General features: G+C 70.1%; 46 protein-coding genes, 3 tRNA genes and 2 pseudogenes. 28 read left to right on the forward strand and 23 right to left on the reverse strand.

Annotated elements, in window-relative coordinates; genetic code table 11:
* A partial coding sequence (locus tag HPT28_RS22230; protein WP_219092967.1) for an NB-ARC domain-containing protein occupies nt 1-2,359 on the forward strand: 2,359 nt, incomplete at its 5' end.
* A gap of 27 nt (nt 2,360-2,386) precedes the next feature.
* Here HPT28_RS22230 and HPT28_RS22235 read toward each other — a convergent pair.
* On the reverse strand, nt 2,387-3,238 hold the full coding sequence (locus HPT28_RS22235) for an extensin family protein (protein WP_219092968.1): 852 nt from the start codon (nt 3,236-3,238) through the stop codon (nt 2,387-2,389).
* Between the two features lie 675 nt (nt 3,239-3,913).
* Between HPT28_RS22235 and HPT28_RS22240 the strand changes: the two genes are divergently transcribed.
* Nucleotides 3,914-4,498 (forward strand): DUF4352 domain-containing protein, encoded by a 585-nt coding sequence (locus HPT28_RS22240; RefSeq protein WP_219092969.1) that lies wholly within the window; start codon nt 3,914-3,916, stop codon nt 4,496-4,498.
* Between the two features lie 578 nt (nt 4,499-5,076).
* Here the strand turns inward: HPT28_RS22240 and HPT28_RS22245 are convergent.
* The 5 genes and pseudogenes from HPT28_RS22245 to HPT28_RS22265 form a co-directional block, all read right to left on the reverse strand.
* Nucleotides 5,077-5,499, reverse strand: coding sequence for an ATP-binding protein (locus tag HPT28_RS22245; protein WP_219092970.1), 423 nt, complete (start codon nt 5,497-5,499; stop codon nt 5,077-5,079).
* A gap of 126 nt (nt 5,500-5,625) precedes the next feature.
* On the reverse strand, nt 5,626-6,840 hold the full coding sequence (locus HPT28_RS22250; RefSeq protein WP_219092971.1) for a helix-turn-helix transcriptional regulator: 1,215 nt from the start codon (nt 6,838-6,840) through the stop codon (nt 5,626-5,628).
* Nucleotides 6,841-6,895: 55 nt separating this feature from the next.
* Nucleotides 6,896-7,303: pseudogene (locus HPT28_RS22255) on the reverse strand (NUDIX hydrolase).
* A gap of 521 nt (nt 7,304-7,824) precedes the next feature.
* Nucleotides 7,825-8,061: a hypothetical protein gene (locus HPT28_RS22260; protein ID WP_219092972.1), complete on the reverse strand. Its 237-nt coding sequence runs from the start codon at nt 8,059-8,061 to the stop codon at nt 7,825-7,827.
* A complete protein-coding gene (locus HPT28_RS22265; RefSeq protein ID WP_219092973.1) occupies nt 8,058-8,288 on the reverse strand; it encodes a hypothetical protein in 231 nt (76 codons plus the stop codon). Before HPT28_RS22265 ends, HPT28_RS22260 begins: the two co-directional genes overlap by 4 nt.
* A gap of 168 nt (nt 8,289-8,456) precedes the next feature.
* On the opposite strand from HPT28_RS22265, the gene HPT28_RS22270 reads away from it, so the two are divergent.
* Complete coding sequence (locus tag HPT28_RS22270) at nt 8,457-9,302, forward strand: helix-turn-helix transcriptional regulator (RefSeq protein WP_219092974.1); 846 nt, start codon at nt 8,457-8,459, stop codon at nt 9,300-9,302.
* The gene (locus tag HPT28_RS22275; RefSeq protein ID WP_219092975.1) at nt 9,281-9,481 is read left to right on the forward strand and encodes a DUF397 domain-containing protein; all 201 of its coding nucleotides are present in this window, start codon (nt 9,281-9,283) and stop codon (nt 9,479-9,481) included. The genes HPT28_RS22270 and HPT28_RS22275 overlap by 22 nt, the downstream gene beginning before the upstream one ends.
* A gap of 76 nt (nt 9,482-9,557) precedes the next feature.
* On the opposite strand, the gene HPT28_RS22280 is transcribed toward HPT28_RS22275, so the two are convergent.
* From HPT28_RS22280 to HPT28_RS22295, 4 genes are all read right to left on the reverse strand, one after another.
* Nucleotides 9,558-10,169, reverse strand: a complete 612-nt coding sequence (locus HPT28_RS22280; protein ID WP_219092976.1) for a hypothetical protein — start codon at nt 10,167-10,169, stop codon at nt 9,558-9,560.
* Nucleotides 10,170-10,218: 49 nt separating this feature from the next.
* Nucleotides 10,219-11,550 (reverse strand): histidine--tRNA ligase, encoded by a 1,332-nt coding sequence (gene hisS / locus HPT28_RS22285; RefSeq protein WP_219092977.1) that lies wholly within the window; start codon nt 11,548-11,550, stop codon nt 10,219-10,221.
* A 739-nt stretch (nt 11,551-12,289) separates the two neighbouring features.
* Nucleotides 12,290-14,710: a hypothetical protein gene (locus HPT28_RS22290; RefSeq protein WP_219092978.1), complete on the reverse strand. Its 2,421-nt coding sequence runs from the start codon at nt 14,708-14,710 to the stop codon at nt 12,290-12,292.
* Between the two features lie 661 nt (nt 14,711-15,371).
* Entirely contained in the window at nt 15,372-15,776 is a 405-nt protein-coding gene (locus HPT28_RS22295) for a GntR family transcriptional regulator (protein WP_219092979.1), read from the reverse strand.
* A 166-nt stretch (nt 15,777-15,942) separates the two neighbouring features.
* On the opposite strand from HPT28_RS22295, the gene HPT28_RS22300 reads away from it, so the two are divergent.
* The 6 genes from HPT28_RS22300 to xerC all read left to right on the forward strand — a co-directional run bounded on the left by HPT28_RS22300 (nt 15,943) and on the right by xerC (nt 21,632).
* Entirely contained in the window at nt 15,943-16,281 is a 339-nt protein-coding gene (locus HPT28_RS22300) for a hypothetical protein (protein WP_219092980.1), read from the forward strand.
* Nucleotides 16,282-16,436: 155 nt separating this feature from the next.
* Complete coding sequence (locus tag HPT28_RS22305) at nt 16,437-17,825, forward strand: FtsK/SpoIIIE domain-containing protein (RefSeq protein WP_219092981.1); 1,389 nt, start codon at nt 16,437-16,439, stop codon at nt 17,823-17,825.
* Nucleotides 17,826-17,876: 51 nt separating this feature from the next.
* Complete coding sequence (locus HPT28_RS22310) at nt 17,877-18,572, forward strand: DUF2637 domain-containing protein (RefSeq protein WP_219092982.1); 696 nt, start codon at nt 17,877-17,879, stop codon at nt 18,570-18,572.
* 141 nt (nt 18,573-18,713) lie between these two features.
* Entirely contained in the window at nt 18,714-20,168 is a 1,455-nt protein-coding gene (locus HPT28_RS22315) for a replication initiator (RefSeq protein ID WP_219092983.1), read from the forward strand.
* Nucleotides 20,165-20,347 (forward strand): helix-turn-helix domain-containing protein, encoded by a 183-nt coding sequence (locus tag HPT28_RS22320; protein WP_219092984.1) that lies wholly within the window; start codon nt 20,165-20,167, stop codon nt 20,345-20,347. The genes HPT28_RS22315 and HPT28_RS22320 overlap by 4 nt, the downstream gene beginning before the upstream one ends.
* Nucleotide 20,348: 1 nt before the next feature.
* Nucleotides 20,349-21,632 carry a tyrosine recombinase XerC gene (gene xerC / locus HPT28_RS22325; protein ID WP_219092985.1) on the forward strand — a complete coding sequence of 428 codons (1,284 nt, stop codon included), beginning with the start codon at nt 20,349-20,351 and terminating at the stop codon, nt 21,630-21,632.
* 91 nt (nt 21,633-21,723) lie between these two features.
* Here the strand turns inward: xerC and HPT28_RS22330 are convergent.
* Both HPT28_RS22330 and HPT28_RS22335 read right to left on the reverse strand, forming a co-directional pair.
* A tRNA-Arg gene (locus HPT28_RS22330) sits at nt 21,724-21,796 on the reverse strand.
* 190 nt (nt 21,797-21,986) lie between these two features.
* Nucleotides 21,987-22,078: transfer RNA gene (locus tag HPT28_RS22335), tRNA-Ser, on the reverse strand.
* A gap of 326 nt (nt 22,079-22,404) precedes the next feature.
* On the opposite strand from HPT28_RS22335, the gene HPT28_RS22340 reads away from it, so the two are divergent.
* Nucleotides 22,405-22,740 (forward strand): SSI family serine proteinase inhibitor, encoded by a 336-nt coding sequence (locus HPT28_RS22340; protein WP_308119444.1) that lies wholly within the window; start codon nt 22,405-22,407, stop codon nt 22,738-22,740.
* Nucleotides 22,741-22,901: 161 nt separating this feature from the next.
* The gene (locus HPT28_RS22345) at nt 22,902-26,903 is read left to right on the forward strand and encodes a PAS domain-containing protein (protein ID WP_219092987.1); all 4,002 of its coding nucleotides are present in this window, start codon (nt 22,902-22,904) and stop codon (nt 26,901-26,903) included.
* A gap of 125 nt (nt 26,904-27,028) precedes the next feature.
* On the opposite strand, the gene HPT28_RS22350 is transcribed toward HPT28_RS22345, so the two are convergent.
* The 7 genes from HPT28_RS22350 to HPT28_RS22380 all read right to left on the reverse strand — a co-directional run bounded on the left by HPT28_RS22350 (nt 27,029) and on the right by HPT28_RS22380 (nt 33,818).
* Complete coding sequence (locus HPT28_RS22350; protein WP_219092988.1) at nt 27,029-28,693, reverse strand: long-chain fatty acid--CoA ligase; 1,665 nt, start codon at nt 28,691-28,693, stop codon at nt 27,029-27,031.
* Between the two features lie 219 nt (nt 28,694-28,912).
* On the reverse strand, nt 28,913-29,476 hold the full coding sequence (locus HPT28_RS22355; protein WP_219093005.1) for a SigE family RNA polymerase sigma factor: 564 nt from the start codon (nt 29,474-29,476) through the stop codon (nt 28,913-28,915).
* A 537-nt stretch (nt 29,477-30,013) separates the two neighbouring features.
* Entirely contained in the window at nt 30,014-30,322 is a 309-nt protein-coding gene (locus HPT28_RS22360; RefSeq protein WP_219092989.1) for a hypothetical protein, read from the reverse strand.
* Nucleotides 30,323-30,513: 191 nt separating this feature from the next.
* A complete protein-coding gene (locus HPT28_RS22365; protein WP_219092990.1) occupies nt 30,514-31,050 on the reverse strand; it encodes a DedA family protein in 537 nt (178 codons plus the stop codon).
* A 211-nt stretch (nt 31,051-31,261) separates the two neighbouring features.
* The gene (locus HPT28_RS22370; protein WP_219092991.1) at nt 31,262-32,008 is read right to left on the reverse strand and encodes a hypothetical protein; all 747 of its coding nucleotides are present in this window, start codon (nt 32,006-32,008) and stop codon (nt 31,262-31,264) included.
* Between the two features lie 158 nt (nt 32,009-32,166).
* A complete protein-coding gene (locus tag HPT28_RS22375) occupies nt 32,167-33,027 on the reverse strand; it encodes a hypothetical protein (RefSeq protein ID WP_219092992.1) in 861 nt (286 codons plus the stop codon).
* A complete protein-coding gene (locus HPT28_RS22380; RefSeq protein ID WP_219092993.1) occupies nt 33,024-33,818 on the reverse strand; it encodes a MerR family transcriptional regulator in 795 nt (264 codons plus the stop codon). The genes HPT28_RS22375 and HPT28_RS22380 overlap by 4 nt, the downstream gene beginning before the upstream one ends.
* Before the next feature lie 1,759 nt (nt 33,819-35,577).
* Here HPT28_RS22380 and HPT28_RS22385 point away from each other — a divergent pair.
* On the forward strand, nt 35,578-36,144 hold the full coding sequence (locus HPT28_RS22385) for a hypothetical protein (RefSeq protein ID WP_219092994.1): 567 nt from the start codon (nt 35,578-35,580) through the stop codon (nt 36,142-36,144).
* 1,844 nt (nt 36,145-37,988) lie between these two features.
* Here HPT28_RS22385 and HPT28_RS22390 read toward each other — a convergent pair.
* Nucleotides 37,989-38,552, reverse strand: coding sequence for a GNAT family N-acetyltransferase (locus HPT28_RS22390; protein ID WP_219092995.1), 564 nt, complete (start codon nt 38,550-38,552; stop codon nt 37,989-37,991).
* The gene (locus HPT28_RS22395; RefSeq protein ID WP_191210426.1) at nt 38,549-39,319 is read right to left on the reverse strand and encodes a GntR family transcriptional regulator; all 771 of its coding nucleotides are present in this window, start codon (nt 39,317-39,319) and stop codon (nt 38,549-38,551) included. The genes HPT28_RS22390 and HPT28_RS22395 overlap by 4 nt, the downstream gene beginning before the upstream one ends.
* A gap of 425 nt (nt 39,320-39,744) precedes the next feature.
* Between HPT28_RS22395 and HPT28_RS22400 the strand changes: the two genes are divergently transcribed.
* The 15 genes and pseudogenes from HPT28_RS22400 (at nt 39,745) to HPT28_RS22470 (ending at nt 51,886) form a co-directional block, all read left to right on the forward strand.
* Nucleotides 39,745-39,972: a hypothetical protein gene (locus tag HPT28_RS22400; RefSeq protein ID WP_219092996.1), complete on the forward strand. Its 228-nt coding sequence runs from the start codon at nt 39,745-39,747 to the stop codon at nt 39,970-39,972.
* A 100-nt stretch (nt 39,973-40,072) separates the two neighbouring features.
* Nucleotides 40,073-40,243 (forward strand): hypothetical protein, encoded by a 171-nt coding sequence (locus HPT28_RS22405; protein ID WP_219092997.1) that lies wholly within the window; start codon nt 40,073-40,075, stop codon nt 40,241-40,243.
* An 88-nt stretch (nt 40,244-40,331) separates the two neighbouring features.
* On the forward strand, nt 40,332-40,610 hold the full coding sequence (locus HPT28_RS22410) for a DUF6284 family protein (RefSeq protein WP_219092998.1): 279 nt from the start codon (nt 40,332-40,334) through the stop codon (nt 40,608-40,610).
* 163 nt (nt 40,611-40,773) lie between these two features.
* Nucleotides 40,774-41,868, forward strand: coding sequence for a conjugal transfer protein (locus HPT28_RS27195; RefSeq protein WP_374226999.1), 1,095 nt, complete (start codon nt 40,774-40,776; stop codon nt 41,866-41,868).
* Nucleotides 41,865-42,255, forward strand: a pseudogene (locus HPT28_RS22420) (RRQRL motif-containing zinc-binding protein). The gene HPT28_RS27195 and the pseudogene HPT28_RS22420 overlap by 4 nt, the downstream one beginning before the upstream one ends.
* Nucleotides 42,256-42,326: 71 nt before the next feature.
* Nucleotides 42,327-42,644: a hypothetical protein gene (locus tag HPT28_RS22425; protein ID WP_219092999.1), complete on the forward strand. Its 318-nt coding sequence runs from the start codon at nt 42,327-42,329 to the stop codon at nt 42,642-42,644.
* Nucleotides 42,641-44,257 (forward strand): hypothetical protein, encoded by a 1,617-nt coding sequence (locus HPT28_RS22430; RefSeq protein ID WP_219093000.1) that lies wholly within the window; start codon nt 42,641-42,643, stop codon nt 44,255-44,257. Before HPT28_RS22425 ends, HPT28_RS22430 begins: the two co-directional genes overlap by 4 nt.
* 88 nt (nt 44,258-44,345) lie before the next feature.
* Entirely contained in the window at nt 44,346-46,496 is a 2,151-nt protein-coding gene (locus tag HPT28_RS22435) for an ATP-binding protein (protein WP_308119446.1), read from the forward strand.
* Between the two features lie 213 nt (nt 46,497-46,709).
* Nucleotides 46,710-47,186 (forward strand): hypothetical protein, encoded by a 477-nt coding sequence (locus tag HPT28_RS22440; protein WP_191210433.1) that lies wholly within the window; start codon nt 46,710-46,712, stop codon nt 47,184-47,186.
* 11 nt (nt 47,187-47,197) lie between these two features.
* A complete protein-coding gene (locus HPT28_RS22445; protein ID WP_191210434.1) occupies nt 47,198-47,461 on the forward strand; it encodes a hypothetical protein in 264 nt (87 codons plus the stop codon).
* An 82-nt stretch (nt 47,462-47,543) separates the two neighbouring features.
* Nucleotides 47,544-48,440 (forward strand): bifunctional DNA primase/polymerase, encoded by an 897-nt coding sequence (locus HPT28_RS22450; RefSeq protein WP_191210540.1) that lies wholly within the window; start codon nt 47,544-47,546, stop codon nt 48,438-48,440.
* A complete protein-coding gene (locus HPT28_RS22455; RefSeq protein WP_219093007.1) occupies nt 48,437-48,799 on the forward strand; it encodes a hypothetical protein in 363 nt (120 codons plus the stop codon). Before HPT28_RS22450 ends, HPT28_RS22455 begins: the two co-directional genes overlap by 4 nt.
* Nucleotides 48,796-50,043 carry a DUF3631 domain-containing protein gene (locus tag HPT28_RS22460; RefSeq protein WP_219093001.1) on the forward strand — a complete coding sequence of 416 codons (1,248 nt, stop codon included), beginning with the start codon at nt 48,796-48,798 and terminating at the stop codon, nt 50,041-50,043. Before HPT28_RS22455 ends, HPT28_RS22460 begins: the two co-directional genes overlap by 4 nt.
* A 181-nt stretch (nt 50,044-50,224) precedes the next feature.
* Nucleotides 50,225-50,413 (forward strand): AlpA family transcriptional regulator, encoded by a 189-nt coding sequence (locus HPT28_RS22465; RefSeq protein ID WP_219093002.1) that lies wholly within the window; start codon nt 50,225-50,227, stop codon nt 50,411-50,413.
* Nucleotides 50,414-50,479: 66 nt separating this feature from the next.
* Complete coding sequence (locus tag HPT28_RS22470; protein WP_219093003.1) at nt 50,480-51,886, forward strand: tyrosine-type recombinase/integrase; 1,407 nt, start codon at nt 50,480-50,482, stop codon at nt 51,884-51,886.
* 143 nt (nt 51,887-52,029) lie between these two features.
* Here the strand turns inward: HPT28_RS22470 and HPT28_RS22475 are convergent.
* Both HPT28_RS22475 and HPT28_RS22480 read right to left on the reverse strand, forming a co-directional pair.
* A tRNA-Ser gene (locus HPT28_RS22475) sits at nt 52,030-52,116 on the reverse strand.
* A gap of 43 nt (nt 52,117-52,159) precedes the next feature.
* A partial coding sequence (locus tag HPT28_RS22480) for a S1C family serine protease (RefSeq protein ID WP_219093004.1) occupies nt 52,160-53,546 on the reverse strand: 1,387 nt, incomplete at its 5' end.

Consider the following 53,546-nt stretch of genomic DNA (forward strand, 5'->3'; position numbering starts at 1 on the left):
CGCCCCCGACACAGCCCCCACCCTCGGCACGGGCGCCGCGACGGCCGGGACCAGCCCCACCGTCGCGACCACAGCCGCCGGAAGCCCGTCCGGGGCGCCCGTCCCCCGCCAGCTTCCCCCGGCCACCGGCACCCTGTACGGCCGCGACGAGCTCCTCAGCCGGATGGTCGACGCCCTCCGGCGCCCCGGAGCCGCCGCCCCCGTCCTCGTCCTCACCGGCCCCGGCGGCGTCGGCAAGACCGCCCTCGCCCTCCACACCGCGCACGCCCTCGCCGACCGCTACCCCGGCGGGCAGCTCTACGCCGATCTCCGCGGCTCCCAGCCCGCCCCCGCCGACCCGCTGGAGGTGGCCGCACGCTTCCTCCGCGCCCTCGGCGTCGACGGCCAGGACATCCCCGCCGACGCCGACGGGCGCTTCGCCGAACTCCGCAGCCGGCTCGCCGGGGACCGCGTCCTCCTCGTGCTCGACGACGTCCACGACGAGGCCCAGCTCCGGCCCCTACAGCCGACCGGCCCCGGCTGCGCCGTCCTGGCCACCTCCCGTAACCGGCTCACCGCTCTCGCGGCCCGCGCCGACGCCCGCGTCCTCGACGTCGGCACCCTGGCCCCGGGCGACGCCGCCGCCCTCCTCGCCGGGCTGGTCGGCCCCGAGCGGGCCCGCGCCGACCAGCCCGCCACGGCCGACGTCGCGCGCCTGTGCGGACACCTGCCGCTCGCCCTGCGCATCGCCGGCGCCCGGCTCGCCGCCCGCCCCGACTGGACCGTCACCGGATTCCGCGACCGGCTCGCCCAACAGCACCACCGGCTCGACCAACTCGCCGTCGGCGATCTCGACGTCCGCGCCGGCATCGCCCTCAGCTACCGCTCCCTCGCACCCGAACTGCGCACGGCCCTGCGCCGGCTGGCGCTGCTCGACGCGCACAGCGTCCCCGGGTGGGTCGTCGGCGTCCTCACCGGGCGGTCCGCGCCCTGGCTTCAGGACCAGCTCGTCGAGCGCAACCTGCTGGAGGCGCTCGGCCCCGACCAGGCCGGTCAGCCGCGCTACCAACTCCACGCTCTCGTGCGTGACTTCGCCCACGAACGCACTCTCGCCGAAGACACCCGGGCAGAGCGGGACGCGGCACTCGCCCGCGTCCTGCGCGGCTGGCTCGCCCTCGCCTCCGAGGCCGCCGGACGCCTCGGCCACGGCGGCGTCCTCGACCCCGTCGCGCCCGCCGACGAGGCCCCCTCCGAAGCCGCCGACGCCGTCCGGCGCCACCCCGAACGCTGGTTCGCCGCCGAACAGGCCAACCTGTTGAACGCCGCACTCCTCGCCTGCCGCCTACGGCTCCCCGAACTCGCCAGCGACCTCGCCCTCCAGCTCAACAGCTACCTCGTCATCCGCTTCTACGAAGCGGAACGAGAGGCCGTCGTCCGCGCCGCCATCGCCAGCTGGGGCGAGCGCCCCACCACCGACCGCCGCCTCTCCCGCCTCTACTTCGCACTGTGCTGGGCCATGTACCAGCAGGACCGCTACAGCGAGCTGGCCCCCGCAGCCGCCCGCGGCCTCCAGGTCGCCCGCGAACTCGGCGACCCCGAGGTCATCGCGGACGCCGCCTGGCAGATGGGGCGCGCCACCGCCCTGTGCGGACGGCTCGACGAAGCCGCCGAACACTACCTGCGCACCATCCGCGACGCCGAGCGCCTCGGCCTGTCCGAACGCGCCCACGTCTACGCCCTCACCGGCCTCGCCAACGTCCTCGCCGACCTCGGTGACGCCCCCGCCGCCGTCCGCGCCTACCAGCGCGCCCTCGACCTCCACTCCGCCGCCGACCGCACCCGCGTCGTCATGCACCTGCGCTGCGCCGAAGCGCTCGCCGACGACGGCCAGGGCGGCCGCGCCCTCGAACTCCTCGCCGACGCCCACACCATCGTCTCCGGCATCGGCGACGCGGTCGGGGCCGCGCACGTCGAACGCGTCCGGGCGCTCGTCGACCTCCTCCACGGCGCGTGGCCACGCGCCACCGCCCGACTCCACACCACCGTGCACACCTTCCGCGACCACCGCGAGACCTCCGGCGAGGCCGGCGCCCTGCGCAGCCTCGGCGACGCCGCCATCGGCTCCGGGCACTGGACCGACGCCCACCGCCACCTCCGCGCCGCCCTCGCCCTCTACGCGCGCATGGGCCTGCCCGTCGAGCTCGCCCGCACCGAGGCCCGGCTCACCGTCGCCCTCCGCCACGACGGCCGGCCCGCCCCCGCCGAGCGGCACGCCGACGCCTGCCGCGCCCTCCTGCGGCGCCACGCCCTCGCCCCGGCCTGTCTGCGGCTCCCCGCCCACGTCCGCCGGCTCCTGCACCCGACGGACGTGGACCCCTGAGCACGGCCCCTGGGCTCCGCGGTGCGCTCAGAACGCGTCGTCGCGGAAACCGTGCCGGGCCACCCGCGCCAGCATCGTGCGCCACGCGTCGAGCTCCGTGTGCGGGTTGCCGGAGATGTTGAGCCGGTTCTTCGCCGTCGAGAAGGCACCGTTCGTCTTCGGACCCCAGATGCCGTCCACCGCCAGGCCCGAGCCCATGAAGTTGTTGCACATGGCCTGGACGAACTTCGTGTCGCTGGACGAGCCCTTCTGGCACAGCGTGGGCAGACCGCCGAAGTCCGCGTGGATGTGGTCCGCGTGGGCCGAGTTGTACCAGCCGTCCAGCACATACCGGAACCGGCGACGGCAGGTCGCGTCCACCGCCAGGTAGCGGCGGCGCAACGTCCGGTTGCTGGAGGAGTGGTGGCGGTCCAGCGGCGAGCAGCGCCGTCCACCCGCCCACCGCACGTGGTCCAGATCCATGGCCGTACCGGCGCCGTGCTGGCCCGACTTGTTCACGTAGAACCCGGCCGAGACGAGGAAGCTCACCTTCCCGAAGCCCCCGTCCTCCGAGAGCCGCCGCAGGTCGCGGATCCACACCACGAGCCGGTCGTAGAAGTCGTACGTGCAGCGCCAGTCGCGCAGGACCGTGTTCCCCCTGTTGGACCGCCAGTAGTACACCGGCGTCCCGTCTATCTTGCTGAACGTGCGCAGCGCGAGCGCCGACACCGTCTGGCCCGACGCCTGCATCTCCCTCGGCAGCGGCTGCACCGTCGGGTCCTCGGCAGCCCACGCCCGTCCGCCCGCGGCCCCCGTGACGAGCGCACCGGCCGCCGCCGCGCCCACGCCTCCGAGGAACAGCCGGCGGTCGAGCCCCTTCGGCTCAACGTCTTCGTGCATGGTGATCGCTCCTCCGCAGTCGTGCCGGACCCGGGCGCCCGGCACCTGGTGACTGCGATGGTTCGCGCCCCGCCTACGACGGATCTCACTCCGCCCTAACGCACCAGGGGTTGACACACGCCACACCCGTGAGCGCACACGGGCGAGGCCCCGTTCCGGCGAACCGGAGCGGAGCCTCGCCCTCCCCCGAACCTCCTGATGCACGGTCACCCCGCGCCCCGTCAGGAGACACCCTCGAAGCACCCGGAAACGCCCGATCTCCTCGACACACGCTCAGCTCTCGCCCGGCGGCCACCTGCGACCCGCTCCCCGAAAGACCTGCAGACTCGGCAACTCGTCGTCGCAGACGAACGAGTGCCGCAGCAGAGCGAGGGGATCTTGGAGGCCGCCACATCGAGTCACAGACCTGGGCGCATCAATCCGCGCAGAGTGACCAGGCCACGCGGGAGCCACGCCCACCTTCCCGTCCCCATGGCCTGCCCTCCGGGGACACGACAGATCGGACACCTCCTGGACGTTGTTGAGGGCACCTGCAGAGCGCTCGACACTCTCCGCACCCATTCCCCCACGGTCAGCCCCACCGCGCCGCGCCGCTATGAGGCGTATGGTGGCAAATGAGAGGGGTGCTCTTGCCATTCAGAGCACCATGGCCTTGAGGAAGCAAGCGAGGCCGGTATGCGCAAACCACGCGTTGCCCTCATAGCTGTGGCAGTCCTTGCGGCGGCTGTGGCGTGCGGAGATCCGGAAGTTGTCGAGCAGCCCGATGACACAGGGACACGCGAAACGACGGAGGAGCGCGCTCCCGGCGAGGATGCGACAGGCGAGTCCACTCCCGAACAGCCCAAGGCAGCCCAAGTGGGAAATAGTTTGACCTTGGAAGGCACCGACGACAGGGTTCAGGTGACGGTAGTCAAGTTCGTGGATCCGGCGGCGCCAGGCAACGAGTACTCCAGCCCGGAACCGGGCAGCCGGTTCGTCGCAGTGCAGTTCCGTCTGGAGAACGTGGGAACGACCACGTACGACGACTCGCCGAGCAACGGCGCCACGTTGGCAGACAACAAGGGCCAGCGCTTCTCACCTACCTTTGCCGAAACGGCGGCCGGACCATCCTTCCCAGGCGGCGTCACCGTCGCTCCTGGAGATACAGCTCTCGGCTTCATCGCCTTCGAGGTGCCTGAGGACTCCACGATCGCCAAGGTGCAGTTTGCCCTGGACAGTGGCTTCGCCGACCAGGTCGGCCAGTGGGAGGTCCCCCAATAACACCGTGGAACCAGCAACGGCCTCGACTGATCTCTAACGCAGACCCCGCCGTGAGCGGAGTGACCGAGACCCCTTCGTCGCACAAACGAGCGGTGGAACTGCGCAAATCCCCTAGGCGTGGACATCGAGGCAATGAATTGCGTGTCGCGGACACTACGGCAGAGAGCTGCACCAGGGGCTCGTGCGCCTCATAGCTTTCACTGGCGCTACGAACCCGACCCCACGGGGGACCAAGCCGCACAGTGAAGCCCTGCATTACCGGGAGCTCGCCTGGAACCGGAGTCCCAGAACAGGCCGTGCTCACTGTGACGCAGGCGTGGAACACCGGTGGGAACATCACCCTCTCGCGGAGCCGCTGCACGAAACCGAGATCCCAGAGACTCCATGCTCCTCGTGACCAAGCCGTACGAGGAGCGGCGGGCCTACGCCACGGCACGCATGCTGTGGCCCGAGCCGGCCGCACAGCTCGCAGGCGTAGGTGTGCCCGTGCCCGGAAGGCGGCTTGGCCGCACCGATCCACAGCACTGGGCGGTATGTCGCCACACAGCGCCAACAAGCGCAGTACGTCCAGGTGGCGCTCACTGGCCGCCTCGCAGCTCCGCCCACACCCGCTTGCCCCACGGCAGCGGCTCGGTGCCCCATGCGGCGGACAGGTGCTCCACCACCGCCAAGCCCCGCCCGTCCTCAACGGTTCCGTTGGTGTCCCGGCGCTGCGGCGGGGCCTTGGAGAAGTCCACTACTCCGATGCGGACGGCCTCTCGGCCGAGGCGGGTGACCGTCACCCGAATGGACTCCCGGCGGGCGTGCTGCACGGTATTGGCCACGAGCTCGGTGACGATCAGTGCGGCATCTTCGGCGAAGACGTCCAGCCTCCAACAGGCCAGTGCGAGGCGCACCAGACGACGGGCAGCGGCGGCGCTCGCGGGTACCCGTGGCAGGGACTCGGTGTAGCCGGGCTGCCCCGTGCGGTGGACCAGGGCGCTCGCTTCAGCTCGCGGCATGTCGTTCTGCTCTCTCAGATCGGCCGAGCCCCGGGGCCGTTCGCACGGTCGCCGGGGCACTCTCCGTCTAGGTAAGCGAGCGATGCCAGAGAGCGACCAGGGACGCAACGTCCCACATTCGTCACGCTATTCGGCGACACCCAGGAACTCCGCCAACGCGCTCAGCCCCGGCGGATGGTTCGGGAGGGCCCACAGGTCACGCACGATCGCCACGGCCAACGTGTGGTGCTGCATCCACGTGGGCGCCACGCGACGCAGCGACTCAAACGTCCTCACAGCTCCGGCAGCGTCCCCCACGTCGGTGTACGCCCGCGCCACGTCCAACAGCAGCCACGTACGCCAGGACTGCGGCGTGTCCTTGCTCAGCCGCATGCCCTTGGCGAGCGCCAGGGCCTCGTGCGGGTGCCCGTACTGCACAGCCAGCCGGACACGTTCGATGCGCACTGACGACGGGCTGAAGACGCTCACCATACGGTTGTCACCGCTCTCGGGCAGCCTGGAGACGCGGGCGGCTTCCTTCTCGGCCGTCTTCATCATCGCTGCCGCACGCTCGTAGTCGCCGCCGCGCGCGGCCGAGGTGGCGGCGCTCATGGTGAGCGCACCCCACACCTTCAGACCGTCCGCCGTCTCGGTGTGTCCCCCGTCCTTCAGGTCGTCGGCGGCCCGCACGGCAATACTCAGGGCGTCCTCCAGCCGTCCTTGCCGCTGGTAGGTCCACGCGGTCGAGTTGACGACCATCGGCACGAGCAGCGGATCGGAGGACCGCCCAGCCGCGTCTATGGCCCGTTCCAGGCTGATGAGGGCCAGGTCCGTCTTACCCATGCGCACTGCCACGTGACCGCCGAGCTGCAGCACTTTCGCCAGGGCAGCGAACCCGGCCGCGCGGTCGTCGTCACTCCCGGAGACCGTGGCGCAGCGGGCGTCGGCGATCAGGCCTGGCAGCGTCTTCATCAACGCCTCGAACTCGGCCGCGTGATATTGCGACCACCGGTCCGCGATCTGCTCGCGCAGGGTGGCGATCGAGAAGTCGGGGCCCGGCTGTGGTGGCTGAGGCGCCCAGAGCGCAGGCATGATGGCCCGCCGCACCGCGACGAATCGCGGCCCGTCGCCCTCCCCGGTGGCGGCCACCGCCGGGGGCGCACCAAGCAACGTGGTCAGTTCCACGCCGAGGCCGTTCGCGAGGGCGTGCAGCGTGGGCAGACGTGCGGAGTGCTTCCGCTGCTGTTCGAGCTGGCGGATCACATCAACGGAGACGTCGGAGCGCTCGGCCAGTTCCTCTTGTGTCAGGGCGGCGAGGCGCCGCAGGCGGCGCAGGGTCCGCCCGAGGTGTTCGTTTGCCACACAGTCATGCTGCCCCAACGGACCAACAGATGCCCCAAGCTGCGGCACCTGAGCACTAGACCAGCTTGGTCCCGTCGTGAGCGCAAATGGCTGGCGGCGATGCTGCGTCGAGCGCGTCCAGAACGCGGATCGCGTACGCCTCGTCGGCCAGCTCGGAGACCTCTTCCCGGGTGATCCAGCGGAGGGCCATGGTCTCCTCGCCGGTGGTGGGCTGCCCGTCGATGACCCCGCAGCGGAAGACCAGCGAGACGATCAAGCCCTCCATTCCCTGTAGACGCCGGTCAGGGCGGCTGGGAGGGCGATCTTGACGCCGGTCTCCTCGAAGACCTCGCGCCGGAGGGCGGCGGGAGAGGGTTTCGCCGGCTTCGACGACGCCGCCGGGCGGCTCCCAGTGGCCGTTGTCGCGTCGCTTGACGAGCAGGGCACGGCCGCGGCCGCCCACGATCACCCCGGCGACGCTCACGGAGTGGGGGCGCTCGGCGGTGCTCACGTCCGGCGGCTCTCGTTCCCTCGGCTGATCAGGCTGACTCACCGTAGCGACGGGCACGCGGCCCTCCGTCGGTGCTCAGCTGCTCCCGGTAGACCCCTGCCGCCCCGGCGCGCAGTACCGCACGACGAAGCCCCGTCCCGATGATCGGGACGGGGCTTCGTCATGGTGCGCGCTCGGCAGGATTCGAACCTGCAACCTTCTGATCCGTAGGATTGGGCAGCCACCCGCGCCGCCCACGGCGCTCCCCCGGCCGGGTGAGCCTCCAGCTGCCCGCGTACGCCCCTGTGTGCCGTCGTTGCCGTCACGGTCGCCGTCAGACTCCGGGGGCTCCGGTAGGCCGTACAGGTGGCTTCCAGCGGCCTCTCTGGGGTCCCTGCGTCAGGAGGTGGCCCACGCGACGGCAAGCGTGAAGCCCATGCCGAAGCCTAACGCGAGGATGAGGAGCGGCCCGGCGGATCTTCCCATCGCGTAGCCGAACCGGCGGATGGCTCGGATCATGCGTCCGGCCTCCAGGCTCGCAGGGGCTCGATCGTGATCGCCCGGTACGTGTGGTGGGACGGGTTCCGGCCGGCGTGCTCGAAGATCCAGTCCTGGGCTGTCGTCTGCTCCTCGGCCTGGGGCGAGCGGGCCAGGCATACGGCGCACTCGACGGCGTACGCCGTGGGCTCGCGGTCCGGCTTCAGGTCCGGGGCGATGGCCCACCGCTCGCGACGGAGGAAGCCCCGGCTCATCTGGGGCCACCCGCGCTGCTGCGCTCGTTGGTCTCGCGCACCCGTCCCCGTAGCGTCTCGTCCTCGGTGGCGGGGCGTACGTCGCCCGGACGGGCGTCCCACTCCTTGCCGCCCCGCTGAGGGCGGAGCTGGATGTACGGGCCGACGTGCCCCATGACGACGCCCACGCGCTCCCGCGCGGCGTCGAACGCCACGCTGCCGATCTCCGGTAGCAGATTCTCTGTCATGCCGCTCGCTCCGGTTCCTCTGTCCCTGCTGGCGGTAAGGGTGTTGAGTAGCTGTGCGTTGCCCGGGCATTACGAGAATGCACCCGGGGAATGCACCGGATGCCGTTACAGCGGTCGGCGACGACGCCACGCGGCGTAGCTTCCACACCTTCAACGGAGGGACGTTCGATGCCACCACGACGGGCGATCTCGGGCAGAAGTGGTGAGCCCCGGCGCCGGTTCGCAGAGGAGCTGCGGGACCTTCGGCGGGAGAAGGGGCTCAGCCTGCGTCAGCTCGCGGAAGTGGTGGGCTGGGACTACTCCCACTTCGGGAAGATGGAGTCCGAGGAGAGCCTGGGCGGGCCCGAGGTGGTGCAGGCCCTCGATGACTTCTACGGGCTCCGCGGGCTGCTGATCACGCTCTGGGAGCTGGCCCGCAAGGACCCGACACAGTTCCGCGAGCAGTACCGGCGGTACATGACGTTCGAGTCCGATGCCGTGAGCCTGTGGCACTACGGACCGAGCCTCTACCCCGGTCTTCTCCAGACCGAGGCGTACGCACGGGAGTTGCTGGAGGCCGGTGGGCTGCTGGGCACTGAGCTGGAGCAACAGGTCAGTGCCCGAATGGGACGGCAAGCGCGGCTGACGGCGAAGGACGCCCCCACCTTCCGGGCCATCATCTCGGAGCCGGTGCTGCGCCGACCCCTCCGCGACCCTTCCGCCTGGCGAGACCAGCTCACGCACCTGCTCAAGGTCTCCGAGCAGCCGAACATCACGGTGCAAGCGTTGCCACTAGCCATCGGGCTACACGGCCTCGACAAGACGGACGTGATGTTCCTGCGACTGCCGGACAGCCGCACCGTCGCCTATACGGAGGATGACGCGCGGGGCCACCTGATCGAGGAAAGCGCTGCGGTGGAGCGACTTCAGGTCCGGTACGATCGCGTCCGCGACCTTGCGCTGTCTCCGGAGGAGTCGCGGCAGTTCATCATGAGGATCATGGAGGAAGTCCCATGCGACCCCGTATCGACCTGAGCGCCGCCGCATGGCGTAGGTCCAGCTACAGCAATAGCGACGGTGGCCAGTGCGTGGAGGTCGCTGACGGCTTCCCGGGTCTCCTGCCGGTCCGCGACAGCAAGTCTCCGGAGGGGCCGGCCCTGATCTTCGGCTCCAAGGCATGGAACGCCTTCGCGGCCTGGTCTGCCGACCGCTGACACAGACGACACGGCCCCCGCTTCCGGACCTTGTTCCAGAGGCGGGGGCCTTGCTGTGCCCGTAGGTCAGGCCCGGCTACTCATCGAGGTAGAGCAGCGCAGTGATCGTCTTGTTGCAGACGTTGCAGTGCATCGGGGCCTCGATGCTGTTGAGGTCGCACTCCACGGTGGTGATCCGGTCCACGGTGCCGGTGGTCACCTCCCGCTCCCACGCCTCCTGCCACGTAGCGGTGTTCTGGATGAGCTTGCCGACGTACTCCGAGGTCATCTCGTAGAACGCCTTGACCCCGTGCTCCTTCATGTAAGTCCAATTGAACTCAAGGGACTTGAGGACCATCGGGTACGGGTGGAGTTCCTGGGTGCGGGCCCAGGTCCCCAGCACGTCGGCAATGTCCAGGCGGCGGGCCTTGTCGTCCAACTGCTCCCACATGCCGGTCTGGTCGTAGTCGTGCCGAACCTGGGTGAGGATGTCGGCGCAGTGCTGGATGTTGTCGGCCTTCTTCTGGAGCTGGGCCCGTACGGCGTCCTGGTTGGCCGGCGTGGCGTCCTTCCGGGCGACGGCGATCAGGCGCATGGCCTCGGTCGCGTAGCGGGCCTCGTCGCACAGGGCGTCCCCGAAGCTGAGCCAGGGGTCCGGAAACCCCCGCTCAGCCGTGATCTGGAAGATGCGATCTCCTTGCGTTCCCATCCGCTCCTCCTCCGAAGCGAGTCGGCGGCGGACGGGGGCCCGCCGCGCGTCAACTGGATGGTGCTGCACACCGCCGGGAGAGTTCCGCGGCAGCTTGATCGAACGGGATCTGGACCTGCTCACCGCTGTCCATGTCCCGCAGAGTGACGCTACCGGCTTCGCGTTCGGCGGCGCCGTAGATTACGCAGAATCGCGCCCCCTGGTCGCTGGCCCACTTCATCTGCCGTGCGAACTTCCCGCTCGACCCCAGGTAGACGCCCGTTCGCACGCCTGCTCGGCGGATCTCGGCCGCCAGGCGGAAGCTGTCGGCCGCCTGCTCGTCGCCCATCACGGTGACCGCCACGTCGATCTGCGCGTACCGGTCGGCCTCCTCGTCCCTGATGAGGGGGAGGATCCGTTCGATGCCCAGCGAGCCGCCGCACGCCGGGGAGTCCTTGCCGCCCAGACGGCCGATCAGCCCGTCGTACCGACCGCCAGAGGCGATCGAACCTGGCATCCCGGGGGCCACCACCTCGAAGATGATCCCGGTGTAGTAGTCGAGCCCGCGCACCAGGTTTGGCGTGAACCCGATGCGCTCGGGCGCGATGGAATCCTTGGTCAGCTCCAGCAGCCGGTCCACCTCCGCCAGGCCGGACTGGCCGGTCTCGCTGGCCTTCAGCTCGCCCCGGACGCGCTCCACCGAGTCCTCGGCGGTGAGGTCGTCCACCAGGCCCTGCGCCACCTTCTCCGACAGGCCGCGGCTGGTCACCAGCTCGCTGACGACCGTGTCCGGCGAGAGCTTGTCCAGCTTGTCGAGCGTGATCAGCGCCCCTGATCCCAGCTCCTCCGGCACTCCGTACGCCTCCAGCAGCCCGAACAACGCCTGGCGGGAGTTGATCAGGAACCGGAACTCCGGCACGCCGAGTGCTTCCAGGGCGTCGTGCAGGGCCAGCACGACCTCGGCGTCGGACAACGGGGAGGAGGAGCCGACGATGTCCAGGTCGCACTGGACGAACTCCCGGAAGCGCCCCTTACCGGGACGGTCGGCCCGCCACACGGGGGCGATCGCGTACCGCTTGTACGGCGACGGGAGCTGACTGCCATAGGCCGCTGCCGCGCGGGCCAGGGGCACCGTGAGGTCGTAGCGGAGCGCCAGGTCCGCCTCCCCGGTGGCCTCATGCTCGCCGCGTCGCAGGATCTTGAAGATCAGCTTGTCGCCCTCGTCCCCGTACTTGCCGGTGAGCACGTCCAGGCGCTCGAACGCCGGCGTCTGGAGCGGCTGAAAGCCGTAGCGGCCGAACACGGTGCGGATCGTCGCGAACGCGCGCTCCCGCTGCTCCAGCTCGGCGGCGAGGAAGTCCCGGGTCCCGGAGGCGGGCTCAAACTGCTTCATGGTGGCCATGGCGCCTATCGTCCCGGAAGCCCGCCGCGATGGGCAAAACACGCAGGGTGGGGGTCCTGGTCGCCCGAGGGACGGTGAGGCGGCCTCGCGGGCGGTCGGGGCGGGTTTGGCCGGTGTCCTGCCCGGGCTGGGGCCGGGCGCGGGCAGGGGGCCGTACGCTCGCCCGCGAAATCGGGCAGCTCCTGCGCTGCCCGCGTTTGTGCCCGATTGGCCCCCTGCTCGTGCCCGGCGCGGGTCCCGGACCGGGGAGGTGGGTAAAGCCGCTCCGGCCGCCCGCCCCGAGCACCAGTGGGTGTACGGCGAGCGGCGGCGGGCTGGGCTGTCCGGGGTGGCGGCGCCGGCGCGTGCTGCGGGCCGGTCGTGGACGTGCGGGCTCCTGGCGCTGGGGCGTCTGGTGGGTGCTGCGGGTTCGGCTGGGTGGGTTTCGTTGCGGGCTGGGGGATCCCTGGAGTGCGGACTGCGGCGCGAGCGGCGGAGGCGCCGCTAAGCGGGGCGGTAGACAGGAGCGAAGCGGCGGCGCTGCCGCCGCGCCGCGCGGCCCGCCCCTGGCGGGCCGCTCTTGATCCAGTAAGGAAACTCTGAACAGCTCGGCCGCTGCTGCTCATGGTCGCCGAACGGCAGCCTGGGCTACGCGCAACTCATCGGCGATTCGTCCTGCGCGACTGTGTCAGCTGATCCGGGGACAAAGTCCTCATATTGCCGGAATACCCAGATCGGGGAGACGGCATCCTAGCTGGGATTAGCTACGCCGTTTCCTGCCCTTACGACTCCCTCGAAGTCGTTTGGTTCTTCTGCGCGCGGATGGAGGGACAACACGCGCCATCCGCTCGACTGGAATGAGGCCCATGGACATACCGAGCTGATCCAGTTCGTCATCATCGACAGGAAGAGTATTCGCGTAGCGGACTGCGATAATGTTTTCCTCTTCATCAATCAGGACACCAAGAGCTCTATCCGAACGGAGTTGGTGCTTCTTCGCAATCATGTATGTGGCCAGATGTGCACTGGCATCTCGCATACTCATGCCCTTGGGTCTGGTCCCGAGGAACAGGGAGGGGAACCCCCACGCTCCCGCATAGCAATGCAGCATGGTATGTGGCTTATGGTCCTGCCGTGTCTGTTTAACGATCTCTCGTAGGCCGTGCGCCAGTCTCTGCTGAGCATCGGATGCCAGATTGAGGAGGTCCGCTGAGAACCTGAACCAACCTGGCTTTTTCCCGTCATTCAAGAAGTCCACGATCTCAAGAACTTCCGGATTGGAGGCAAATGAGGGCTTATCTACCGCTTCAAGACTCGAACCCTCTTGATAATAGACCCAGGCATCAAGCGGATCTGTGTGAGTGTCTACACGGGTCGGAATCGAATTCTCTCTGTACCTCTTTCGCTCTGCGGCAGTCGGCTCCCCTGAAGTCGGGTGCTCATTGAACACCTGGTCGGGGTCCGGCTGTACGTAGAGTCCGCCTTTCAGGAACAGCATAAACATATCGAGCTCATCTACTGCACAGTAGAGAACGGAAACATCTGACTCGGTCCGCCTCCTGAGATAGAGCAGGAACTCCGCTGGGCGGTCGATCACTTCGGCGAGGACCGCTAGGTCATGCAGGGACACGACCCAGGGGAACCGGTGATCTGTTATTACACCGGCTCTGACAAGTTCGTCGAGCGCTGTCCCTAGAGGACCTACATCATCAAGGCAAACGGCGATCGATCGGATTTCTCGGACATGATCTAGGTCCAACCAAGTCTGGTCCTCTAGCCAGAGCCCACCATTACTCTCAATGAGTGCTTCAAGTCGAAGTGCTTGAGTGGTGGCCTCGCCAACTGTTGCCTTGAGGTCACTAGCGAGTCGCTGCACATGCCCCTGCCTTGCACGAGTTGACACGCTCCGCCCTTTGACTTCAACACAGACCGCTACGTCTTCGACAAGGAATAGCGCATCAGCTTCAGCCTGGTCAGCGACGGAAGTTATCGCTGTCGCAGACCGGGACAGAGCCGATACGTCGACTCCCTTTCTAGGGCGGAAGTACTTAAGCCCAGCATGCGCTACAGGGGTGCCAAGGAGTTTCTCAAGGTAGGAAGTCGCTAGTCCTTCACTCACACGCATACGGTGACTGTCATACCGCTTCTTGCCCTTTGTCTTATTGATCAAATCTTCCATGGCTTGCCGGAAACAGTCTGTCCCGATTGGGACATTGAGCGTTATATAGTTCTTCTCGTCATCAACTAGAAGCGCTATGCGGTCAAACGGATTTTGACCATCGAGAAACGCTTCCACAAGCTCAACCGGATCGAGTGATCCATCGAAATTCTTGCTGAACGTCCGCAGCACTGCTTCTAGTCGATCCTCGTCCACGTCAGCACGCTCAGCGATTTCCGCTACAGTGAAGGAGGCACGGTTTCCCGGATGGATGATCAAGTCGTACGTTGCCGCCCTACCGCGCTCCACCTGTTCACGGCTTTGCGCATAGCGTTCATTTTCCTCCCAGTCCGCGACAATTTCATGAAGTACCTCTCGCGCCCCGTCAAATTTACCCAGATACACCTCACGGATAGCTTCACGTGTGGCAATGAAATCCTCGTAGGTAAATCCTGCCGCATTCAGGAGGAGGTCACCAATACCCTTGGATCCAAACAGTGCAGCGTTAAAATGATCGTGAAGGTGGGCGTATTGCTTGAACTTCACGTTTAGTTCATGCGACTTATATTGCGCAGCCAGCATAGTGAGCGGCCCGTACTTGCTGGCCTCACCATCCGCCAGAGCCGAGAAGGCACCGACTCGCAAGATCTTGGCGCATTTTTTATGGACGTTCTCGATCGCCTCATGAGGCTCTCTGATGCCCACTCGTTCAACTTGGGGGGCACGCGACCCTCGCGCCAGGAGAGTAAGAGCCACGAGATCAATAGCGGCTGGAAGTCCATCGGATTGACTCTCGTCATAACCAGTTAGCGTCAAGGGCATTTCGCGGAGTCGCATGAGCTCTAGAACATCAAACGCATCAGCGCCAGCAAATTGACGGGAGATCTCTTGAACGTTCTCCCGAACGATTTCCGATCGACGTCCTGCATAGTCCGCGAAACTTTCACCTGGATTCAGCTCAGCCAACATGCTGCTCATGCGGCGCGCAAGAGAACTGAGGCCGGATGTCCCGTCGGTGATCACTTGGCGGTTGCTGTGCTCGCTAGGACTGGGCACCGAACGCTTCCTCTCTGCGCTGCCTGTCGGCCGGTCGTTTCGCTACTCCTTCATCTTCTCAGCAACAGCGCAGCGACCGCCCTGTTCCTAAACTGATTGGCTACTCATGAGGCTCGTGAAACTCATGGAACGGGAGATGTGATGCTCCTGGCGGGTGACTGGGGTCAAGGGTCGCCTCACCAAGTCGGAGCAGGGGCTCCAGGCCCAGGTCCTGGGGGGGCTCGCCACGGCCGCTCAAGCTACGGCAAGGAAGGTATTCGCACTCCAGCGTTGCACTTTCCAGCGGAGTGCTCCGCGAGCGAGGGGCCTCTTGACTGCTGTGCAGACCTCTGAGCAGGGGCCCTTCCCCGGGCGCGTCACGGGACTACCGATGATGGGCTGGGGGGCGGGCTTTATAGCACAGGATCCGAGGACGGCCTAACCGGCGTTTCTCTGGATCCTTGTTGCACCTGCCCGGACGAACGACGGGCCGGGACAGGTCACTGTGCGAGGAAGGCGAGCGGGGAACGCATGAGCGAGCAGGAGATGGACGCGATGAGGGCCGCGTTGGCGATGTGCGCGGAGCTGACGTTGACGGTCAAGCGGCTCCGGGAGGAGGTTCGGGTTCTCGGTGCTGACGTGGCGGAACTCAGGGACGCTGGGACTTCAGCTCGTCCACCTCGCCCCTGAGCTGCTGCACCTCGGCGTTCATGGTGCGGATCTGCTCGCTCAGGGCTTGCAGGGCTTCGAGGACGGCGGCGGCCTGGATCGGCTCCGTGGCGGCCGCCTCCTCGGCCACCCCGGCATCCTGCTGGCTCTTGTCAGCAACGAAGCTTCCGCGGCCCTGGACCGTGTAGATCAGCCCTTCGTCCCGTAGGACGCGCAGGGCGCTTCGGGCGGTCATGTTCGCCACGCCGAATCGCTCTTGCAGCTCTCGGTGCGAGGGAAGTTGCTGGCCGGGCTTGAGTCGGCCGGTCTGGATCTCGCGGCGGATGGCGTCGGCGGCCTGCTGGTACGGCGGTCTCGGGTCGTGCTTCTGGGGCGGCGGCGTCATACATCAAGGGTAGCCCGGGATAGCCCAGCTAACACGGGCGTCACCGCAGAACAGCCTAGCTAGGTGGCACATCCTTGGATGAGCTACTTGACTTAGCTAGCCTGGCTAGGTACAACTATGACTCGCGTCGCACAGGGCGGCGCTCAACGGAAGGACATGGCTCCTCATGGCTAAGACCCGTATTCGCGTGGGCGTGCTGCCCACGACCCGCTTCATGCTCGGCGCGCTCCCGCAGCCGAAGCTCAAGGACGTTGCGGCTGGTGAGATCGCCACCGACCGTGAGACGGGCGAGCTGCTGTACACGGCGCAGGTCCTGCTCATGGAGGACGACCGGGCCGAACTCCTGAAGGTCACGATTCCCAAGAGCGGGCTTCCGGCCAACGTCGAGGCTGGTCGGCCCGTGAAGCTCCCGGATCTGTTCGCCGTGCCGTGGGCGAACATCTTCAACGGCTCGCTGTCGGAGGGCGTGGCCTACCGGGCCTCGGCGCTGGAACTCGTGGAGTAGTCCGCGGCTCGGGCGGGGAGGGCGGCTCGGGCGCTTCCTGCGCTACCGCCCTCCCGCCGGTCCCCCTTCCCCCTTCACTCCGAGGCCGTGGCTCTCTGGCCCGGCCGGTAGATCAACTCTCCTTGAAAGGACCTGTGTTGTCCCCTGAAGAAGTCATGGCTTACGCCCCGATAGCGGTCGGAGCAGTCCTCGGCCTGCTGGTGCTGCGGGGGCTGGTGTGGATCGTGCGCTATGTGGCGGCGGACGGGCCCATGCGGCAGAGCATCCGCCAGGCCGGACGGATCCGGCGGCGGTGGAAGCGGTTCGCGCAGATGGCCGGGCTGTCGGCCACCGACCGGATGCCTACCGCGCTGGCCTCGCTGGCGACCACCGACGCAAGCAAGCAGCCCAAGCCCCGGGTCCTGGTGCCGACGCTGAAGGTCAAGCCCGACCGGTACGGCGTGATCGCGCGGGCAAGGTGCCTGCCGAAGGTGGGGCTGGAGGAGTTCCAGCGAGCGGCGCCGTACATCGCGGACGCCTGGGGCTGCACGCGGGTCTCCGTGCTGCCGGACGGCCCCGGCTATGTCCGCATCCGTGCGGTGCGGACCGATCCGCTGCTGACGCCCACCGAGCACGTCCCGACAGGGGAGGCTCTGGAGGAGCTGGCCGTGTGGTCACTGGGGCTCGATGAGTACGCCCAGCCGGTCGCCGTGTCGCTGAGCGATGTGCCCGGGGTGACGGTGGCCGGTCTGCCCGGCTACGGGAAGACCTCGCTGATCAACCGGTTCATCTGCGATATGGCGCCTTCGCCCGCAGTGCAGTTCGCGGTGGCGGACGGCAAGGTCTCGACCACCGACGCGGGCGACTACGCGGATCTCACCGACCGGCTGTTCGCGTTCGTCGGTGACGACCTGGAAGAGGCCAACGCCCTGTTCAAGCGCCTGGTGGCCCTGCGCGAGGATCGCTCGACGTGTCTGAAGAACGTCCTGGGCGTCAAGAACGTCTGGCACTCCGGCCTCAGCGCCTCGTGGCCGCTCACGGTGCTCGTCATCGATGAGGCGCACACCTACTTCCGCGATCACAAGGGCTCCGACCGCGAGACCAAGCGCCTGGCGGCGCTCGCGGCCGAGAACGCCCGGCTGGTGGAGGACCTGGTGAAGAAGGGCCGTTCGGTGGGGATCCTCGTCGTCCTGGCCACGCAGAAGAGCACCGGGGACGCGATTCCCACGTTCATCCGGGACGTGTGCCCGGTCGGGCTGTCCTTCGCGCAGAAGACCGCCGACGCCGCCGTGGCCGCGCTCGGTGACGACATCCGGAACTGGCCGGACGCCAACCCGGTTCACCTGCAGGAGCCCTCCTACGTCGGGGTGGCCGTGATGAAGCAGGAGGGCCGCCCCGGGTTCCTCCGGATCCGCACCCCCTACGTGCCCGACGCCGACGCCGCCCGTGTGGCCACCAACTCCACGCACCTCACTCGCGACCCCGCCGACCTCCTCATCCACGTCGCGGGACAGGCCACCATGCGCGACTTCCTGACCAAGCGGGACACCGGCACCGCCGCATAGCGCGCGCCGTCGCTCCCGACGCCACGAAGCACGAGAGGAGGTGAAACCCCTATGTCGGAAGACCGCATCGCCCGCCGTACGGTGACCGTGGTCATGGCCGTGATCGCCACCCTGGCGTTCGTGTTCTCCTTCGGCAACGTCTGGGCCCTGGCCCTCCGCCTCGGCGTCCCTGGCCCGATCGCGCCGCTGATCGCCCCCATGGTGGACCTGTCCGTTGTCGGGCTCCTGGTCGCTCTGCGCTATCTGTCCATGCGCGGTGTCCCTGCCGCGCAGATGAAGGCGGCCACCCGGCTGATGCACCTCTCCGGCCTGCTGACCCTCGGCCTGAACATCGCGGAACCCGTGATCGCCGGGCACTACGGACGCGCCGCCATCGACGCCGTGGCTCCCCTGCTGCTCCTCGGGTGGGGCGCCGTCGGCCCCGGCCTCCTGCGGCACTTCCACACTGTGGCCTACCCGCCGTCGGCCGGCCGTCCGGCTCCGGATCCGGCTCCGACCGAAGAAGCGCCACCGGTCCCTGAGCCAGCGCCCACCGCACCGGCTCCGGCCGCTGGTCCGAGAACTCCGCCGGAACCGGCCGCCCCGGCCTCCGTGCCGGTGCCTGAGCCTCTGATGAACGAGGCCCGCGCCATCGCGGACGCTCACCGGGCCGAGCATGGCGAACCCATCACCCCCGCCCAGCTCAAGGCACGGCTCGGCGTCCCGCTCCCCCTGGCCAGGGCCGCGCACGCCGCCCTCTCGGCCTGACCCCTCCGCCAGCCTCCCCGGCAACCCCTTCTCCGCCTCGCCCGCGCCCCGGGCGTGGTCAGCCCTGCCCTGGCCAGCAGTCCTCCCTGCGGTGGTCCTGCTGGCCAGGGCCCCACCCACCCTGATTGGAGGTCGCTCCGAGTGAAGCGCCCCCTCGACCTGCGCCACGTCACCAGCCTCGCCGCGCGTGACCTCATCGAGCTGGTGCACCTGGACCGCTTCGACCGCCTCAACGAGCAGATCCGGCAGGTCCGCGGCTGCACCCGCCCGGTCAACCTCGCGGGCCACACCGAGACCCGCGACGCCGCCACCGGCGCCGTGCTCCGCTCCTACTCCACCACCGACGAGCCGACCGGCCGCCTGCTCACCGCGTGCGGCAACCGCCGCGCCTCGCGCTGCCCCTCCTGCTCCCGCGTCTACGCCGCCGACACCTACCACCTGATCCACGCCGGACTCTGCGGCGGCAAAAGCGTTCCCTCGACCGTCAGCGCCCACCCCCGCGCCTTCGTCACCCTCACCGCCCCGTCCTTCGGCCCCGTCCACAACCGGCCCACCACCGCCACGGGCAAGGTCCTCGACTGCCGGTGCGGCGACCGGCACCCCACCGACGACCCCGCCCTTGGTACCCCACTGGACCCGGCGTCCTACGACTACGCCGGCGCCGTGCTGTGGAACGCCCACGCCGGAACCCTCTGGGCACGCTTCACCACCTACCTCCGCCGGGAACTCGCCGCCCATCTCGGCATGACGCAGAAGGCGCTCCACGCCGCCCTGCGCGTCTCCTTCGCCAAGGTCGCCGAGTACCAGAAGCGCGGCCTGGTCCACTTCCATGCCGTCGTCCGTCTCGACGGCCCCGAAGGGCACACCACCGAACCGCCCGGCTGGGCCACGACCGACGCTCTGGAATACGCGGTCCGCCAGGCGACCAAGCGGGCCCGGCTGACCGTGGCCGCCGACGCCATCGGAGAACGAGAGATCACCTGGGGCGACCGGATCGACGTCCGCGAGATCACCGGCCTGGGCGACGGCGAACTCACCGACCGGCGGGTCGCCGCCTACATCGCCAAGTACGCCACCAAGAGCGCCGAGGACTCCGGCACCGTGGACCGCTCGCTCGTCTGCCGCCCCTGCGGAGGACGCGGCTACACCCGGGGCCCGGACGGCTTCCGCGACCTGTGCGGCGACTGCGAGGGAACCGGGACCTCCGAACCCCTCACCGCGCTCCCCGTCCACCGGCACGTGCGGCAGATGATCCGCACCGCCTGGGACCTCGGCCACCTCCCCGAGTTCGCGGACCTCAAGCTCTGGAAGTGGGCGCACATGCTCGGCTTCCGGGGCCACTTCTCCACCAAGTCCCGCCGCTACTCCACCACGCTCGGCGCCCTCCGCGACCAGCGCCGCGCCTGGCAGCGCGACCGCCACGCCTCCCATGCCGGCCTCGGCCTCCCCGCCGAGACGGACTCGACGCTCGTCGTCTCCGCCTGGTCCTTCCTCGGCACTGGCTACAGCCCCGGCGAGGAGCTGCTGGCCGCCCAGGTACGCCACGAACGGGCCGTGGCCGAACAGTTCAAGCACGAGGGAGGCGACCAGGAATGACCGCCGCGCTCCTCAACGTGGACCAGGTGGCCGCCCGGCTCCAGGTCAGCCGGTGGACCGTCTACCAGCTCATCCGCTCGCGTGAGCTGGCCTCCTTCACCATCGGCCGCTGCCGCCGCGTCAGCGAGACCGCCCTGCACGACTTCATCACCCGACAGACCGAACGAGAGGTGGCCTGACATGGCCAAGAAGAACCCCAACGGCGAAGGCTCCATCTACCAGCGCAAGGACGGACGCTGGGAGGGGACGGCCTATGTCCTGGCGGCGGACGGCACGTACAAGCGCCGCAGCGTCTACGGCAAGACCTGGGAGGAGGCGCACGACAAGCTGACCAAGCTCAAGGCCGACTCGCAGAGCGGGGTGCCGGTGGCCACCAGCAAGATGACGGTGGCCGAGTACCTGACGTACTGGCTCACCCACGTGGCCAAGGTCAAGGTCCGCCGGGCCACCTACGTCAACTACGAGTCCCTGGTCCGCAACTACATCGCCCCCGGCATAGGGAAGAAGAAGCTCGCCCGGCTCACCGCCCGCGATATCCGCGCGTTCCTTATCGGGACAGCGGCCACCTGCCAGTGCTGCGCCCAGGGCAAGGACAAGAAGCGCCCCGAGTACAAGCGGCGGTGCTGCGCGGTCGGCAGGTGCTGCAAGAAGCGTCCTTCCGACCGGACCGTGCGCTTCCTCCTCGTCATCCTGCGGGCCGCGCTCCAGCACGCCGTCCGGGAGGACGAGCTGCCCCGCAACGTGGCCAAGAACGTGGAGCTGAGCATGGGCACCAAGCGGGAGATCGAACCGCTCACCGTCCAGGAAGGGCGGCTGCTGCTGGCGGCGGCCCGGGGAAACCGCCTGTGGGCGGCGTACGAGCTGGCGGTCCGTATCGGGCTGCGGCGCGGTGAGCTGCTGGGGCTGCGCTGGCGGGACGTGGACCTGGTGGACGGCGTGGTCACCGTGCGACAGGCCCTCCAGCGGGTCAGCGGGCAACTGCTGATCGTCCCGCCGAAAACCCAGCGCTCGGCCCGTCGCGTTGCCCTGCCCGCCGAGTGCGTCACCGCGCTGCGGGCCCAGCGCGCCCAGCAGCTCGCGGACAAGCGGGCGGCCGGTGAGAAGTGGAAGGGCGGCGCGCACGATCTGATCTTCACGACCAGGAACGGCACGCCCATCGAGCCGCGCAACCTCAACCGTTCTTTCGAGGTCCTGTGCGCCCGGGCCGGGGTCCGGAAGGTCCGCTTCCACGATCTCCGGCACACCTGCGCCTCGCTCCTCCACGAGCAGGGCGCCGACGCCCGCATGATCATGGAAGTGCTCGGGCACAGCTCCATCCGGGTCACCATGGACATCTACACCTTCGTGCGCCTGGACTCGCAGCGCTCGGCCTTCGACAAGGTGGGCGACGCGCTCAGCGGCGGCGCTGACGGCAACCTGGGTGACGACGATGACGGCCCGGTCGGCACCCCGGTGGCGGTCTGATCCGGCCCGGCGGGCGGTTGCCGTCAACGACCGCCGTCAAGACCCACGACGAAGCCCCCTTCCATTCCCGGAAGGGGGCTTTGACCTGCTGCGCGCTCGGCAGGATTCGAACCTGCAACCTTCTGATCCGTAGTCAGATGCTCTATCCGTTAAGCTACGAGCGCTTGGCTTCCCGGTTGTTTTCGGCCGGTCGGCGTTTGCGGGGACAACATTACATGACCTGCGGCGTCAGGCGAAATCCGCTTCCCGGAGGGTGCCTGAGCTGGGAAAACGTGGTTCCCGGGGGGGTGTCGGGCGGGCACGCGAAAGCCCCTGCCGACGAGGGCAGGGGCTTTGGTGATCTTGACGATCGAGCGGAGGCTGAGGGATTTGAACCCTCGATCAGGGGGTTACCCCGAAACCGCATTAGCAGTGCGGCGCCATAGACCAGACTAGGCGAAGCCTCCCCACACACCGCGACCAGCGGGTGTGCGCAGATGATGGCACAGCTTGGGCGGCTGCGGCCAATCGCCGTCAGCCTACCCGGCGTGTGGGGCAGTGGGCAAAGGGCCTGAGGGCCGGGGCGGGGGCCGGGCATCAGCCGTTCGGGTGAGTGTGGGCCGAGTTGCGGGACACGGGACGACGTGGAGCGTTAGGAGGGTGGGGCCGGGTTTCGCCCTTCGCTCAGGGAGTCGTGATGTTGCGCCGTACGGCCTTTGTTGTGGGTCTTGCCGCTGTGCTCGCCGGTACGGGTGGGGCTGCGGTGGCGTGTCCGCCGCCGTGGCCGGGGCTCGTGGAGGATCGGCTGACGATCACGTACCACGAGGGGACGACGAAGACGGCCGCGGTGGAGCGCTTCGTCCTGGAGTGCCACCCGTCGGGCGGTGATCACCCGCGGGCGGCGGAGGCGTGCGAGACGCTGGACCAGGCGACGCGGAGCCGGGCGGCGAATCCGTTCGCCCCGGTGGAGCGGGACGCGATCTGCACGTTCATCTACGGCGGCCCGCAGACGGCGCGGATCACGGGCACGTGGGACGGCCGCGAGATCGACGCCGAGTTCGACCGGACGAACGGCTGCGAGATCGCGCGATGGGACCGGCTGACGCCCGCATTGCCCGAGGTGCGCTGAGCCTTTTCGCCGCCTTTTGCTCGGACTTGCGCGATTGACGTTTGTGGGATGCCACAGCGTCTGCGGTGACCGTGGCGTGTGCAACCTCGGCCCGTAGACTCCCTGAGGTGACACGCCCAGACTGACCGGGCCCCCACGTGCACACAGGGAGGAACGCCGACGTGAGCAGCAGGCCGTCCCGAGGCGCTGCTCGCCTCGCCGCCATACTCGACGCGCTGCCCGACGCACTGCTTCTGGTCAACGCCAACGGCACCGTGGTGAACGCCAACAGCATCGCGCTGGAGACCTTCGAGGCCCCGGGAACCGCGCTGATCGGACGCGGGCTGCTCGACCTGCTGCCCGCCTTCGACTCCAAGCGCATACCGGGATCGATGCGGCGGCCCGAGGAGCAGGTGGAGAGGCGGCAGCCGCCGACGCGCATGGTGGCGCGCCGTACCGACGGCGGCGAGTTCCCCGTCGAGGTCACGAGCGCGAACCTGGCGGACGGCCGGACGCCGTACGAGTCGGCGTTCGAGGCCGCGTACGCCGACCACGGGAACACCTATACCGGCGACGAGCTGCTCATGCTGGTGGTGCGGGACCTCACCGGCACCCTGGACACCGAGGCGGAACTCGCCCGGCAGCAGCGCCAGACGGAGATGATCCTGCGGGCGGCGGCCGAAGGTGTCGTGGGGACGGATGTGGACGGGCGGGTCGTGCTCGTCAACCCGGCCGCCGCTTCGATCCTGGGGTACCGGGCGAGCGACCTGGGCGGACAGCAGCTGCACCCGCTGGTGCACCACTCCCGGGCGGACGGCTCGCCGTTGCCGTACGAGGAGACGCCGCTGGCCGACACGCTCCGGTCGGGGCGTAAGCACCGGGTGCGCAACCAGGTGCTGTGGACGAAGGACCGGCGGCCGGTGCCGGTGGACCTGACGACGGCACCGGTGCGGGACGGCGACCAGCTCGTGGGAGCCGTGCTCACGTTCACGGACCGCTCACCGTTCGACGCGCTGGAGGCGCGGCACGAGCAGCTCCGGGCGGTGATCGGCGACGCGTTGCGCGGGCCACTGGAGGAGCTGCGCCGGGAGTTGAGCGGTCTCACGGCCGACCCGGCCGGGCAGCTGTGGCCCGAGGCGAACCAGGTGCTGCACTACCTGTCCGCCGGCTACGCGCGGATGACGACGCTGCTGGACAACGTCGTGGCCTTCCAGGAGCTGGAGGCGGGCCGGGAGAAGCTCGCGCCGGAACAGGTCGCACTGGACTCGGTCGTGTCGGTCGGCGTGGAGGGCGCGGTCGACCTGATCGGGCCGGGGCGGGTCCAGTTCGCGGTCCACGCGCCGCCCATCCAGGCGGTCGTCGACCCGCGGTGGCTGAGCCTGGCGATCGCGCACCTCGTCGCGGACGTCGCCGGAGTGGACTCGACGGGGAACGCCGTCGGGGGCGGTGCGGGCGGTGCGACGGTCGTCTTGGCCGCGGCCAAGCGCGGCAAGGGCCCCGACGCGGTGATCCGCATCGAGGTGCGTGGCCCCTACGCCGGGGGCAGCCCGGTGCACCAGCCGATGGTACGGGGCGTGGTCGCCCGGCACGGAGGTGTGCTCCAGACGCACGAGCTGCCGGGGGACGGCGTGAACGGCAGCGCGTTCGTGCTGGAGGTCCCGGTCGGTGACGTCGACGAGAGCCTTGCCCCCGCAGCCGCCGAGCCGCCCCAGGCGCAGCCCCAACCGCAGGGCCCGCCGGAGCCGGGGCAGACCCAGCCGGAGCCGGGGGCCGGGCCCGCCGCAGAGCCGGACGGTGCCGTTCCGCCGACGCCGACAGGGCGCAGGGCGCGGCGTGCCCTCCGCTCTCCCGCGGAGGAGCCCTCGGACGGGGCGGGCCAGGGGATGGCCGGTGCCGGGGCTGCGGGCGCGGTTGGCCCGGGCCCCGGAAACACGGACGCACCCGGGCACGCCGCACCGGGCGGCACGGGCGCACTCGGTGAGGGAGCGGCAGGGCTCATTCCGGAGCAGGCGACGCCCGCCGGCGTGCGCCCGGGTACGGGTCGACGCGGCCGCCGGGCCCGCCCGGCGCCGGAGGAGAGCCGTCCGGCGGGGCAACCGGGCGCCGAGGGGGCCCCCACGGGCCCGGGGCCGGGCGCAGGGCCAGGCGCGGGCCCGGGGCCAGACGCCGGCCCGGGTTCAGCCGCGGGCCCCGAGGCGGGCTTTGGCGCGGACCCCAACGCCGGTGCCGGACCGCAGCGGCGTGCCGCCTTCGCCCTGCCGCCCGCAGCCGCCGACCAAGCCGCCGCAGGCCAAGCCGCCGCAGGCCAGTTCGCCGCAGGCCAGAGCGCCGCCGACCAAGCCGCCGCAGGCCAGGGCGCCACGGGCCAGGCGGCCACCCCAGGCCACACCACGGCAGGCCATGCGGCCGTCGCGGGCCAGACCGGGACGCCGCCCGTCGCCGACCGGCCTACGGGACGGCGCCGGAAGCCGAGCCCGCCCGAGGAGGCGCCCGCACCGGCCGAGCACCCCGGCACGCCCGCGCTCGGCAGCCCGGCTCACGGCAGCCCCGCGCCCGGTACCCCGGCGCACGGGAGCCCCGCGCACGGCACGCCCTTCCCCGGGACGCCCGGACCGGGCACCCCGGCACCCGGCACCCCGGCACCCGGCACCCCGGCACCCGGTACCCCCGCCTCCGGCACGCCCGAGCACGGCAGCCCCGCGCCCGGTACCCCCGGCGCCGGGGACGGACAGGGCGGAACGCCCGCCTCGGCCGGCATGGCCGCGCTGGAGCCCGCCCGCCAGGACGACCCCCGCGCCGCGCACCCCGTGGTGGCGAGCAGCCCGATACTGGGCGGGGCGGCACCGGCCCACGCCGAGCAACCGGCACCGCACAGGCCCTCGCTGCCCGCCGGGAACGCCCAGGCGGAGGGCAGCTCGGGCTCGGGCATCAGCGTGCGCACCCTCGGACAGGGCGTGCCGTTCGCCCGGCCCGCCGTGGAGGATCCCGCCGCCGAAGCCCCCGCCCCACCGGGCGCGGCCGCCCCACCGGGTACTCCTGCCCAGCCCGGCGTCCCGGCCCATCCGGGTGCCCCCGCGCCACAGGCGTCCGGCCCCCAGGCCTCCGCCACGGAGGCGTCCGCCTCACCGCACACGCCCGCCGCCGGAACCGGCAGGCGCCGCAAGCTGGCCACACCGCCGCCCGAGGGTGAACGGGCCTCGACCGCGACACCCGCCCAGGGTGTACAGCACCGGCGCGCCCCCGCCGCCGCCCCCGAGAGCCACAACCTCCCGGCGCCCACGCGTTCCCACGCCGCGGCACCGGCCGCCCCGCACCCGGCCGCCCGGGAGTTCGCCGTCCGGGCGCCCGAGGCCGGTGCCGACGAGGGGCCCGAGCCGCTGGACGGCCCGAACGGCGCCGTGGAGGTCCGCAACGCCGCCTCCGGCACGCCGCCGCACCCCATCGACGTCGACGACGAGCTGCCGCCCGAGCCGCTGGACAACCCGCGCCGTCTGCTCGTCTGGCCCGAGCCCGACGTCTCCACGCAGCAGGCGCTGAGCGAACGCGGTTACCGTCCGGTGATCGTCCACTCGCGCGACGAGGTGGACGCACAGATGGCGGCCTATCCGGCGGCCCTCTTCGTCGACCCGCTCACCGGGCCCATCACCCGGACCGCGCTGCAGTCCCTGCGGCAGGCCGCCGTGGCCGCCGAGGTGCCCGTCCTCGTCACGGCGGGGCTGGGGCAGGCCAGCCGGGAGGCCGCGTACGGCGCCGACCCGGCCGTGCTGCTCAAGGCGCTCGCCCCGCGCGACAGTGAGCAGCACCCGCCACGCGTGCTGCTGGTCGAGGAGCAGCCGGCCATCGCGGAGGCGTTCAAGGCGACGCTGGAGCGGCGCGGCATGCAGGTCACGCATGCGCCGAGCGACAGCGAGGCGGCGGCGATGGCGGCCCAGGTCCGGCCGAACCTCGTCGTCATGGACCTGCGCCAGGTCCGCCGTCGGCGGGCGGGCGTCCTCGACTGGCTGCGGGTCAACGGGCAGCTGAACCGCACCCCGTTCGTCGTCTACACCTCCGCCCCGATGGACCCGTCCGAGCTGAACCTGCTGGCCACCGGCGAGACGGTGCTCTTCCTCGCCGAGCGCTCGACCAGCCCCGACGTGCAGAACCGGATCGTGGACCTGCTGGCCAAGATCGGCGCCAACTGACCCCTGGGCGGGCCCGTGGGAGGGCCCCTGGGTGGGCCCTGGGCCTGAACGCCGGGCCTGAATCCCGGGCCTGAACCGAGGACGGCGGCGGCGAACCCCGCGCCGTCCTCGGCCCCATGGCGCGGCTACAACGTCGTGACGTCCAGCTCACCCTCGGCGTGCCGCTTCCGCAGCAGCTTCTTGTCGAACTTGCCGACCGACGTCTTCGGGACCTCCTGGATCACCGTCCAGCGCTCCGGGAGCTGCCAGCTCGCCACGTGCTCGCCGAGGAACGCGCGCAGGGCCGCGAAGTCCGCCTTCGCGCCCTCCCGCAGGACGACCGTGGCCAGCGGTCGCTCGCCCCACTTCTCGTCCGGCACGGCCACGACGCACGCCTCGGCGACGTCGGGGTGGGACATCAGGTGCCCCTCCAGTTCGACGGACGAGATCCACTCGCCACCGGACTTGATCACGTCCTTGGCGCGGTCGGTGAGCGTCAGGAAACCGTCCGGGGAGATGGTGCCGACGTCGCCGGTGCGCAGCCAGCCGTCGGGGCTGAACTTGTCCTCGGGACGCAGCGGTTCGTCGCTGAGCGCGCCACCGTAGTAGGCGGCGGCGATCCACGGACCGCGCACCTCCAGCTCGCCCGTGCTCTCGCCGTCCCAGGGCGCGAACGTCCCGTCCGGCGCCGCCAGCCGAGCCTCGACGGACGCGGGCAGCCGGCCCTGCGTGAGCCGGTACGCCCAGCTCTCGTCCTCGCCCACACCGGCGGGGACGCGCGCGACGGTGCCGAGCGGCGACGTCTCCGTCATGCCCCAGGCGTGGATCAGCGTGACGCCGTGCCGCTCCTCGAAGGCCCGCATCAGGCTCGGCGGACAGGCGGAACCGCCGATGACCACTCTGCTCAGGGAGGAGATGTCGCGCGGGTTGGCCTCCAGCTCGGCCAGCAGGCCCTGCCAGATGGTCGGCACCGCGCCGGACACCGTCGGACGGACGGTGGCGATCATCTCCGCGATCGGGCCCGGCTGAAGGAAGCGGTCGGACATCAGCATCGACGCCCCGGCCATGAACGCGGCGTGCGGCAGCCCCCAGGCGTTCACGTGGAACATCGGGACCACCGGCATGACGATGTCGTTGGCCGTGAGCGCGAAGGCCTCGGCGGAGTTGACCTGCATCGCGTGCAGGTAGACGGAGCGGTGGCTGAACAGCACGCCCTTGGGGTCACCGGTCGTGCCGGAGGTGTAGCAGAGGGCGGCCGCCTGCCGCTCGTCGATGTCCGGCCACGCGTACGTCGTCGGACGGCCGCCGATCAGCTCCTCGTACTCGTGTACCCGCACACCACCGGCCGCGGCGGCCTCGGTCAGGGCCGCCCGGTCGCCCGCCCCGGAGACGACGACGTGCTCGACGCTCTTGATCTGCGGCAGCAGCGGCACGAGCAACGGCAGCAGCGTGCCGTTGACGATGACGACGCGGTCCGCCGCGTGGTTGACGACCCAGGCCAGCTGGGCCGGAGGCAGCCGCAGGTTCAGCGTGTGCAGCACGGCGCCCATGGCGGGAATCGCGAGGTACGCCTCGACGTGGTCCGAGTTGTTCCAGCAGAGCGTGCCGACCCGTTCGTCACCGGTGACGCCGAGTTCGTCCCGCAGACCGTGGGCGAGCTGCGCCGACCGCGCGCCGATCTCGGCGAACGAACGCCGCTGCGGCTCGCCCTCCCCCGTCCAGGTGATGACCTCGGCCTTCCCGTGGACGGTCCGGCCGTGCTCCAGGATCCGCGCTACCTGAAGGGGTACGTCTTGCATCGTGCTCAGCATGGGCCTGCCTCCCGAGACCAGCTACGTGCGGGTAACGCGCTGATTCTGGGCCCCGCTAGACCGCATGTCACTACCTGGTGACCGTGTCGTAAGCGACAGCCGAATCCGGCGGCCGACGGCCGCCCCCGGCCGCAGGCGAGACGCCGTCCGCCGCAGGTGGCCGCAGGACACACCGGCCCTCGCGGGTGGCCGTGCGTCGCCGCAGGCCGCCGTTCCGCGTCAGGCCGCCGCGTCCAGGGCGTCCGCCGTCAGCTGCGGGTCCTCGCGGAGCTTGGCCAGCGCCCTCGACACGGCACTCTTCACCGTACCCACGGACACCTCCATGATCTCGGCCGTCTGCGCCTCGCTGAGGTCCTCGTAGTAGCGCAGGACCACCATGGCCCGCTGCCGCGCGGGCAGCTTCATCACCGCACGCCACATCGCGTCGCGCATGGCCTGCTGCTCGGCCGGGTCGGGGCCGGGCCGCGGCTCCGGCTCGGGCAGTTCCTCGCAGGTGAACTCGTCCACCCGGCGCTTGCGCCACTGGGAGGTCCGCGTGTTGATCAGCGCGCGCCGCACATAGCCGTCCAGGGCGCGGTGGTCCTCGATGCGCTCCCAGGCGAGGTAGGTCTTGGTCAGCGCGGTCTGCAGCAGGTCCTCGGCGTCGCAGGGATCCGCGGTGAGCGAGCGCGCGGTGCGCAGCAGCACGGGGCCGCGCTGGCGCACGTACGAGGTGAACGAGGGCGTCCCGGCCGACGCGGCGGGCCCTGCGGACGGGGCCGACACGGCGGACGGGGCCGACACGGTGGACGGGGCCGACACGGTGGACGGGGCCGACGTCACGGAGGGCGCCGACGCCAGCTCCGTGACGTCCGCCACACGCTTGCCGGAACGCGCGGCGGTGGAGGCCGCCGCGTCGGCAGACGGCGAACGGCGCGGAACGAGCGGCGTGACAGTGGCGCCGACAGGGCCGGCGACGGGCGCGGTGTTGCCGACGGAACTCCCAGGCGTGGTCATGTCCTCAACGCTATGAGCCCTCGTCCCGGCCGGGGATCGGCCGGAAGTGCCGAGCCCTCTCCCCCTCAAGTTGTAGTGCCGTCTCCGCCTGCACCTCCCAGGGGTGGAGGGGCGACCCCCACCCCTAGGGGGTGCCTCCCTGAGGGGGCCCGCACGGGAGGCGGGGGACCGGCCGGCGAGCACCTCGTCGGCCGCGCGCGGCAGGCCGGGCCACCGCACGTGAGAAGGCCGTGAGGCCACACCGGAGCGGTGCGGCCTCACGGCCCGTGCCTACCTCACAGGTCCCCCCTCGGCGCCGACCTTCCCCAAGGAGCGCCGGCCCGGTCACCTCATCAGGTCCCAGAAGTTGATCGCGACGGTGCCCTGGTCGATCGTCGTGAGGCCGGGGCCGTTGGCGCTCGCGTTGTTGGCCTGGTTCGAGGCGCCCCAGCCGGTCGCGGCCTGCTGGTTCGTCGTCGAGTTGCCGTTGTTGTTCCCCATCACCCCGCTGCCCACGCTGCTGACCACGCTCGCGTTCGATCCATCCCCCGCGAACGCGCCGTTGTCGGCCTGGGCCACGCCCCCGAACACCGCCACGGTGAGCGGCAGGGCCGCGGCTGCGGCGATGAGGCGAGCGGTACGGACACGTGCCATGTCGGATTCCTCCAGAACGGAACTCGGTTGTCGTGCCGGGCGGTTGGCCTACCACCCGAGCGGAACGACGTCGCGACCCCACGCTGCCCGCCCCGCAGCCGCCACACCCCCGCTCCGCATCGTTTCCCCCGCAAGCATGACGACTTACCGATAAACTCGAATACATCCCAGTTCACCCCCGCAGCGCACACCTATAACCGCCCGGCCGGGCCCAGGGCGTAGCCCGCCAGCACGAACACGGGTGCCCACGTCGCGCTGCTCAGCACGGTCCACAGCACATAACGCCGCAACGGCATGCCGGCCGCCCCGCACAGCGTCGGGACCACGGTACGCAGCACCCCCGTGAACCGTCCGATGAACACGGCTCCCCCGCCGCGGCGCTCGATCAGCGCCAACCCCCGCTCGGTGCGACGCTGCCATTTCAGCAACCGCCGCGACGAGCACGGCCGCGGCACCACCCCGGCCGGCACCCGCGCCCTCCACCGCCTCCCCGCCACATACCCGACGACGTTGCCCAACACCCCGCCCACCAGAGCCGCGACGATCGCCGCCACCACCGGCACGTGGCCGTGCCACGACAGCACCCCGCCCACCACCAGCGCCGTCTGCCCGGGCACCAGCACCCCGACCACCGGTAACGCGGCCTCCAACGCCGGCAGGACCAGCACGACCGCGAGTATGCCGAGAGCGCCCCACGCCACGGCGTGCTCGGCCAGCCAGGCCACCATCAGCCGGTCACCCCCTCCTCCACCCTCTCCACCGGGCGGCTGCTCCAGTCCTCACCAGCCAAGCCGCTCCCGGTCGCGGCTCGCACGACCCGGCGAGCCCGGTCCGTTCACCTCCGCCCCCGGCCACCGACGCCGTCTGCTCCGCACACGAAAAGAGGCGCCCCCGTCCGGGGACGCCCCTTCCCGGGCCCGGGCCGTGAAGCCGCTGGCCTCAGGCGCCGGGCCCCGCGGAAACACCCACCTCGACGCGCTCGTCCTCACCGGACTCCTCGCGCAGCCGGGCGGTCTCGCGCTCGGCGCCGTCCAGCCAGCGCTCCCACCGCTGCTGCATGGGACGCACCAGGCCGCCGCCGACGCCGACGACCAGGATGCCGCCGACCGTCGCGAGCACCGTGACCAGCACCGGGACCGTCACGGAGACGGCGACCCCGATCTGGTTGAGCGCGGCGATGATGCCGAGGCCGAGCAGGAACACCGCCGCCGTGTTGGCCAGCAGCCGCCCGTACGAGACGCCGCTGAGGGCAGCGCTGATCAGCGTCTTGACCGCGTTCGCGATGGCCGCGACGACGATGACGATGACGATCGCGACAATGGCCTTCGGAATCCAGGCGACGACGCCCTTCAGCAGGTCACTGATCGGGTTGGGTCCGAAGACGGAGAACGAGACCTGCAGGACGATCAACAGGACGGCGTAGTAGACGAGCTTGGCGATGATGTCGATCGCGTCGAACTGCGAGCGTTCGAGGACGCGGTCGAGCCCGCTCTTCTCGGTGACGCGGCTGAAGCCGACCCTGTCGAGAACGGTCCGCACCAGCTTCGCCAGCATTCTGGCGATGATCCAGCCGATGAGCAGGATGACGAGAAAGGCGGCCAGCTTCGGCACGAACGTCGCGACCGAGGTGAACGATTCCTCGATCCCGGATTCGAAATCGATGGCGAGCAACGACGCATGACGCATGGGGGATTCCTCGGATAGGCGTTGTAACCAGCCCGGACTACCACGACCGGTACCGCCCTTTCCCGCCGTCCGGCCGCCGTTCACCCCATTGCCCTAACCGACGCCTCGCCACCTCAATGCACATACGAAAAAAGACCGTTCGGAATTTCCTCCCACCGTCAGTCGCCCCGCCCCGCCGTGGTGGAACCATCCCGTGCCCTGAGCGCGGCCACCACCGCGCCCGGGTCCTCCGCGTAGAAGCGGAAGGCACGGGCCTCGACGGGCCTCCCCAGAGCCCGAACGAACCGCACCGGCTCGGCCAACTCGACGGTGACCGTCGTCTGGGCCGCCACGGCCATGTCGGCGACCCCTTGCTCGTCCACGGCGGCCAGCCTGCCCTCCGGGAACGTCCGCTCCAGGCGGACAGCGGCCATGCGCTCGGCCGGGACGCGGATGTCCACCAGCGCCCCATACCGCAGGCGCAGTGACCCGTCGGCCCCGATCACGTGCGGCCGCACCACGCAGGAAGCGTGCAGGGCGACGACGAAGTAGCAGCCCCAGACGTCCACGACGAGCGTGAGCGCGTGCACCACCGGCCAGGGGACCAAGAGCGCGAGGGCCACCGTCTCGACGACGCAGGCGAACAGGAACGCGCCCATGACCGCCGTCTGCCCCGGGGCGTACGCGACGGGCAGGTCGCCCTCGCGCACGCCGTGCGGGCCTCGGCGCGTCACCCAGCGGAGAAAGCTGGTGAAGAGGAAGAACTCGTGGGCGGTCAGCTTCCGCACGGGCGCCGGGACGGCGTCGTCGACCGCGGCGAGCAGCGCCGCACGGCCACGAAGCCCCGCGCGGCGGTGCCGCCGGACGTCCAGGAGGAGCAGCGTACCGGCGGCCGCCACGACACCTACTACCGCGAGCTCCACCGCGAGCCGGGCCCCCGGTGCCACCCGCACCCCGCCGACCACGCACAGCACGAGCACGAACTCCAGCGGTACCAGCGCGGCGAGCGACCAGCGCACCGCCCTCCGCAGCGCCCTCACCGCGCACGCTCCCGCAGCAGCTCCACGGCCCGGCGCACGGCCGCGGCCTGGGCCGGCGCGAAATCGGCGAAGAACGCCCCCGCGAAGCCGCCGCCCTCCCCCACCTCGCCGCGCTCGGGGAGAGCCAGCGCCCGCGCCACCTCCTCCGGAACGCTGTCGACGATCGCGCGTGCCGTCGGCTCCACCCGCGGGTCATCCTCGGCCGCCTCGGCGAGCTCGTCCAGTCGCGCGTAGACCTCATAGGCCCGCCGCATGGCCTCCGGATCGGCGCTGAGGCTGCGCACCATGGCGTCGAGCCAGCCACGGTCGCCGCCCGGCGACGCGGTGTCCAGCAGAGCCATCAACTGCCGCTCCTTGGCCGCCATCGCCGGCTCGGGCCCCGGCAGTCGCGCGGAAGCCCTGGTCATGTCGGCGAAGAGCCCGGCCAGTTCCGGGGTGACGGGCGACTCGTCCGGCAGCCGACCGCCCTCGGCCTGGCGCAACAGCTCCGCCAGCCGCACCCGGCGCCGTCGAATGGACTCCTCCTGACGGGCAAGGTCGGCGTCGAGCTCGGTCAGTACCTCGGCCAGCTCCTTGCCCGCGTCGTCGGCGAGCACGTCCCTGACCTCGTCGAGGCTGAGCCCCAACTCCGTGAGCCGACGAATCCGGGCCAGCTCGACGGCGTCCCGCAGCGCGTACTCGCGGTAGCCGTTGGCCTGCCGCGGCGGCTCCGGGAGTAGGCCGATGCGGTGGTAGTGCCGTACGGCCCGAGTCGTGATGCCGGCGAGACCGGCGAGCTCTCCGATGCGCATGGGCCCAGTACAAGCGTTGCCGTAGCGACAAGGTCAAGCCCACGACACCGCCCCCGGCACGCACGGGCACCGGCGGCGCACGCAACCGGCCCCTGACCGTTTGAGCTGGTCAGGGGCCGGGAGCGGTGGCTTCAGCGCGGAGGCGGTGGGATTTGAACCCACGGTGACATCGCTGCCACGACGGTTTTCAAGAGAGACACCGTCGTGCTTCCCCTAGAGCCTCTGACCTGGGGCAATGGTGTGGCTAACGCTTCTGTCAGCTCCTCTTGGCCCACATATGGCCCACGCCCCTCTGGTCGGAGCCGAGTCTCAGTGCTCGCTGCCTCGGGCATGCCCGCAAAGAGACCCCGCCCCGGGGACAATAATGTCAGTCCTGGATGTCGGCGGCACACCTCCGGGACCGGGCAAACCGCCAAAAGCTCATCCGGCAGGTCCGCCGCCCATCGTCCTCCCGCTGAGTGAGGACGAAGCCGGCGGACGTCACGGGCTGGCTGCACTCGGGACAGGCCGAGACGGTCATCCGGCGAACCCTTAACGGAGTGCCCCCTTCGTTCCGAAGCAATTTGAAGGAGCCTTCGACCTTGGGCCGATGCGCCTCTCACCTGCTTTGAAGGTCCGCAGGCATACGTGTGTGTCCGCCGCTGCCCCTCGGCGTTGTCACGCAGTTAGACACTCACGCGTCTGCGGTGCTGTTCCTAGAAGACAGGAGTCCGAGCGCAGGCGAGTCGCTACTGCCGCTGCACCCGCTGCTCTACCAAACCTCCACCTACCAGATCGTTTGGCATGTCCCTCTCGTGCGCAGGCGGGCGAGGACGGGTTGATCGAGCCACCGGGACTGCGGCCCCCAACACCGCTGCCCCCGTGCTGATCGGGACGGCGAGCCTGGGACTGATCCAGACGCTGACGGTTACGCCCAGAGCCAGCACGCCGATCAGGACCCTGGCGGGATGACGGCCGGCCACCTTACTGGCCTTGCTGTAGAGGGGTACATTCATGTGCGGCACCTTCTTCGGACGACTCGCTATCGAGTGGGTGTGAACGCGGCCTCCTGTTGCCCCAGGGGGCCGCTCGTCGTTGCCGACGTGCCGTCACTTTCCTTCATCTGGCGCCGATTTGCCTGCTAGCCTGCGAGACCCTTTCGCCCGCATGTAGCTTATAACGGTCGTACGGCGAAACCTGCTGGTCAGGGCACAAGTCCGATGCGGGCCAAAGGGTCGAACCGTCTGAGACGCCGACTCAGTGACCCTTTCGCCCGCATGTAGTTTCTATGATCGTACGGCCAAACCCGCTGGTCAGGGGCTGTGCACGATGCGGGCCAAAGGGTCAGATAGGGGCTGACGTGCCAAGAAACGCTGATCGCCGCGCGCACCGGATGGCTGCCCTGCAGGGCCAGCTCCCGCGCTTGCGGGAGGCCACTAGGGAACTCTGCTCGCTCCATACGCGCGGGGGACTCTGGCCATCACACATACGGATCAGGTCCGAGTTTTTCAGCGGGTCGCCATACAGGACGCCGCCTATAGCGCGTATATCAGCACCGCGAGGGATCAACCTGCAAGTTTACTTGCTCGGGCTATTCGAGGCTCAGACTAGAAAAAGAGATGGGATGGCGGGACCATGCCCGCTGCCGATTCTAGGCACTCGCCATGAGGTGTCTTGGTCCAAGATCGTGGTGTCTGCGGCTAGGCAAAATATGCAAGCAAAGGTACCAGTCACTGCGGCACAGAATCGCGCTCGCCAGATTAAGTCCGCCTTCAAGCGGTTGGCAGACGAGAACCTCGCTGTGCGAAATATTGGAGATCCAGCGAATCCTTTTCCGCTGATGCTGCTTCATGAGTCTGGAAGCGCCCACTTCGAGAAGTACGGGTACACCGTTCCGGAGTGGTATGAGAACACGCCGTCAACGGTATCGCTTCATGTGAACTTCTTCAGAGAGGGTTGGGTGTACCTGCTGACTCCTGCTGAAATCCGCATGTATCTAGTGCTCAACCATCTAGCCCCTCGCTTCCCTGACGTGCATGCCGAGCGTGGTGTCTACATCTCGGAACAAGACAGAATGTGGAGGTACGACTTGTCGCGAGACATTTATGAGGCACACCTAACCCTGTCGCGATTCGGTCTTGTGGAAAAGGTTGACGATAAGACCCGCCACGCGGACGGCAAGATGATCAACTACAGCGAAAGAGCGGCGCGAGGGGAATTCGCATCCCCGCATCGCTTCAAGGTTGCGCCTGATAAGTCTCTAAGAGAGCCAGCCTGGGAAAGGATAGAAAGGGCCCTCATGAACTACCCTCCCACCTTTGAGCAAATGAAGAGAAAGCGAGGGTAATGGTAGTTGTTCGGCTGACGCGCACGAGGTCGGCGGAGCGGCTTTGGGCTGGAGTTTCAATGGGCGAGTCAAACGCCGCGATGTGCGAGCAGTAGCCGAAAAAGTGGTGAGCTCAGGTCCTGACCTGAGCCAAGTAATCGATCGACGCTGCGAGCTGCGACCTAGCTGTCGGTTGATGTCAGCGTTGGTCGTCGTTGACACCCTCCGACGGCCCAGTGACGGCCCCGTCGCCTGCCTGGCTCACCGGGCTGGAAGGATGACGCGACTGATCATCGACCGCCGTGGCTTGCGGCCAGATCTTCGGCGCCATGATCTGTTGCTCCATTGGCGGCCCATGCCGATGTGTGCACATTGATGCCATTCAGCATGTTCGGACGTAAGATGCTACATCAGTGCGAGGCAAGGAGGCCTCAAACGTTTGGGGGAGTGCGTTGACTCTGCTGCTTACGTGCGTAACGCACGACTTTGTGATTCAAGCATCCGACCGGAGACTCACTTTCCTTAATGGAAAAATCGCGGAGGAAGTCGCGAATAAAGCGACCCTGTTTGGCAATGTGGGAAATTTCGCTTTTACTGGCCTATCTCGATGTTCTCATCGAGAAACAAGCGACGAGCTTCTCATGCGGTGTCTCTCTGTGGGCAATCTCCCGCTAGTTGACTTGCTTGATGGTTTGGCTAAAAGCGCTGCCCGTGATATCCGAAACCTTCCCTTGGGTGTGAGGCCTAGAGACAGGCGGGCTGTTCGTCGGACTTCATTCGTCGGAGCTGGCTACGTTGGCTTGAAGCACCCCGGTCGATTCAACCTTCCACATAGCTCAGACGAGCTGCAAACATTCCTTTGCGTCGTGAGTAATGCTCAGGATCTCAGTGAGGCATGGAGGGAGGAAGCTGATCAGGAATTCTCTGTGCATCTGGGTTGGCTCCCGCCGGAGCGGAGACACATGCTCCACGTGGCGGGCCAGCCTTTGCTTACCCAAGAGAGGATCCAACTGGAAAGGGGGTTGCGAAAGACCCTTGGCAGAGTTACTCACCCAGAGCCCATCGCTCGCCTGCTGACGAGAGCGGTACGTCAGGTATCCGCAAGAAACGTCACCGTTGGCCCCAACGTGATGTGCACTATGACGCGAAGAGCGAATGTTCGCGATAAGGGAAACGTCAGCCTTGGAGGCGGGCTAATCCCGATTGTGCATGGGCATCAGAGCGAGGCGTCCTACTTTCACCGGGCGCGGGGTGGTACGTCTGGACCGGCAAGGTGGATCTACTCTCCCGCCGACTCCTCAGCTGCAGACCACTATGGGCCGAACTATGCATCGTCTGTAATGATGATGAAGGGCGTGTACTTCGGCCGCCAGGAGCCCTCGAAGTCCAGTTAGGTCGGTGGAGCGGCTTTGGGCTGGAGCTGCTTTGGGGCGAGTGATCATGGCCCCATAAGCTTCCGGCGCGTGGGGCAGTCTGTGGACCTGCCCGCTAAAGCACGACGTTGGGGCCGTGATCTTAGTTGCTCGCCCCAAAGTGGCTGCCTAAAGCCGTGGAGCCGACCGCCCCAGCCACAACATGTTCTGACCCATGCCGCCCGGCTAACCCTTACCAGGGCGCGCGTCGGCGCAGAGAGGGCCGAAGGCAGGAGCGGCGCCCGCAGCGGATCCGGGAAGCGCGCCCGGCGGAGCGGAGCGCGGCCGGGGCTTGATGAAATAAGGAAAGTCGTACCGCACTCGGGATCCGACGCTTCTCGATTCCCATCGCCTGATCGACACAAATCTGGTGTGACCTGCCGGATTGCTGGGCCGCAAGGACAGGCCCAGCCGACTTCACTCATGGCAGTCAAGCGGACAAGCCGCGCTTGCCTATCGGCCCAAAGGTTCCGGATCGGGTGTTGCGTCCACGAAGCCGTGGTCTGCGGGGCCGGTGAGGCGTTGGGCCAGCCAGCCTGAGACGCGGGGGCCGCCGTTGACAGCCGTGCCCTCGCGGACGGTGCGGACGTGCTCGAAGCCACGCTGAAGGTAGTAGCGCTGAAGACCTTCGTTCGTGGTCCACGCATCGAGCCTGAGCCACTTGGCACCGGCGCGGTACGCCCGGTCGCCTGCCCAGTCGAGGAGTCTCGCGCCCAGGTTCGCGCCGGCGTGGGTGCGCGCAACGGTGAGCTTGGTGATGAACATGGACGGCTCGCTGAGTTCCTCGTCGGTCCACAAGCCCTCTTCGGCTGTGGCGTCCACGGTGATGGTGGCCGCTGCAACCGGGCCGTCGTCCAGCATGAAGACTGATCCGGCCTCCACAGCGGTGAGTAGCCGGTCCGCGGGGTAGGGCCGCTGCCACTGGTCGGAGCCGAGCTGGAGGAGCCACGAGGCCGCTTCCTCGCGGAAGGCGAGGAGCTGGGCGACGTCTTCGGGCCGAGCCGATCGAATGATCACTGGGTGTTCCCTTCCCGAGCGGCCAGGCTGCCGATCTCGTAGTTCATCCGGTTCAGGTCGCCTCGGAAAGTGGTGACGGTGGACCGGATCGGGCGTTCCTCCGAGTAGCCGGTGCGGGTCCAGAGGAGTACCGGGACGCCCGCGCCGATCTCCAGCATTCGCGCTTCCTCTGGGGTGGGCATGCGGGTCGCGATCTCGTCGAAGTACCCGACCTGTTCGACTCCGTGCGCCGCCAGGTACCTCGTCGTTCCCTCCGCGATGTCGCCCGGCTCAGCTAGTCGAGGAGCCTCGTCCACTAGCCACGACGGGTAGTGGGTCGCCTGCGTGGACCAAGGGACGTCGTCCACGAAGCGGTGGCAGAACCGGAGTACCGTGCGCGATCCCGGTTCCACCTTGAGCCGGTGTGCCACGTCCTCGGGAGCCGGCCGGATCTCGACACGGAACGTCTGGTGCGGCCTGCGGCCGGCGTTGGCCACATCGGTGCTGTAGGCGTCCCCATCCTGGGGGAAGCTCAGGTTCTCGAAGCGCGAGGCGTTCAGCTCGAACACCTCGTGCTTCGCCACCTCGTATCCCAGCCCTTGGCTAGAAGTCACGAGTCCCTGGGACACCAGCAGCCCGAGTCCGGAGCGGACCGTGTTGCGCGACGCCTCGAACCGAGCCGACAGCTCGCTTTCCGAGGGCAGCCGCGACCCCGGCGGGTAGGTGCCGCTGTCGATCTCGCGGCGCAGGGCGTCCGCCACCTGTCGGTACTTCGGCTGCTTGCTCATGCCTCCATCATCACTCACTCGCTCAACTTGTTGGTACATGCAGGCTCCCATCGCTTGACACGGTCACTGCTTGTAGGCAAGCATCAACTCATTCAACTTGTACCAACAAGTTGAATGAGTGGAACCTGTTCTCTGGGGTTCTGTTTGCTGCGCCCGGACGGCCCCGTGAGACGGGCCGAAAGGCAGCGCTCGTGCATTGAGAACTGAACAGCGCGACGAGGTCGCCGCCTCCTCCGATAAGGCGGCCAGCGCGGCAGAGGTCCGCGCAGTACAGCCATCCGTGGCCGTGTGGTCACGGGCCGGTTGCCTCCTCCGCCCGTCTCGTACGGGCGGAGCCGAGGGGAGCCGGAATCCCGCTCCGAAGTGAAGCGCCACCTGGGGGGCATCCCAGGTGGCGCAGACAGGCACCTGAACTGGAGGCACCTGTGAGCACGATGATCGCTGGCCCGCCGCGTGCGGGCAACACCCATCCGACTCTCACCGAGTCCGGCGGCGAGGAGAACCGGCCGCCGCTGCCGATCCGCAGCCCCGGAGAGACGCTGCCGCCCGAGCGGCGGGGTGAGCAGATGCTGGCCGAGCTGCTGACCGACTGGTCCCGCAGCACCTCGCCCTCGGCCGGGCGCCGACTGGTGGCCGGGGGGTGGCTGCGGTGAACCCCTCCATCGCCCAGGCCGGGATGACCGACGAGGAGCGTGAGGAGCGCTCGCGCAAGCTGGCCGAGGTCAACCGCCGCTCGCTCAAGGGCAGCGGAAAGTGAAGCGTCGTCGCGGCTGGGCCGCGATCGGCAACACCGGAACCGCCTGGTGGGGCGACTGCCCCCGGTGGGCCGACGCCCAGCGAGCGGCCGGGCTGACGGTCGCGACCGTCGTCATCATCGGCCGCCGCTGGCCCTGCACCTTCTGCCAACTCCACCTCACCCACTGACACGACGACACCCAAGCGCGGGGCGGGCCCCGGCCGTATGGCCTCGGTCCGCCCCGCTGCGTCGTCCATGCCCCTGTTTGGAGGCACCATGAACACCTACCTGCACCTGGTCCCCCCGCTCGGCAGCCCCGTCCCGGACGAGGAGGGCGAGCCGACCGCCGCCGACCTGGCCGCCATCGAAGCCGAGCTGCCCGCCATCGAGGCCGAAGTCGAGCTGCTGGGCGTGGAAATCGCGCTGCTGGACAGGCCGATGACCGAGCTGGACGCCCGGCGGTTGCGCCGAGCCGCCACCCGCGCCCAGAACCTCCTGCGCGACCTGACCAACCGCGCCCCCGTCCATCTCCTGAGTGACGGCGGTGCCGCATGACCAACCACCCGACGCCCACCGCTGATGCGGCGCGAGCGGAGGTGCGGGCGGAGTTCGCCCCCACCTCCGCCAGGGCCTCGCTGTTGATCTCTGCGCTTGGAGCCCTCCTCGCCCTGGCCGCCGTCTTGGCCGTGATCGGGGGTGCGCGGTGAACGGTGCCGCGTTGAGCACACCGCAGAAGGTGGTGCTGACGGCCGCGTTCGTGCCCATGCTGGCCACCGGGATCGCCGGCGGAATCGGCACCTACACCAACGTCGCCGCCGCCTACGGGCAGGGCACGGCGGTTGGTGCCGTCGCAGCCGGCGAGGGCGCCACCGCCGTCCTCGCCCTGGTCCTCCTCGGTCTGACCATGCTGGGCCAGTCGGCCCCGGCCGTGGTGCGAGCCGGGTTGTGGCTGCTGCCGGCAGCCGCGTCCGCGATGGCCGTCACCGCGGCCGACGATCCGGGCCAAGCCGTCATCTACGCCATCACCCCCATGGGTATGACCGTCGCCGCCGAAGGCATGGCCTTCCTGGCCCGGCGCATCGTGGTTCACCAGCACGGACGGGACGTCGAGGCCGAAGCCCGCGCGGCCGGTGCAGTGCGGGCCCTGGCCTACCACCGCGCCCGCGCCGCTCACCACCCCACCGGGTGGGTCCGCAAGGCGTCCGAACACCGCTCCTGGCGCCTGGCCCGCCGCATCGGCAACGGTGACACCACCCTGGACGCTCAACTCCTGACTGTTCAGCGCGAGCGGATGCAGGCGGGCGCCGAAGCAGCCCTGGTCGACATGTTCGGCACCGCCACACCACCCCAGCTCCCCGCCACGGACCGTCCCGCGCTGGCCACGGCAGAACGGCGGGACGTGCCCCAGGTGGATCCGGCCGGTGCCCGCATGCTGCCCGTCGTCACCCGCCCGAGAACGGTCACCGACCCGGCCACCCCGCCGGTCACCGAGGCGGTCACGTCGGCGGAGCCGGTGAGGGTTCCGGCCTGGACGGTCGGGCCGTTCTGGGACGACCGCCCCCGCCCGGTCGTGGCGGCCGCTGCCGAGCCGCGTCAGGTGGTCACCGAAGCGGTCACCGAGATGACCACCACCCCGGCCGGGGAGATGACCGCCGGTGAGCTGCGCCGGGCGGTCCGGCGGTTGAACCGACAGGCGGTCAAGGAGACCGGACGCCCGGTGACCATCGGCCGCCTGCGCACCGACCTGGGCCTTACCCGCCGTGCGGCCACCGACCTACGCCGCCAGGTCGTCACCGCGCCCCGCGCCTCATGACCAGCCTGGGCCGCGCCGACTGCTTCGACCCCGACGGCGTACGGTTCGGCGTCCCCACCTACCCCTGGCGCCTCGCCCCCCAAGGGCTGGCCACGCGGCGTCAGCTCCGCGCCCTCGGGCTGCGTCCCGGCGGACAGGAGGTGGCCGCGCAAGTGTTCCGACCGCGCCGCCGGGGGGCGTGAACCGCTGGTCGCCTACCTGTACCGGATCGACGCCGCCAAGCCCGTGCGTCCGATGACGCCCGCGAAGTGGGCCGCACTCGGGCGGGCACTGGCCGCGCGCCGTGTCTGCCCCGACTGCGGGCAGGACGCCGGTTACACGATCTCCACGTCGTTGGGCACCTGCGTGCCCTGCCACGACCGGCCCTCCGCCGCCCTGGCGGCATGAACGTACGAGCCCGGCCGCCCACCTACCACAGCACGCGGCCGGGCTCACCTCCCAACCGGAAGGACTGTCTAGTGAACCAGCACGCCAAGCACCGTGTCCTGCGGACGGCAGCCGCCGCCGTCTGTGCCCTGCTCGCCGCCGCTCAGGTGCGGGAGCTCGTCGCCCACCAGGTGCCCTGGCACCTGGTGGGCGTCTGCGGGAGCGCCCTGTTCCTGGTGATGTTCGGCGCCGTTGACCGGCTGGTCGCTCGCTTCTTCACCGTCCGGCTGTCCTGCCCGGACTGTGACTTCGGAGTCGAGCTGACGGGCGCCGACTCCGCCGAGGTGACCCGCTGGCGGGCCGCCACCGCGAACCACCCTCACCACGGGCCCACCAGGGAGGTTCGATGACCGCCGACCTGCACACCACAACGTCCACGGCCGACGCCGGGACCACGGCGCCCGTCCCCACGGCCCCGGCACCGCGCCGTCCGGACCCGGGCGACGCCTCGACCCCGGGACCGGCCCACACGCCCGGTGGCATCCCCGCCGTCCCGATGGCGGTGATGGCCGCCAACAGCGTCGTCGGCGGCGTTTCGGCGGCTGCGCTGGCAGCCGGACCCATGGCCGCGCTGGCCGCCGTGCTCGGGGCCGGGATGCTCACAGCCGGTACTGCCGCCGCCCGCCGTACCACCAACCGCCGCCGCTCCACCGGCGTCGGGACCGGAAACGGCAGCACGCGGCCCAGCCCCGGGCGAACCGGCGCCCGCACAGCACACGGTTCGGGCGCTGGCACCAGCACCGGACGTCGGTCCGCCGGCAGCGGTGGCCGCACCGGGACGGGAACGGTTTCGGCGGGCACCCGGTCGGCGAGTTCGACAAACCGGCCCGGCAGGACGGGCCTTGCCGACCGCAGCGGCATCAAGGCAGGGAGGGTTCCGGGCGCGCGCTTGGCGTCGTCAGCGGGCGGAGTGCGGGAGCTGCGCCGCCAGCAGGCCGCCGCCACACCCACCCGGGCTCAGCGGCGCCAGCAGCAGACGGCGGCCCGCCGTGAGGTGGCCGACGCCCGCCGCGCCGCCAGAGCCCACCGCAGCAGCGTGGGCACCGGCCCCGGGACCAAGTCCCAGCCCAGCCGCAACAGCAGCTCAACTGCTCTGGGCCACAGCAGCGGTTCAGCCTCGTCGTCACCTCGTGCCCGCAACGCCGCAGCGAACAGCGGCGGCGGGAAGTCGGGGCGCCGCTCACCCGGCCAGGTGGTGCGGTCGGTGCCGGCCACGCTTCGGGCCGCACACCGCAAGCGGCAGGACGAAATCGCGGACCTGCGAGCGAAGCGGGCGCAGAAGGCCCGGATGGCCGCGTCCGCCCGCAGAACCCTGCTGCGAGCCCTGGTGCGGGCCCGGCTGCGCTACCTGGCCCGTGCCCTCCCCGCAGCCGCCCTCGCCCTCCCGCTCGGGCTCCTCGGCCTGCTGACCACGCCGCTAGGCCGGAAGCTCGGGTGGGCGTGGCTGATGTACCCGGGCCGGCGGCTGTACGCGGCGATGACCGCCACTGCCCGCGCACGCCTGACCGAGGACCTCGCCCAGGCCGCGTCGAACGATGACGAGCGCGAGGACGACGAGATCAGCGACCGCGTGCCGCGCGGCCGCAACGCCAACACGACGGAAGGAACCGGTATGGACGACGGTCAGTTCGGGTTCGCCGAGGCGGCTGCCGAGATGGAAACCGCAGCCCAGAAGTACGACCCCGAAAGCATGATGGAGGTCATGGCGGCGATCCACTCGATCCCGGAGGGATTGCAGTCCATCGCCAACATCTTCGCCCTCCTCGTCGAGCGCTCGGACGCCGAGTACCCGATGGACCCGGCCGTGGGCGAAGCCCTCGCGGACGTTCACCACCTCCTCACCCAGGCCGTCACCGGCGCCGAGGAGGTCTGCAAGACCTTCGGTACCGCACACGAGGCCGACATCGAGCGTCTGGAAGCGCCTCGCAACGGCGAGGAGAAGTGGAACTACCTGGGCGACTGACCCCCGCCCATCGCACCCTCACGGGCCCGGCACACCACGTGTGCCGGGCCCGTCTTCTTACCCACTGCCCTTGCGTGAAGGGAGCACCGTGACCCCCAACCCCGCATCCGAACCGGCCTCCGGCCGTGTGTCCCTGGCCAAGTCGCCCACCCGCAGGAAGCCGGCCGCAGGGCGGGGCGGGCCACCGCTGGACTGGGCCGCCACCCACGGCCCTGTCTCCGGTGCCGTGTCCGCCGCCACCGGCGCCGGCGCACTCGCCCTCCTCGGAGCCGCCACCGGCATGCCGGCGGGCTGGCCCCTCCTCGTCGGCGCCGCCGGAGCCCTCGGGCACGGCATCGCCCACAGCCTGATTCGCCGCATGACCGCCCGCACGCTGGCCACCCGCGCCACCTCATGGCTGCTGGCGGGCGGCTGGACGAGCTGGGCCATCGCCACGGACCCCCTTTCCTGGACCGCCGTCGGCACCCTGGCCGCGCTCGGAGTCGGGATCGGGGCCGCCGCGACCAACGCCGCCGTCCACGAAGAGGTTGCCGAGGAAGAACGCCTCTCCGCCCAGGCCCGGGAGGCGGCACGGGAGCTGTCGGCCGAGCGGCGGGCCGTCGCCGCCGAATGGAGCGACCGCATCGCCCGCGTCACCGGCGTCCAGGCCCGCGTCTTCGCCGTCGAGTCCTGGGCCAGCGGCGCCGGGTTCTCCCTGGCCGCCGAACTCCCTGGAGACGGCGCCACCTGGGACCGCATCCGCGCCAGGGCACGGGCTCTGGCGGCCGACGCGCGGTTGCCGCGCGGCTGCGTCGTCCACGTGGAGGAAGGCGACGTTCAAGGCCGCGTCGTCCTCGACGTCCCCACCCGCAACGTCATGGCCGACACTGTCTCCTACCCAAGCGACTACGGGCCGTTGTCGGTGCTCACGGGCATTCCCTGGGGGCTGCTGCCGCACTCCGAGCCCGTCACGCTGCACCTGCGGGAAGCCTGTGCGCTGATCCTGGGCCCGCCCGGGTCGGGCAAGTCCACCTTCCTCGATGCGGTCCTCGCGGGCTTCGCCCGCTGCACCGACGTCCTGACCTTCGTCATCGACCTCAAGCAAGGCGCCGTAGGTATGCCCTGGGCCCGCCCCTACCTTGAAGCCGAAGGGCTCCTACCGCCCGTCTCCGGCTACCCCGCAGCGCCGCAGGGGGTGCGGCCGGGCGTCGACTGGATCGCGGGCACCACCACGGAAGCCATCGTCATGCTTCAGACGGTGCTGGCGATCAACAAGGCCCGTCAGGCCGCTTACCAACAGCTCATGGCCCAGGCCAATACGACCCTGCTCCCCGTCAGCCCTCGCCTGCCGCAGATCATGGTCGTCGTCGACGAGGGTGCCGAAGCGCTCTCCGCCGGGCCCCGAGACAAGGAGCGCCGTCGGGTGGGTGAGCTGATCCGGGAGGGCATGCGCACCACTCGTGCTATGGGCATCCGCTTCGTCCTGACGGCCGTGGACGGCAACCTGTCGGCCATCGGTGACACCCAGGTCCGCAAGTTCTCGCCTGTCGGCGTCGCGCTCACCTCTGGCGAGTCCGCCGGAAACAACACCGGCAAGCTCTTCCCCGGAGCCAGGATCGACACCGGGCAGTTGAACGAGGCCGGTGCCGGCGTCATCGGCAACGCCCGCCGCGAGGGCTTCGCCCCCACGCCGTTCAAGGGCTGGCACACCACGCCCGGCATGGTTCGCGATGTCGTCATCGCCACCAGCAACCGCCGCCCCACCCTGGACGACGTGTCCGTGCGGGCTGCCGGGGACGCCTACGCCCAACGCTGGAGTCCCGAGCGGGCCGGATGGATGTGGAACGACGGGCTCATCCCGGCCACGACCACCGACAAGGCGCCGGAGAAGGACGCCCCGGGCGAGCGGCGGCCGGGGCTGAACCTGGCCTACAAGCGACGCGAGGACGAGGCCGACGCCGCCGTCGCCCGCCTCATGGACGCCATCGACAGCCGGTACGGCACCACCCCCGAACCCAGCCCGAGTCAGGCCATGCCGGAGACCGCGTCGGGACACGAGGGGCCCGAGTGGCTCACTGCCGCGATGGCCGCGATCAAGGACGCGGGCGCCGCCGGGATGAAGCCGGGCGCCGTCGCGGACCTGGTCGGCCGAAGCCGCCAGGCCGTCCGCGATGCCCTCAAGGCAGCGGCTGAACGAGGCGAGCTGGTCTACCGCGACAACGGCCCGCACTCCGTCTACGTCCACCCCGATCACGCCTGAGAACGCCTCACACAGGGCTACTGGCTACTGCCTACCGGCAACTTGCCACTAGGCAGTAAACGGCCCTCAGAAGGCTCCCTGAGCCTCTTCAACAGGGCATTTGCCAGTAGCCACTAGCCAGTAGTCACTGACCACTAGCAACACGCACCGTGACCCCCGGCTGGGCGGCACCCACACCCCGGGTGCCGCCCAGCCGCGTCGAAAGGACCCCGTGTGCACGCCGACACCCGCCACCAGATCACCACCCTCGCCCTCCACCAACTCCCCGCCCCGGCGCCCGTCATGCAGCTCCGCGAACTCCCGCCCGGCGTCGAAGTCGTCACCCTTCCCGGCGGCATCCGCACCCTCGCCTACACCCAGCCCTCCGCCGCGCCCGCGCCGCAGACGAGTCCGGCCGGGGCGCCGATCCCGACCTGGGCCAAGACGACGGCCCTCCTCACCCCCACGGTCGGTGGCGGCATCACCGTCGCCGGTATCGGACTCTCCTACGCCGCCCCGGGACTGATCGCCATGAGCCATGCCCTGTGGGCCGCCGCCGCCCTCGTCGCCGCAGCCGCCGTCGCCGTCCCCCTCCTGCTGACCGCTGCCCGCCGTCGCCCCGACGCGACGGCGACGCCGCCTCACATCACGCAGAACATCTCCGCCACCGGCCTCTTCGGCCGCGCCAACGGCACCATCAACCACCACTGAGAGAGGCACGCATGCGACTGCGCATCCGCCGCATCACCTGGCCCCGGCGGGCCATCGTTCTCGCCGACACCCCGCGTCCCGACTGCCGCGACTGCGGCGGGGAGGGCGGCAACGCCTACGACTACGGCGAGCCCTTCACCGGCGAGTACGCCGGCACCGACTGGGAGCCCTGCCCCTGCTGGCACGAGGACCGCCGCTGGGTTCTGATCCCGCTCCCCCGCCGCCGGCCCCGCCCCACCTCCCGCAGCGGCTACTGCGACGAGCCGCCCTTCTAGCTACGCCGAGGGCGGCCCCCTCACGCCAATGACCGGGGCCGCCCTCGTCTCCCAGCACTCAACAGAACTGGAGACCTCCAGCATGACCCATGACCGCAAAACCGTGCTGCTCTCCGCAGCACTGGACGCCGCCGAACGCGGCTGGCCCGTCCACCCCCTGCGTCCCTGCGGCAAGCGTCCCGCCCTCCACGGCGAGAAGGCGTGCACCGGCCAGGGCATCTGCGCCGGTGGGCACGTGAAGTGGGAGCAGCGGGCCACCACCGACCCGGGGCGCATCGAGCGCTGCTGGGCGACGGCGCCGTTCAACGTCGGCATCGCCACCGGGCCGGCCGGGCTCGTTGTCGTCGACCTCGACTTGCCCAAGGACGACAGCAAGACGGGCACGCCGTGCGGCGTGACGAACTTCCGTGCGCTCTGCGAGCGCGCCGGGCAGCCCGTCCCCGCCACGCGCACCGTCCGGACCGCGCGCGGCGGGAAGCACCTGTACTTCCGCGCCCCCGATCGGGTCCAGCTCCGCAACACCCAGGACGAACTCGCCGGCAACATCGACACCCGGGCCTGGGGCGGCTACGTCGTCGCCCCGGGCAGCAATATCCCCGAGGGCACCTACCAGCTCATCGACGACACCCCCGTCACGGAACTCCCGGCATGGCTGCTGGACGCCCTCACCCCGGCGCCGCCGCGGCCGGTCCGGCTGGCCGTGGCCCGCTGCGGGAACCGGCTCGCCGACGCCGTCCTGGAACGGGAGACCGCCGCCGTTGCCGCCACCGCTGAGGGCGGCAGGAACACGCAACTGCTGGCCAGCGCCCGCGCCGTGGGCCGCTTCGTCGCATGGGGCGACCTCCCCCGCCACCAGGTCGAGGAGGCTTTTCAAGGGGCAGGGGAGGCGGCCGGCCTGGCACCGCAGGAGTGCCGCGCCACCATCCGCAGCGCCCTGAACTGGTCCATCCGCACCGCCCGCCCCCGGGAGACGGCATGAACCACCAGACGCCGCCCCCCGCCCTGAAAAGCCCCACCCGGCGCCCCACCGGCCCGGCAGCCGCCGACACCACCCCGGCCGCGACGGCGGGTGGGGCGCCGAGGAACGCCGCCCGCAAGGGCGTCCTTTCAGCACTTCGCCCTGACCCGCACCCCGCCGACGGACGCCACCCCGTCGCGTGGCTCCACATCACCGCACCCGGACGCGGCACCATCCCCGTCGCGACGTCCACGTGCCAGTGCGGGCGGGACCGCAGCGCCGTCGGTCACCGCCAGGTCCTCGCCCTGGCCGAAGAGCACACCGCACACCGAACCCTCTGCCCACTCCGCAACGCCCAGGAAGGACGGTCAGCCGCATGACCGGCCCCAACACCACCGCACCGGCCATCGACGGCGCCGCCCTGCTGGACGACGTCGAAGCCTTCCACCGCCGCTTCAACGTCTTCCCCCGCGAAGCCGCCTACGTCGCCGTCACCCTGTGGGACGCCCACGCCCACCTCATCGACTGCTTCGACTCCACCCCCCGCATCGCGTTCCTCTCCCCCGAACCGGGCTCGGGGAAGTCGCGGGCCCTGGAGATCGTGGAAACCCTCGTGCCGAACCGGCTGGTGGCCGCGCACGCCACCGCCAACGCCATGTACCGGGCCGTCGGCGACGGGAACCACCTCCCGACCGTGCTGTTCGACGAAGTGGACACCATCTTCGGGCCCAAGGCCGGGGACAACGAGCCACTGCGCGGCTTCATCAACGCAGGCCACCGCCGAGGCGTCGGCGTCCTGCGCTGCGTCGGGGACGGCTCCCACCAGGAAGCCAAGATGTTCGAGACGTTCTGCGCCGTCGCCATGGCCGGCCTCGGCAGCCTGCCGGACACGATCCTGAGCCGCTCGGTCATCATCCGCATGCGCAAGCGGGCCCCCAACGAGCACGTCGAGTCCTACCGGCTGCGCACCCACGAACCCCAGGGCCACGCCCTGCGGGACCGGCTCGCCGCCTGGGCCGACCAGGTCCGCGACCAGGTCGACGGCGCCTGGCCCACGATGCCCGAGGGCATCGCCGACCGGCCCGCCGACGTGTGGGAACCCCTCCTCGCCGTCGCCGACGCCGCCGGAGGCCCCTGGCCCGAGCGGGCGCGGGCCGCCTGCGTCGAGCTCGTCCACGCCGCCCGGGAAGGCGACAAGGCGTCCGTCGGTGTCCAACTCCTCACCGACCTGCGCGACCAGGTCTTCTGCGGAGCCGACCGCATGCCCACCGCCGCCATCCTCGAATGCCTCCACGCCATCGAGGACGCCCCCTGGGCCGACACGGACGGCAACGGCAAAGCCCTCACCGCACGCGGCCTCTCCAAGCTCCTCGGGGGCTACGTCACCAGCGAGAACAAGCCCATCCGGCCGCGCTCCATCCGCACCGCCGGCGGAGTCCCCAAGGGCTACTACGCCGAAGACCTCACCGACGCCTGGCTTCGCTACTGCCCCCGCCCCCCTGAGAAGTCCGCTACATCCGCTACACCCGCTACACACCAGGTCAACGGGGGCGCGGATGTAGCGGAAGAGCTCCCCGGCATCCGCTACATCCACCCCGCAACCGCTACCGGCACCGTCGCCTGACCACCGACACCCACCCCCAGCCGCACGCAACGGCGTAGCGGCACCTATCCGCTACACCCCGCCCATCCGCTACACCCGCACCGGCTCTGACCTGCGGTGTAGCGGATGTAGCGGATGTAGCGGCACCCACAGACGGGGGAAGCGAAGCCCCCGACCGAGCCTCGGAAACAGGAGTCGCGTCATGGCACGCACCCAGATGCTCAAGCTCCCCGAAGTCCTCAACGAGATCGGCATGAGCCGAGCCGCCTTCTACCGCATGCGCGCCCGCGGCAAGGCGCCCCGCATTCGCAAGCTCCCCAACGGCCAGGTTCGTATCAGCCGGAAGGACCTGGACATGTGGTGGGAGCGCTGCGAGCAGAGCGCCGCGTAGGCCGCCGGAACCCGCCGACGAGGGGGCCCGCCATCAGGAGGCGGGCCCCCTTCCTCATGGAGACACATGCTCACGTATGACGTAGACATCTGGTCGATCCGAAAGCGCGCGGGGCGGCCGAAGCCGTACGAGCTGCGCTGGCGGGTCGGCGCCCGCCCGCACTCCAAGAGCTTCAAGCTCAAGCCCCAGGCTGACGGTCGCCGCTCGGAACTCATGGCGGCGCTCCGTGACCGTGAACAGTTCGACGAGGACACCGGCCTGCCGGCACGTGAACTCGCTGCCCTCAACTCTCCCAGCTGGTACGAGCACGCCACCGAATACGTGCTCGTGAAGTGGTCCCGAGCCGCAGCCAAGCACCGCGCCGGGATCGCGGAAGCGCTGGCGGTAGTCATTCCGACGCTCGTCACGACGCATCGTGGGGCGCCGAAACAGAGGACGATGCGGGCCGCGCTCTACCAGTGGGCGTTTCGCGCCGTCCTCGGGCCCGACGGCAAGCTGGTCGCTCGCCATGTCGCCGAAGAGGCCCCGGACGACATCTCGGCTGCGCTCGCATGGCTTTCCCAGCATTCGATGAAGGTGAAGGAGCTGGAGAATCCGGCACTGCTCCGTCCTGCTCTCGAAGCGCTCTCCCGCCGCTTGGACGGTCAGAAGGCGGCGGAGAACACGGCTCGAAGAAAGCGCATGGTGCTCAGCAACTTCCTGCGCTACACCGTCGAGGAAAAGGGGCTGCTGTCCGCCAACCCTCTTCGTCGGGTCGACTGGACGCCGCCGCAGACGGAAGACGAGATCGACTTCCGGTACGTCCCAGGCCCCGCGCTGGCCCGCCGTCTGATCAACGCCGTGCGGGACTCCGGCCCACGCGGCCGGCACCTCGCCGCCTTCTTCGGGTGCCTCTACTACGCCGCCATGCGCCCTGGTGAAATCGCTTCGCTGAAGGTCTCGCACTGCACCCTGCCGCCGGATACACCTGCGGCGGCCGAGCAGTGGGGTGAACTGCTGTTGGGCGAGAGTCGGCCGGAGGTGGGCGGCGGCTGGACAGATGACGGCGCGTCATACGAGGCCCGGGGCCTGAAGCGTCGGGCGAGGACGGCGACTCGGTCCGTGCCCATCCCGCCCATCCTCGTGACGATGCTCCGGGACCACATCGCCGCGTACGGCACCGCCGAGGACGGTCGGCTGTTCAAGGCCGCCCAGGGCGGCCGGGTGCGCTCAACCGAGTACTGCGAGCTGTGGGACGGCGCCCGCAGCGCGGTGCTGTCGGAGCAGGATGCGAAGACGCCTCTGGCGTCGGTGCCCTACTCGCTCCGCCATGCGGGGGTCTCGCTGTGGATCAAGGCGGGCGTGGACCCGGCTGAGGTCGCCGAGCGGGCGGGGCACAGCATCGCTGTGCTGTACCGCTTCTACGCGAAGATTCTCAAGGGCGACCAGGCCCGCTCGAACCGGCTCATCGCCCAGGGCCTCGCCGAGGAGTAGGGGCCCTGCCTTGGCCCACAGATGGCCCATACGTACTGGTCAACGCTGGTACACGGGCGACCCAGGGTGAGACAGGGTGAACGCCGAAGGGGTGTCCGTCGTGGACGGGCACCCCTTCTGAGCTGCTATTTCGTTGACCTGGGCGGAGGCGGTGGGATTTGAACCCACGGTGACATCGCTGCCACGACGGTTTTCAAGACCGTTCCCTTCGGCCGCTCGGGCACACCTCCTCGCGCGGGGCGCCGGGCTCCGCGCGAGGAACAGCCTAACGGTTCAGTCGCCGTCGCCCACGCGCTCACCCAGGGTCAGTTCGACCTGGGTCTCCTTGCCGTCGCGTTCGTAGGTGAGGGTGACCGTCTCGTCGGGGGTGTGGGTCCAGATCTCGCTGATCAGGGTGGGTCCGCTGTCGATGGGGGTGCCGTTGAACTTGGTGATGACGTCGCCGGGGCGCAGGCCCGCGCGGTCGGCCGGGCCGCCCGGGGTGACAGCGGGGGCGTCGCCCTCGCCGCGCTCGGAGATGAGGGCGCCGTTGCCGCTCTGGCGCATCTCGACGGTGGCCCCGATGATCGGGTAGACGGGCTCGCCGGTCTCGATCAGGGTCGTCGCCACGCGCTTGGCCTGGTCGACGGGGATGGCGAAGCCGAGGCCGATGCTGCCCGCGGGGCCCTCCATCGGGCCACCGCCGCTGGACTGGATGGCGGAGTTGACGCCGATCACCTCGCCGTCGGCGTTGAGGAGAGGCCCGCCGGAGTTGCCGGGGTTGATGGAGGCGTCGGTCTGCAGGGCGCTCATGTAGGACGGGGCCGAGCCCTGGGCGTCGCTGGAGGCCACGGGGCGGTTGAGCGCGGACACGATGCCCGTGGTGACCGTTCCGGAGAGGCCGAAGGGGGCGCCGATGGCGATGGTGGAGTCGCCGACGGCCACGTCGTCGGAGTCGCCGAGCGGGAGCGGGGTGAGGGTGGCGCCGTCGGGGTCGCTGAGCTTGATGACGGCGATGTCGTAGCCCTCGGCGCGGCCGACGACCTGGGCGTCGTACTGCTTGCCGTCGGAGAAGACGACGTTGAGGTCCGCGCCCCGGGCGGCGCTGGCCACGACGTGGTTGTTGGTGAGGATGTGGCCCTGCTTGTCGAAGACGAAGCCGGTGCCCGTACCGCCGCCGCGGTTCTCGCTGCCGCCGTTGACCTGGATGGTGACGACGCTGGGCAGGGCCTCCTGCGCGATGCCGGCGACGGAGTCCGGCGCCCGGTTCAGGGTTCGCTGGCCCTCGGACGAGGAGGACTCGACGGTCTCCGAAGTGCTGTCGGCGCGGTCGGCGGCCCAGTAGCCGACGCCTCCGCCGACGCCGCCGGCGATGAGCGCGGCGACGACGAGGGCGGCGATGAGGGGGCCGCGGCGCTTGCGCGGGGCGGGCGGTGGCAGCGGGGCGCCCCAGGGCTGGGCGAAGCCCGGCCCACCGGGGCCGTATCCGCCGCCGGAGCCGTCGTGGCCGTGTCTGCCGGCACCCGGGCCGTGTGGTTCCTGTGGGCCGTGGTGCCCGGTGGGGCTGCCGGGCGGCGGGGAGGCGGGAGGCGGGCCCCAGCCGCCCGAGCCGTGCTGGGCCGTCGGCGCGGGAGTGGCCACGTGGCCGGGGGAGGCAGGGGGCGAGGTGGGGGCGGCCGGG

The sequence above is a fragment of the Streptomyces sp. JJ38 genome, assembly GCF_019303475.1.
In the GTDB taxonomy this organism is placed as follows: domain Bacteria; phylum Actinomycetota; class Actinomycetes; order Streptomycetales; family Streptomycetaceae; genus Streptomyces.

What these genes read in the sequence shown, in the direction of transcription:
- HPT28_RS22235 (WP_219092968.1), bottom strand. Translation starts at nt 3,238, where the DNA reads ATGCACGAAGACGTTGAGCCGAAGGGGCTCGACCGCCGGCTGTTCCTC.
- HPT28_RS22240 (WP_219092969.1), top strand. Translation starts at nt 3,914, where the DNA reads ATGCGCAAACCACGCGTTGCCCTCATAGCTGTGGCAGTCCTTGCGGCG.
- HPT28_RS22245 (WP_219092970.1), bottom strand. Translation starts at nt 5,499, where the DNA reads ATGCCGCGAGCTGAAGCGAGCGCCCTGGTCCACCGCACGGGGCAGCCC.
- HPT28_RS22260 (WP_219092972.1), bottom strand. Translation starts at nt 8,061, where the DNA reads ATGAGCCGGGGCTTCCTCCGTCGCGAGCGGTGGGCCATCGCCCCGGAC.
- HPT28_RS22265 (WP_219092973.1), bottom strand. Translation starts at nt 8,288, where the DNA reads ATGACAGAGAATCTGCTACCGGAGATCGGCAGCGTGGCGTTCGACGCC.
- HPT28_RS22270 (WP_219092974.1), top strand. Translation starts at nt 8,457, where the DNA reads ATGCCACCACGACGGGCGATCTCGGGCAGAAGTGGTGAGCCCCGGCGC.
- HPT28_RS22275 (WP_219092975.1), top strand. Translation starts at nt 9,281, where the DNA reads ATGCGACCCCGTATCGACCTGAGCGCCGCCGCATGGCGTAGGTCCAGC.
- HPT28_RS22280 (WP_219092976.1), bottom strand. Translation starts at nt 10,169, where the DNA reads ATGGGAACGCAAGGAGATCGCATCTTCCAGATCACGGCTGAGCGGGGG.
- hisS (WP_219092977.1), bottom strand. Translation starts at nt 11,550, where the DNA reads ATGGCCACCATGAAGCAGTTTGAGCCCGCCTCCGGGACCCGGGACTTC.
- HPT28_RS22295 (WP_219092979.1), bottom strand. Translation starts at nt 15,776, where the DNA reads ATGACGCCGCCGCCCCAGAAGCACGACCCGAGACCGCCGTACCAGCAG.
- HPT28_RS22300 (WP_219092980.1), top strand. Translation starts at nt 15,943, where the DNA reads ATGGCTAAGACCCGTATTCGCGTGGGCGTGCTGCCCACGACCCGCTTC.
- HPT28_RS22305 (WP_219092981.1), top strand. Translation starts at nt 16,437, where the DNA reads ATGGCTTACGCCCCGATAGCGGTCGGAGCAGTCCTCGGCCTGCTGGTG.
- HPT28_RS22310 (WP_219092982.1), top strand. Translation starts at nt 17,877, where the DNA reads ATGTCGGAAGACCGCATCGCCCGCCGTACGGTGACCGTGGTCATGGCC.
- HPT28_RS22320 (WP_219092984.1), top strand. Translation starts at nt 20,165, where the DNA reads ATGACCGCCGCGCTCCTCAACGTGGACCAGGTGGCCGCCCGGCTCCAG.
- xerC (WP_219092985.1), top strand. Translation starts at nt 20,349, where the DNA reads ATGGCCAAGAAGAACCCCAACGGCGAAGGCTCCATCTACCAGCGCAAG.
- HPT28_RS22350 (WP_219092988.1), bottom strand. Translation starts at nt 28,693, where the DNA reads ATGCTGAGCACGATGCAAGACGTACCCCTTCAGGTAGCGCGGATCCTG.
- HPT28_RS22360 (WP_219092989.1), bottom strand. Translation starts at nt 30,322, where the DNA reads ATGGCACGTGTCCGTACCGCTCGCCTCATCGCCGCAGCCGCGGCCCTG.
- HPT28_RS22365 (WP_219092990.1), bottom strand. Translation starts at nt 31,050, where the DNA reads ATGGTGGCCTGGCTGGCCGAGCACGCCGTGGCGTGGGGCGCTCTCGGC.
- HPT28_RS22370 (WP_219092991.1), bottom strand. Translation starts at nt 32,008, where the DNA reads ATGCGTCATGCGTCGTTGCTCGCCATCGATTTCGAATCCGGGATCGAG.
- HPT28_RS22380 (WP_219092993.1), bottom strand. Translation starts at nt 33,818, where the DNA reads ATGCGCATCGGAGAGCTCGCCGGTCTCGCCGGCATCACGACTCGGGCC.
- HPT28_RS22395 (WP_191210426.1), bottom strand. Translation starts at nt 39,319, where the DNA reads ATGAGCAAGCAGCCGAAGTACCGACAGGTGGCGGACGCCCTGCGCCGC.
- HPT28_RS22410 (WP_219092998.1), top strand. Translation starts at nt 40,332, where the DNA reads ATGAACACCTACCTGCACCTGGTCCCCCCGCTCGGCAGCCCCGTCCCG.
- HPT28_RS22430 (WP_219093000.1), top strand. Translation starts at nt 42,641, where the DNA reads ATGACCGCCGACCTGCACACCACAACGTCCACGGCCGACGCCGGGACC.
- HPT28_RS22445 (WP_191210434.1), top strand. Translation starts at nt 47,198, where the DNA reads ATGCGACTGCGCATCCGCCGCATCACCTGGCCCCGGCGGGCCATCGTT.
- HPT28_RS22450 (WP_191210540.1), top strand. Translation starts at nt 47,544, where the DNA reads ATGACCCATGACCGCAAAACCGTGCTGCTCTCCGCAGCACTGGACGCC.
- HPT28_RS22455 (WP_219093007.1), top strand. Translation starts at nt 48,437, where the DNA reads ATGAACCACCAGACGCCGCCCCCCGCCCTGAAAAGCCCCACCCGGCGC.
- HPT28_RS22460 (WP_219093001.1), top strand. Translation starts at nt 48,796, where the DNA reads ATGACCGGCCCCAACACCACCGCACCGGCCATCGACGGCGCCGCCCTG.
- HPT28_RS22465 (WP_219093002.1), top strand. Translation starts at nt 50,225, where the DNA reads ATGGCACGCACCCAGATGCTCAAGCTCCCCGAAGTCCTCAACGAGATC.
- HPT28_RS22470 (WP_219093003.1), top strand. Translation starts at nt 50,480, where the DNA reads ATGCTCACGTATGACGTAGACATCTGGTCGATCCGAAAGCGCGCGGGG.